The organism is Sanguibacter sp. Z1732, assembly GCF_051020515.1.
Taxonomy (GTDB): Bacteria; Actinomycetota; Actinomycetes; order Actinomycetales; family Beutenbergiaceae; genus CALKWS01.
In genome coordinates, this window is record NZ_CP194857.1 from 1,969,393 (window position 1) to 2,025,848 (window position 56,456).

Sequence of the window (56,456 nt, forward strand, 5' to 3'; positions counted from 1 at the left end):
CGGGCTGATCGCCGAGTGGTGTTGCCGCGTGCCGCCCGACGATGACCCCGACGAGCCGAGACCACCGGGCCCGGTGGAGCCACATTTGTCCTGAGGCGATGATCCGACACAATGGCCACCATGAGCATTGAGTCGACCCCGGCGTTCGACGTCGCCGGCGTGGAGTGGCACCGGGTCTCACCCCGCCTGATCCCGGTGCGCATGATCAGCGCCGCGGTGTTCCTGGGCCTGCCGACCGTGGCTTCGGTCGGGCCCGCCTGGTACGTCGGCGGCTGGATGTGGCTGGTCCCGGCAGTCCTGGCTCTGCTCACCGTGTGGGTGCTCTGGCTCATTCCCCGCCAGGTCAAGGCGATCGGGTACGCCGAGCAGGAGGAGGACCTGTTGATCCGCAAGGGCGTGATGTTCAAGACCCTGACGATGGTGCCCTACGGCCGGATGCAGTACGTGGACGTCAGCGCCGGCCCGATCGCACGGCGGATGAAGATCGCCCAGGTCCAGTTGCACACCGCCTCCGCGGGCACCGACGCCTCGATCCCCGGGCTGCCGCAGGATGAGGCCGGGCGCTTGCGTGACCAGCTCAGCGCTCGCGGTGAGGCGAGGTTGGCCGGCCTGTGAGCACCTCGCCTCCCCCTCCGGGCGGGCACAACCCGTTCGCGCCACCGCCGCGCCGGCGACACAGTTCCGAGGACGATCAGCCGGCCGGCCAGGCTGCGGACGGCCCGTATGGGCCCCAGGTGCCGCAGGGTCAGCCGCCGCCCCGGGGCCCCCAGGGTGCGTCGCCGCAGGCACCCTATGGTCCACCTTCGCCGGTGCCCCCGGGTGCGCCCCCCTCGCAGGCCGGTCCGAAGTCACCGCCCCCCGCGCCACCGGCAGTACCGCCGGCGCCTGGCCGGTACGGCCCTCCACCGGGCCTGGCCGGACCGCAGGCTTCCTTCCCCGGCGAACCTGCTCAGCCCGGACCTGCCGACCCGGGACCGACCGGACCCCAGGCTTCCTACCCCGGCCAACCCGCTCAGCCCGGGCCCGCCGACCCGGGACCGGCGGCAACGGAACAGCGTGCCGGGGAGGGACCCGGCACCGGATCCGCCTACCCGGTCAGCCGGTCGCCCCGCCCCCCGACGCCGGGCGGGCCCAGGCCGACGGCACCGATGCCGAATGGCGCCGGTTGCACCGCATCACCCCACTGTTGAACGCGTGGAAGGTCGGTGTGGTGATCTTCGCGATCGCCGTGTACAACTCCCAGGAGTTCATGTCCGACCTTCGTGAACGCTTCGCGGCGGCGGCGATCCTCGGCGCCCTGGTGGCCCTGCTGGTGGTCGGTTTCGTGCTCGGCTTGGGTCTGGGGTACCTGGCCTGGCGCCGCACCCAGTACGGGGTGAGCAGGGAGAGTCTCTTCCTGCACAAGGGCGTACTCTTCCGTCAGCAGCGGCACGTGCGCCTGGACCGGGTCCAGGCCGTGGAGGTCACCCAGCCGCTGCTGGCCCGCCTCTTCGGGTTCGCCTCGGTCAAGGTCGAATCAGCCGGTGGTGCCGGTTCCAACCTGATGATCGCGTTCCTGAGCGAACCCGATGCGCAGAATCTGCGCAACGAACTCCTGGCACGCTCCGCCGGCGTGAAACTGGGCAGCTCCGGCAGTGCCGATGCCACCGGTTCCGCGGGCGCGCACGGGTCACCGGTCGCCCCTGCGGCACCGGAGCGGGAGATCGCCGAGATCACCCCGGGGCGCCTGATCGGCTCGTTGGCCCTCAGTTTCTCGATCGCTCTGATCGTGCTCGCGATCCTCGGCCTGGTGGCCGCCTCCATCGCCGTGGGCAACGCCAGCATCGTCCTCGGTGCACTGGCCCCGATGCTGGGTGCGGCGACCTACTTCTGGGGCCGCTTCGCCGGGGAGTTCAACTTCCGGGCAGCGGTGTCACCCGACGGGATCCGGCTGCGGCACGGGCTGCTGGAGACCAAGTCCCGCACGGTGCCGCCGGGCCGGGTGCAGGCGGTGCGGATCTCCCAGCCCCCGCTGTGGCGGATCAAGGACTGGTGGCGGATGCAGGTCAACATCGCCGGCTACGGCGCGGAGGAAGTGACCGGCACCGTGCTGTACCCGGCGGCCACCCGTGCCGAGGTCGCCTACATGCTCTCCCTGGTGCTGCCCGACCTGGGCGATGAGCGTCCCCTGCCCGTTCTGCACGCCGGAATGGACGGGATCGGTGACGTCGAGGGGTTCACCACCAGTCCGCGGCGTGCCCGGTGGGTGGATCCACTGACCTGGCGCCGAACCGGCTTCCGCGTCACCGGGACCGCGATCCTGATGCGGACCGGCCGTTGGTGGCGCTACCTCAGCGTGGTGCCACATGAACGCACGCAGTCCATCGGCCTGACCCAGGGGCCGATCGAGCGGAAGATGGGCCTGGCCACCTTCGTGGTGCACTCCACCCCGGGGCCGGTCACCCCCCAGGTCCACCATCTGGACCTGCAGGTGGCCCGGGAACTTCTGGTCAACCAGGCCGAGCGGTCCCGCCGCGCGCGCCGCGAGGCCGGGCCCGAGCGGTGGATGAGTACGCCGGGAACTGCTGCGGCACAGGCACCGGCACCGGCTCCGGCGGAGGTGAACCGGGGGGCGTACGCCGGCGTGCTGCCCAGCAGGCCCCGCCCACCCTCGGTGCCGCACGATGAGCCGGCCGGAGCCCAGCCCCCGCCGCCGGCGCCGGCCCAGCCGTGGACGGCAGCCCAACCGAGGGCGGCAGCCCCGCCACCCTCGGCGCCGCCGGGGCCACCGGGGCCGATCCCCCCGGCAATGGGACAGCCACCCTCGCAGCAGACTCCACCCGGGCTGGCTCCCACCCGACCCGACGCACGTGGGGACCACCCGGCGTGAACGATCGGCCGGGCCGGCTCGGCGTCGGAGTCGTCGGCGCCGGTCGAGTGGGGGCAGTCCTGGGCAGCGCGCTCCGGGCGGCCGGGCACGCCGTGGTGGGGCTGAGCGCCTCCTCCACCGCCAGCCGCGACCGGGCCGAGGCGATGCTGCCGGGCGTGCCCGTGCTGGGCGTGGAGGAGGTGGTCGAGCGCAGCGAACTGGTGCTGCTGACGGTGCCCGATGATGTGCTCGCCGACCTGGTCTCCGGCCTGGCCACCCTGGAGCGGTTCGTGCCCGGTCAACTCCTCGTGCACACCGCCGGGCGCTACGGCACAGACGTGCTGGCCCCGGCGATGCAGCGCGGCGCGATCCCGCTGGCAATCCACCCGGCGATGACCTTCACCGGCACCTCCATGGACCTGAGCCGCCTGGTGGGCGCCCCGTTCGCGGTGACCGCCCCCGGGCCGGTACTGCCGATCGCGCAGGCTCTGGTGGTGGAGATGGGCGGTGAACCGGTGGCGCTGCCCGAGACCTCCCGTGCCTTGTACCACGCGGCGCTGGCGCACGGGGCGAACCATCTGGTCACCCTGACCGCGCAAGCCATCCGGGTGCTCGGAGCAGCCGGGATCGAGGACGGCGGAGCGATGCTGCGTCCCCTGCTCTCCGCGGCCCTGGATGGCGCGCTGCGGGCCGGGGACGGCGCCCTGACCGGCCCGGTGGCGCGTGGTGATGGCGGCACCGTCGCTGAGCACCTGGAGACCCTGGCCCGCCTGGATGCCGAGGGCACCTCGGCCGACGTGCTGCCCACCTACCGCACCCTGGCCCGCGCGACCACCCAACGCGCTCTTGCGGCCGGCCGGATCCGCACCGACCAGGCCCAGGCCCTCATGGACGTCCTGGCCGGCACCAGCCCGAGTGTGGCAGGCCCGGGTGAGCCCGCCCCGGGGCAGACGACGACGGCCCGGGCGGCTGCGTCGTCGTCCGGTCCGCTGCTGGTGCACTCGGTGACGGACCTGCGCACCCACCTGGACGCCCTGGGACCGGATGTGCGCCGGGCGGCGGTGTTCACCATGGGTGCCCTGCACGCCGGACACCTGTCCCTGATCCGCACCGCACGTGATCTGGCCGATCACGTCATCGTCACCATCTTCATCAACCCGCTGCAGTTCGACCGAGCCGAGGATCTGGCGACGTACCCGAGCACCCTGGACGCGGACCTGGAGCGACTGCGCGAGCTGGGCGGGGTGGACCTGGTGTTCGCTCCGGCCGTGGAGGAGATGTATCCCGGCGGCGTGCCGCAGGTGCGGGTGCAGGCCGGAGAGATGGGCGAGCGGCTCGAGGGCGCCTCCCGACCCGGGCACTTCGACGGCATGCTCACCGTGGTGCACAAACTGATGTCGCTGACCCGCGCCGACGTCACGGTGTTCGGGCGCAAGGACGCCCAGCAACTGGCCCTGGTGCGCCAGATGGTCCGCGACCTGGACCTGGACGTGCAGGTGGTGGCCGGCGACACCGTGCGCGAGAACGACGGGCTGGCGTTGTCCAGCCGCAACGTCAACCTCAGCCCGGCCGAGCGGGCCGAGGCGCTCCGCCTGTCCGGCGCCCTGCGGGCCGCGCACCGTGCCGCCGAGCAGGGCGCTCCGGCCGGCGAGGTGCTCAGCGCCGCTGAGCAGGTGCTGGCGGAGGCGGCCCCGGACGTGGTGGACCTGGACTACCTGGAACTGGTGGACCCGGTCACGATGCGTCCGCACCGGAGGGGAGCCGGGGCCGCACTGCTGGTGGTCGCGGCCAGGGTGGGCCGTACCCGGTTGATCGACAACACCGAGATCGTCCTGCGGCCGCGGTCCTGAACCACACGGCTCGGGCCGGAGCGCCCGCGGGCCCATCCGAGGCTGATGGGACCGGGGCGGAGGTCAGCTCGCCGTCTCGAGGACCTCGCCCAGGATCATCGAGTCGGCGAAGGGCAGATGAGTTCCGGCTCTGGTGAACTCCAGGACCACCACCTCATTAGTGCCTTCGCGCCACAACGGTGCCGGGGCGTACAGGGACTGCTGCGGCCCGGCCGCGCTCCAGTACCGACCCAGGTTGAACCCGTTGAGGAACACGTAGCCATGGCCCCAGCCGGACATGTCCAGATGGGCGTCGCAGCCCGGGGTGTCCACCTCGACCGGCACGCGGTGGAACGCCGGCTGCGCTTCTGTCGCGGGGCTTGAGGCGGTGGCGGATGAACCGTCGGCGGACGCATCGGTCCAGTCCAGGTCGGGCAGTTCGGTCAGGTCCAGGGCACTGTGGTCCCAGCCGAACAGGTGCTGGAAGTCCACCAGGACCGGCCCCAGACCCTTGGCGTCGGGTAGGAATCGTCCGAAGTTCACCCGGCCCAGGGAATGCACGAGCACCTCCAGGCTCCGCTGCCGGGGCGCTGTGTGGGCGGCCGGCTCGGATTCCGCCGCGGACCCGGTACCGCTCTGGGAACCGGCTCCGGCCACAGCACCGGTTCCGGTCGCAGAGCCGGCCCCGCTCTCGATCCCGGGCGAGTCGCCCTCCGCCGGGGCGGCAGCCAGGGCGAAGGGTGCGGTCTGGTAGGCCGGGTCGGGGGCGGCCAGGCCCGCCCGGCGCAGCCGGGCCACGTGCTCGCCGTCGATCGACACCGCGGCCAGGTCCGCGAGCTCGGGCACGTGCAGGTACTCGGCCGAGTTCGGCCATGCCGCGGTGGTGCGGTACCGCACCACCCCGTGGTGCAGTCCCAGTTCCTCCATCGATGCCGGCGTGGCGCGGTGCGTCAGGGGTTGGGCATCCAGTACCCCCTCCAGCGGAAGGCGCTGGGAGACGGCCGCCGGTGGGGGCACCATGACCGGAATCGTCGGTGGCGCCGGTGGCGGTGCGATACCGGTGTGCGCGGTGATGACGTCCCGGAAGGCGGCGAACTTCTCGGTGAGGGAGCCGTCCTCAGCGATCGGGGCGTCGTAGTCGTAGCTGGTGATCGTGGGGGAGTAGTCCGGCCCGTTCTCATCGGGGTAGGAGTTCGCTCCGGCCCACACCCCGAAGGAGGTGCCGCCGTGGGCCATGTAGAAGTTCACCGAGGCCCCGGCGGTGAGCATCGCGCGCAACTCGGCCGCAGCGTGAGCGGCGTCGCGCACGTGGTGGGGCGCGCCCCAGTGGTCGAACCAGCCGTTCCAGAACTCCATGCACATGTTCGCGCTACCGGGCCGGAACTGCTGTAGGGCGGCGAAGGCCTGTGCCTGCCGCGACCCGAAGTTGACCGTCGGCCAACAGTCCGCCAGCGTGCCGCCGGCCAGGTGCAGGGCGCTGGGGCCATCGGAGGTGAACAGCAGCACGTCGATGCCGCGACGGGCGAGTCCGTCGCGCAGGTGCTGCAGGTAGGTCCCGTCGTTGCCGTAACTGCCGTACTCGTTCTCCACCTGCACCCCGACCACCCGGCCGCCACGGGAGACCTGCCGGGTGGCCACCACCGGTATCAGCGCGTCGAACCAGGCATCCACCGCGGCCAGGAACCCCGGGTGCGCGGTGCGCAGATTGGCCCGGGTGGCCGCGTCGGTGAGCAGCCAGGACGGCAGCCCGCCCATGTCCCACTCGGCGCAGATGTAGGGCCCGGGGCGTACCAGGATGCCGAGATCGGCGTCCGCGGCGAGATCCAGGAAGCGGCCCAGGTCCCGGTTGCCGGAGAAGTCCGCCTCAGCACCGGCGCGGGGCTGGTGGAAGTTCCACGGCACGTAGTCTCCACCGTGTTGCAGCCCATCGCCGCGATCCGGGCCAATCGATCCGCCCACAGGGCAGCCGGCACTCGTGCGTAGTGCAGGGCGCCGGAGATGATCTGGTGCGGTGCGCCGTCCCGGGTCAGATGACCTCCGCCGTCGGCACGGATCTCGCTGAGCATGGTCCTCCCTGGACGCGACTGAGACGATATCCGGCGAGCCTACCGGCCGGTGCCCGGCGTCCTTCCCGCCAGGGCGGCCATGCCGCTGCCCGGCCCCCGGGAGTGGCCCTGCCTATGCCCGGGGCGTGCGCGCCTCGCGCCGCTGGCCGCGCGCCTGTGTCCGGGAGCGTGCCGACTGTGCCCCCGTACCAGCCCTGCCTCTGCTACCCGGCCGGGGGTGATCCGGCCCCGCAGCGACTAGGATCGACGGTGTGAATGAGAGCGTCAGTCCTGTCCGGGCCCGCGATTCGGCCACCCCCGACCAGACCACCGGTGCGGCTGCCGGTGAGGCCGACCTGCCCGAACAGATGCAGGTGCGTCGGGCCAAGCGGGAGCAACTGCTGGCCGACGGCGTCGAGCCCTACCCGGTGACCTTGCCGGTCACCACCACCATCGCCCGGATCCGCGCCGCCTACGAGCACCTGGAGGCCGGGGAGGAGACCGACGACGAGGTGGGCGTTGCCGGTCGCGTGATGTACCTGCGCAACACCGGCCGGCTCTGCTTCGCCCAACTGCAGGACGGGCAGGGCCGGCGACTGCAGGTGATGCTCTCCGAGGGAGCGGTCGGCAAGGCGGCCCTGGAGGAGTTCAAGGCACGGGTGGATCTGGGGGACCACCTGTTCGCCAGCGGCCGGGTGATCGCCTCCCGGCGAGGCGAGCTCTCCGTTTTCGCCGACTCCTACCAGATCGCCAGCAAGGCGTTGCGCCCGCTGCCCACCCTGCACAAGGACTCCTCCGAGGAGGCCCGGGTACGCCGGCGGTACGTGGATCTGATCACCCGCCCGGCAGCCCGGGACATGGTGCGACAGCGCGCCCGGGTGGTGCGCTCGCTGCGCGATGAGTTCCACCAGCGTGGCTACCTGGAGATCGAGACCCCGATGCTGCAGACCCAGCACGGTGGAGCAACCGCACGACCCTTCATGACGCATATGAATGCGTTCGATATCGATCTGTACCTGCGAATCGCCCCGGAACTGTTCCTCAAGCGCGCCGTGGTGGGTGGAATCGAGAAAGTCTTCGAGATCAATCGCAACTTCCGCAATGAAGGGGCCGATTCTTCCCACTCCCCGGAATTCTCGATGCTGGAGGCCTATGAGTCCTACGGCGACTACAACACGATGGCGGACCTTACCCGGCGGCTGGTGCAACGGGCCGCGAAGGAAACCTTCGATAGCACGCTGGTCACTCTGGCCGACGGTACCGAGTACGAACTCGGTGGGGAATGGGACAGCATTGAGTTGTATCCATCGTTGGCTGCCGCAGCCGGAGTGGAAATCACCCCGCAAACCCCATTGGCGGAGTTATTGAGGATCGCCGGTGCTGCCGGGCTGGAACTGGACGAGAGCCACATCACTCCCGGTAAGGCTGCAGAGGAACTCTGGGAGCATTTCGTCGGCGATGACCTTTACGCGCCCACGTTCGTGCGGGATTTCCCAGTGGACACCTCGCCGCTGACCCGTGCGCACCGGGAGATCCCAGGTGTGGTGGAGAAGTGGGACCTGTACGTGCGCGGGGTGGAACTGGCCACCGCCTACTCGGAACTGGTCGACCCGGTGATCCAGCGGGAGCGGCTGGAAGCGCAGGCAGAACTGGCAGCGCGCGGCGATTTCGAGGCGATGCCCCTGGATGAGGAGTTCCTGGAGGCGATGGAACACGGAATGCCACCCGCAGGTGGAATGGGCATGGGAATCGACCGTCTCCTGATGGCCCTGACCGGCCGCGGTATGCGCGAAACTATTACATTTCCGTTGGTGAAGCCGCGATGACCGACTGGTGGCTTGTCTCGGCGGCGATCGTTCCCTCGATCGTATTGGCGGTGTTGTTCATCGTCGTGTTGCGTGCCATCGTCAGCAGCGACCGAAGAGAGCGTGAAGCAATCGAGCGTGGCGATGAGGCGGGTCATGACCATGTGAGTCGAATCCCCATCGATATCGAGCGTGAGGACAAGTCCTAGAGAACTGGTATCTTGTGACATCAGCACCACAGGAGTGTCACGCTTGAGCCCGGCACATTCAATTCGTATCGGTGCAGTACCAGAATAGATTGGAAAGCCCATGGCCCAGAAGGTCAAAGTCCTCCTGATCGACGATATCGACGGCACCGACGCAGCAGAAACCATCAGTTTCGGACTGGACGGTGTTCAGTACGAGATCGACCTCAATGAAACCAACGCCGCCAGGTTGCGGGATGATCTGGCCGCCTGGGTCGGTCACGCCCGTCGATCGGGTGGGCGCCGGAAGACCGGTCGTTCCGGGTCGTCCCGCAGCAGTGATGCCTCCAAGATCCGGGACTGGGCCCGGGAGAACGGATTCGAGGTCTCCGACCGTGGCCGCGTTCCGGCCGAGGTGAAGGAAGCGTACGAGCGGGCCCACTGAACCCCGCACCGACACCGGGCGGGTAGCGCCCACCAGCCATGGCATTCACGTTAACGTGGGTGCCATGACTGTTTACCGGCAAATCTGGGTAGGCACGGACGCCAACGAGGGTCCCGACCCTGAGGGCATCTGGCGGATCCAGCGACCCGGCCCGGCGGGGGATTGGGATGGCGTCGATGTGGTGCGCACGATCGCTGCGTCCCGTGCCACCTACCTCACCCTGCACCCGTCCGCGGACCGCCTCTACGCCGTCTCGGAGCAGGACCTGAGTTCGGTCACGGCGTCGCGATCTGTGACGGTGTAACTCGCTGACCTGCGCCGATGGGTCCGCGGGACGCCGATCTGTGGCACTAATTGGTGCTCTACCGTGGGGCGTGTGGCGTGGATTCGGCGGGTACGGACGGCTTCGGGAGCGACGGCCGTGCAGATCGCTGAGTACGTCGATGGCCGGCGGCGGATCGTGGCCCATATCGGGTCGGCGCATACCGAGGCCGAGCTCGGGCTGCTCGTTGAGCGGGCGCGGGAGCTGTTGGAGGACCCAGGGCAGGGCGAGTTCGACCTCGGCCTGGAGCCGGCCGCGCCCAGGGCGACGCTGATCGGCCAGCCGCGGGCGGCGGCGCTCTTCGACGAGGCAGGCTCGGCAGCACGTGAACGCGGGCCGGTTCCTGCGCCGCGGGTGGTGGGGACTTCCTCGCGGGTGCTGTATGACGCGCTGAGCGCGGTGTTCACCGAGCTGGGGTTCGACACGATCGGTGACGCGGTGTTTCGAGATCTGGTGATCGCCCGGATCGTGGAGCCGACCTCGATCCTGGACACCGGCCGTGTGCTGAGCGACTTGGGCGTGAGGCCGGCGAGTGAGAAGACAATGCGCCGCACCCTGACTCGGGCGGCAGCCGGCGAGGGCCCGGGGGCCTACCGCGACAACGTCGCCGAACTGTGCTTCACCCACGCCGCGCACAGTGGTGATGTCTCGCTGTGCTTGTACGACGTGACCACGTTGTTATGCCGATGTCGGCATAACAAGGTTTATGCCGACCTTCTGGTTATGCCGATGTTTGGGGTATCGGCCCAGGTCAGGGCCTTGTCGGTGGCCTGAAAGGTCGGCATAACGACACGCTGATCCTCCAAGGTGTTCGTGTGCTCGGAGGTGGTCGTCGTGTTGCCGGTGATGCCCGTTGTGGCTCGTGGTCCGCTGGAGGGGGTGGTGATGGAGCAGTTGGCGGCCTGGTTGGCAGCGGAGCGGTACTCACGAACGATGGTCCCGCAAGTTCTCGGCGTGGCTCGCGGGTTGAGCGCCTGGATGGACGATCACGATGTGTCGCTGGCAGCGCTGAGCCTTGATGTGCTTGAGGCGTTCCAGGCCAAGTATGCCCCCGGTGTCCCGGGACATGTGATCGTCAAGGTGAGGTCCCCGGCCGTGCGCCGGTTCCTCGTCGAGTGTGGGTACCTGCCCGGTGAGGAGTTGGTACGTAAGCGAGTTCGTGGCCCGAGCGCGAGGGAGGCGCCGCCGTTGGGGTCAGCCGCTGTGGGCGAGTTGGATGCGTGGGGCCGTTGGCAGCGCGAGGCTCGCGGGATCAGCCAGGCATGTATCCATCATCGTCGGGGCTGGGTTGGCGCACTGGTCGACTCACTGCCCGTTGCCGATGAAGTGATCAACTGGAGCGCGTGTGACGTCACGGTCGTGAACGCGTTCATCGTCGACCGTGCGGAAGGCCTCGCGTCGGCTTCGCGTGCCGCGATCGTGGATGCGATGCGGTCGCTGCTGCGGTGGGCGCTGGCGACCGGTCGAATCGAGCGCGACCTGACTGGCGGGATCCTGCGTGCCCGGGCCACACGGGCCATGCTGCCCCGGGGATTGTCGCCCGGGCAGGTCGAAGGTCTGCTGAGCGCGTGCGACCTGGACACGATTGTCGGCCTTCGAGACCGGCGGTGATCACCACACTGTGGCGGCTCGGGCTACGCGCCGGAGAGGCCGCGACCCTGGGACTCGACGACGTCGATTGGGCCGTCGGACGGGTCAGCGTGATCGGCAAAGGACCGCGGCGGTTGACGCTGCCAGTACCGGTCGATGTCGGCCAGGCGCTGATCGCCTGGCTGCAAGCGCGCCCTGACGCACTGGATCGGGCACTGTTCGTGCGGGTCCGGCCACCGATCCGCGCGTTGAGCAGCGCCGGGATCTCCGACATCGTCAAGCACCGCGCCGAAGCGGCAGGGCTCGGAGTGGTGCATGCGCACCGGCTGCGGCACACCGCAGCGATGAACGTCATCGCAACCGGTGGAAGCCTGATCGAGGCTCAAGAGCTCCTCGGCCACTCCAACGCCGCCAGCACAAGCGTGTACGCCCGGGTCGACCTGGCCTCGCTACGGACACTGACCGTGCCGTTCGGGCAGGTGCCACGATGAGCAGCGATCCGTCCACTCTGTGCCTTCACGACGAGCTCGACACCTACCTTGCTCAGCGTCGCGGGCTGGGGTTCCAGCTCAAGACCAGCGAGTACCTGCTGCGACAGTTCCTCAACTGGCTCCAAGAGCGCGGCAAGAGCGAGACGTTCACGATCGAGGACGCCGTGCAGTGGGCCCGTGAACCTGCTGATGCTGCGCCCGTGTGGTGGTCACAACGGTTGACTGCGGTGCGCCCGTTCGCGGCCTGGCTGAACGCGCGCGGAGCCGACGTCCCGCGAATCCCGCCAGGGCTACTCCCGGCCAGGACGACCAGGCCGGCACCGTTCATCTACTCCCAGGCCGACCTGGACCACCTGCTGACGGCGTGCCCGCTGTTCTTCCCCGACGTGCGGGTGGCGACGACGATGTCCACGATCATCGGCCTGCTCGCTGCCACCGGGCTGCGCATCGGGGAGGCTCTCCGGTTGAGAGTCAACGACCTCGAGGTGGCCGAGAACCTGTTGCAGGTTCATGGCACCAAGACCCCGCTGGACCGGCTCATCCCGCTGCACCCGTCAACGACAGCAGCGCTGGTCGAGTACTTGAGCATGCCCGAGCGCCTGGCCACCGGTCCGTCACCGACCGGGCCGATCTTCGTCAACAACCGTGGCAGCGGCTTCGTCCTCGAAACGATCGAGCAGCACTTTGGTGCTCTGGTCGACGCCCTCGAGCTGGTCCCGACCGGACAGCGCCGTCCTCGCCTGCACGACCTCCGCCACACCTTCGCCACCGGGCACATGATCGCCGCGTACACCCACAGCACCAACCCCGCCCGAACCCTCGGGCTGCTCTCAACCTGGCTCGGGCACACCGGCCCGGAACACACCTACTGGTACCTCAGCGCCGTCCCGGACCTGCTCGCCGCCGCAGCCGGACGCCTCGAGGCGACCAGCCCGAAAGGAGACCTGTCATGAACGCCCTGGCCATCGAGCTGCAAACGTACTTCACCACCTTCGCCCACGCCCAACGGAACCTGTCCGGGCACACCATCAGCACCTACCGGGACACCTGGCGGATGCTCATCACCTTCCTCGCCGCCAGGACTGGCACCAGAATCGAGCGCATCGACATCGGTGACATCGACGCCGAGAACGTCACCGCGTTCCTTGACTACCTCGAGGATGAGCGCGGCAACAGCACTGCCACCCGCAACACCCGCCTGTCCGGGATCCGGGCCGTGCTCGCCCACGCCCTACCCGCTCACCTCGAGCACGCTGGCACGATCACCCGCGTGCTGGCGATCCCACCCAAACGCCATCCCAAACCGATGCTCGAGTTCCTCACTCCCGCAGAGTCCGACGCCCTGATCGCCGCGCCCGACCGCACCCGGTGGACCGGCCGGCGCGACCATGCCCTGCTGGTCCTGGCGATCCAAACCGGGCTACGCATCAGCGAACTGACCTCGCTGACCTACGCCGACATCAGGCTCGGTGTCGGCGCGAATGTCACCTGCACCGGCAAGGGCCGGCGCACCCGATCGACGCCGCTGACCTCGACCACCGTCGCGGTCATGACCGGCTACCTCGCCGAACGGCGCGCCCGCCCCGGTGAGGCGCTCTTCTGTGGACCCCGCGGCCAGCACCTCTCACCCGATGCCCTCGAACACCGCCTCAAGATCCACGTCGCGACAGCAGCCGCCGAGTGCGTCAGCATCGCGGACAAGCACGTCACGATGCACACCCTGCGGCACACCGCCGCGATGACCCTGCTCACCCACGGCGTCGACATCTCCGTGATCGCTCTCTGGCTCGGACACCAACACACCCAGTCCACCGACGCCTACCTGCACGCCGACATGGCCATCAAGCAAGCCGCGATCGACCGCACCCGCCCGCCGAACACCGACCCCGGCACCTACCAGCCCGAACCCGACATCCTCGCCTGGCTCGCGACCCTATGAATATGCCGACCTTTCAGGCCACCGACAAGGCCCTGACCTGGGCCGATACCCCAAACATCGGCATAACCAGAAGGTCGGCATAAACGTTGTACTTCGAGGCCGAGAAGGAGGACGACCTGCGCAAGGTCGGCTACTCCAAGGAACGCCGCGTCGACCCACAGATCGTTGTGGGTCTGCTCGTCGACCGGCACGGGTTCCCCCTGGAGATCTGCTGCTATGAGGGCAACCAGGCCGAGACATCCACGATCATCCCGATCATCAAGCAGTTCCAGAACCGCCACGGCATCGAGGACATGGTCGTCGTGGCCGATGCCGGCATGCTCTCGGCGGGCAACCTGGCCGCGTTGGAGGAGGCGAACCTGCGGTTCATCGTCGGCTCCAGAGTGACCAAGGCGCCGCTGGACCTGGCCTCGCACTTCCGCTGGCACGGCGATGCGTTCAGCGACGGGCAGGTCATCGACACCATCACGCCCCGCACCGGCCGGCGCAGTGAGAACGACGAAGCGCTGCGTGCCGAGCCGGTCTGGGACCCCGAGCAGCATCCCGGGTCGTGGCGGGCGGTGTGGGCCTACTCGGCCAAGCGGGCGGCGCGCGATAGCAAGACGTTGACGTTGCAGGAGAACCGCGCCCGAGCGGTCATCGCCGGTGAGAAAGCCGCCCGGACCCCCAGATTCGTCAAGACCACCGGTGACACGCGCAGCCTGGACGAGGCCGCCCTGGCCCGCGCGCGGCGCCTGGTCGGGCTGAAGGGCTACGTCACCAATATCCCCGCCAAGCTGATGGCGGCCGGTGAGGTCACCGGGTCCTACCACCAGCTCTGGCACGTCGAGCAGTCGTTCCGGATGTCCAAGACCGACCTGGCCGCCAGGCCGATGTTCGTACGGACCCGCGACGCCATCGAGGCCCACCTGACCATCGTGTTCACCGCCCTGGCCGTCTCGCGCGAGGTCCAGCGGCGCTCCGGCCTCGCGATCCGCAACGTCATCCGCCAGCTCAGGCCCCTGCGCTCAGCGACCATCACCGCCAACGGCGCCACCCAGACCATCCCGCCCCAGATCGACCCCGACCGACGAGCGATCATCGACGCCCTCACGACCAGGAAATCTCAGGCACTAAACGAATGACCGAACTCAGGACCAGCCATGGCATTCACGTTAACGTGGGTGCCATGACTGTTTACCGGCAAATCTGGGTAGGCACGGACGCCAACGAGGGTCCCGACCCTGAGGGCATCTGGCGGATCCAGCGACCCGGCCCGGCGGGGGATTGGGATGGCGTCGATGTGGTGCGCACGATCGCTGCGTCCCGTGCCACCTACCTCACCCTGCACCCGTCCGCGGACCGCCTCTACGCCGTCTCGGAGCAGGACGGCGGCCGGGTCATCTCCTACGCGTTCGGGGCGGACTGCACGTTGGGCCAGGTCCGGTCGGTGGCCACCGGTGGGTCGGGCCCGTGCCACCTGCGCGTCCATCCACAAGGACGCTGGTTGTACGTGGCCAACTACGGTGACGGGGTGCTCTCCGCGGTGGAGTTGACCGAGGCAGGAGACGTCTCCGACCACGTGCTCACCTTCGGCCACGCCGGGACCGGGCCGAACCCGGACCGTCAGGAGGGCCCGCATGCGCACTCGACCCGGATCTCCCCGGGCGGGGGCTACCTCCTGGTAGCGGACCTGGGTACCGATGAGGTCCGCGCCTACCCCCTCGAGAGCGGTCGGCCCGATCCTGATCCGGTGATCACCTCGCTCCCGGCGGGCAGCGGACCGCGACACGTCGCCGGATCGGGGAGATACCTCTACATCAGCGGCGAACTGTCCGGTGAGGTCCTGGTCCTGGAGTGGGACGAGAACACCGGCCGGGGTGAGGTTGTCCAACAAGTCCGGGCCGCGACGCTTCCGGGCCGCTCCGAGGACGCCTATTATCTCTCCCACATCCTGTTCTCCAGCGGCGTGGTGCTGGTGGCTTCGCGCGGTTCCGACTCGGTCTCCACCTTCACCGTGCATGACGACGGGGCCCGGCTGGAACTCGCGGGTGAAGTGCACACCGGGGCGTGGCCCCGGCACATGGCGCTGAGCGGGCCGAACCTGCTGGTGGCCGGCGAACGCGAGGATCGGGTGCTGATCCACCCGTTCACCCCTCGGGGCGACCCCGAGGGCCGGTACCAGGGTGCGGTCGGGCCGGTGCAGCACGAGATCGAGATCCCGCGCCCGATGTTCATCCTGCCCATGTGACGCCGGTCGGCCGCTGTCACCAGGCCGCCGATGTGACCGGTCCGGGTCGCATGCGGCAGACTGATGCCATGACCTACACCCTGGTGCTGCTCCGCCACGGCGAGAGCGAGTGGAACGCGAAGAACCTGTTCACCGGTTGGGTGGACGTGCCGCTGTCGGAGCGGGGCGAGGCCGAAGCCGTCCGGGGCGGGGAACTGCTCGTGGAGGCCGGTGTGCTGCCCGAGGTGCTGCACACCTCGCTGCTGCGCCGGGCCATCACCACCGCGAACCTGACCCTGGACGCTGCGGACCGGCACTGGATCCCGGTGCACCGCCACTGGCGCCTGAACGAGCGTCACTACGGCGCGCTGCAGGGCAAGGACAAGAAGCAGATCCGCGAGGAGTTCGGCGAGGACCAGTTCATGACCTGGCGCCGTTCCTACGACGTGCCGCCGCCGGAGATCGAACTCGGCTCGACCTACTCCCAGGACGGAGACCCGCGCTACGCCGGCGAGCCGATTCCGACCACGGAGTGCCTCAAGGACGTCCTCGAGCGCGCGCTGCCGTACTGGAACGACGCCGTGGTGCCGGACCTGAGGGCCGGCAAGGTGGTCCTGGTGGCCGCGCACGGCAACTCCCTGCGGGCGATCATCAAGCACCTGGACGGGGTGGACGACCAGACCATCGCAGGTCTGAACGTGCCCACAGGAATCCCGCTGGTCTACGAACTGGACGAGTCCCTCACGCCGGTCAAGGCCGGCGGCACCTACCTGGACCCGGATGCGGCGAAGGAAGCCATCGCGGCGGTCGCTGCCCAGGGGCGCTGAACCACTCCGCGCTGCCCGGCGGGGCGAGGACCTGCGGCCTCATGGCGGGGCGCCTCAGAGGTTGTTCGGCTCGCCGTCGCCCAGGTCCCCGGTCACCAGGTAGGTGATCCGGCTCGCCACCGAGACCGCGTGGTCACCGAAACGCTCGTAGAAGCGGCCCAGCAGCGTCACGTCCACGGTCTGGCTGACGTTGCCGTCCCAGTCCGGCCCCAGCGTGGACGTGAACGACTGCCGGTGGAGCTCATCGAGGATGTCGTCGTCCTTCTCCACCTGGGCGGCCTTGTCCAGATCGTGGCTCTGCAGGAGTTCGACCAGGTCCACCGCCACCTTCTCCGCGGCCACGGCGAACTCGTCGAACAACGGCTGGATCGACTCCGGTAGCACCTTCTCGGGGTAACGCAGCCGGGCCACCTGGGCCACGTGCCGGGCCAGGTCACCCATGCGCTCGATCGAGGCACTGATCCGGAGACCGGAGACCACCACGCGCAGGTCGGTGGCCACCGGCTGCTGGCGGGCCAGCAGGATGACGCACCGTTCGTCCAGTTCCCGCGCTCCAGTTCATCCAGCGCGAGGTCGGCCTCGATGACCTGCTCGGCGAGTTGAAGATCTGCGGTGGCCAGCGCCCGGCTCGCATCCCGGATCGCCGTGGCCACGAGGGTCGCCATGTGGAGCAGATCCTCGCCGATCTGGCTCAGTTCCTGATCGAAGATCGCACGCACGGGGACAACTCCTCGGTTCACGGGTGAACACCGCTCGTGTCCACTGCACCTCACTACCCTCTCACGCCGGAGGTGAACGCGACGTGTGCGGGTGATGAACTCCTGACCGTGCGGGCCATCCGGATGCGCCCGGAGCGCCCCACAGGTCATAAGGTGGCCGATGTGGACGGTGTCTGGCTCCTTCTGGCCGCCCTGGTGGGTGTGGCCCTCGGCGTTGGCGCCTTCGGACTGTGGAACTCTCGTAGTAGCTCCGGCGAGGAGCAGGGCGCCGGTGGCGCCCTGCGTAAGGTCGACGACGACGTCGCCAGCGTCCTGTCGGTGCTGCGATCGGTCTCGGTGGTGCTCGGGCCCGACGACGAGGTCTTGCGCGCCACCCCGCCGGCCTACTCCCTGGGCCTGGTGCGCGGTGGCTCGCTGACCCAGGCCTCCCTCGACGATCTGGTGGCCCGGGCGCGCCGGGACGGGCACGTCCACGACGCCCAGTTGACGCTGCCCCGTTCGAAGGTGCCCGGCTCGGACACCCTGGCCGTGGACGTGCGGGTCGCCCCGTTGCCCGGGGACCGGGTCCTCCTGCTCGCCGACGATCGCACCGCGGAGCGGCGGGTGGAGGAGGTCCGCCGCGACTTCGTGGCGAACGTCTCCCATGAACTCAAGACCCCGGTCGGGGCGATCGCGCTGCTGGCCGAGACCGCAGCCGACGCCGCCGACGACCCCGAGGCGGTGCGGCACTTCGCGTCCCGGATGCAGCGGGAAGCGGTGCGGCTGTCCGCGCTGGTGCAGGAGATCATCGAACTCTCCCGGCTGCAGGCACCGGAGGAGGTGGTCGACTTCCTCCCGGTATCGATCGACGACGTGATCGAGGAGGCGATCGACCGGGCCCGGATGGAAGCCGACGCCCGGGAGATGAGCCTGACCGTGGGCGGTGAGGCCGGTGTCCAGGTGCTTGGCGATCACGGGCTGCTGGTGACCGCGGTGCGCAATCTGCTGGACAACGCGGTGCGGTACTCCCCGTACGGCTCACCTGTTCGCGTGGGGGTGCGCACGGTGGACGGGGTGGTGGAGATCGCGGTGGTGGACCAGGGCGCGGGTATCAAGTCCGAGGACGCCCAGCGGGTCTTCGAGCGGTTCTACCGGATCGACCCGGCCCGCTCCCGCGAGACCGGCGGCACCGGTCTGGGACTGAGTATCGTGAAGCATGTCGCGGCCAATCACGGCGGCGAGGTCACCGTGTGGTCCACCAAGGGGCGCGGGTCGACCTTCACGCTTCGCATCCCTGAGGTGGACCCGGCGGTCGCCGGATCCGGTGATGAAGGAGAAGAGGAATCGTGACGCGCATCCTGGTTGTGGAGGACGAGGAGTCGTACCGTGACTCGCTGGTCTACCAACTCACCCGGGAAGGGTTCGCAGTGGAGGCGGTCGCCTCCGGCGATGAGGGGCTGAACGCCTTCGACCGGCAGGCAGCCGACCTGGTGCTGCTGGACCTGATGCTGCCGGGCCTGTCCGGCACCGAGGTGTGCCGGGAACTTCGCACCCGCAGCACCGTGCCGGTGATCATGCTCACCGCCAAGGACTCCGAGATCGACAAGGTCGTGGGCCTGGAACTGGGGGCGGACGACTACGTCACCAAGCCCTACTCCTTCCGGGAGCTGCTGGCCCGCATCCGCGCCGTCCTGCGCCGGGGCGGGGAGGCCCAGGATGCCGAGGCCCCCGACGTCCTGAGCGTGGGCCGGGTGGTGATGGACACCGACCGGCACGTGGTCACCGTGGACGGCGCCGAGATCTCGATGCCGCTGCGGGAGTTCGAGCTACTGGAGCTGTTCCTGCGCAACCCCGACCGGGTGCTGACCCGCGGTCAGCTGATCGACCGGGTCTGGGGCGCGGACTACGTCGGCGACACCAAGACCCTGGATGTGCACGTGAAGCGGATCCGGGCCAAGATCGAGCCCGATCCGGTCCGCCCCACCGTGCTGCTGACGGTGCGTGGCCTGGGGTACAAACTCGTCGACGAGACCTGAGGCCCCCGACGAGACCAGGGGCCCGGTCGACGAGCCCAGGAATTCAGGGCCCGCCCTCGTTACCCCTCGGGTAGGTAGTCCTGGTAGGGATCGAGCGTCCCGTCCAGCACCGGCACCGGGACGGTGATCGAGCCTGAATTGTCCGTGGAGATCTGTATCTCCAGCGTCGCCCCCGGCGCGACCGGGACCGAGGGCAGCACCACGGACTCGTGCTCGGGGTGCAGCAGCAGTGTGGCCGCCGGGTCCACCGTGACCGTGACCGCTTCGCCCATGTCCTGCACGGACAGGCTCACCTCAGCCTCCTGGTCCCACAGGTTCACCACTCCGCCCACCAGGGTGCCGGCTGAGCCCTCTGCTTCCGTGATCACCAGCAGGTTCTCCACCTTGACCTGGCTGCCCAGGTCGGCCCGGGCACCATCGCCGGCGGCGTACTGGTTCATGGTCATCGGTGGCGTGCACGCACCGAGGACGAGCATGACCGCAAGGGCCACGGCGATGAGAGGGCGGCGGAGGCGGGCGTGGTGCTCGCTGCGGGCCACGGGCTCACTCCTTCTGGCTGGGACGGCGTGGTGGGATCGAACGTGTGCAACAGATCGGTCGCGGCCCTGTCGTGCCGCGGGTACCAGCCTACTGTGTGCGGCCCAGGGGCAGTCACCGGCCCCTCCGAGCGGGACACCGGTGCTCAGGCGGCGGTACGGGCGGGTACGGCGGGTGGGGACGGACCGGTGCCTGTGCAGTGTTCGCGGCCCGGTTCGGGGAGCCGAACCAGGGGCCAATGCCCAGGTCACGGCGTGGTAAACTTGACTTCCGCGAAAGGAGTGCCTGCACATGTCCTTCACAGTCGGCGAAACCGTCGTCTACCCGCACCACGGTGCGGCTCTGATCGAAGAAATCTCCAAACGAATCATCCGCGGTGAGGAGAAGCTCTATCTCCGGCTCAAGGTCGCTCAGGGTGATCTGACGATCGAGGTCCCGGCGGACAACGTCGATCTGGTCGGCGTCCGCGACGTGGTGGACGCCGAAGGCTTGGAGGAGGTGTTCGACGTCCTGCGCGCCCCGTACACCGAGGAGCCGACCAACTGGTCGCGGCGGTACAAGGCGAACGTGGAGAAGATCGCCTCCGGAGACGTGATCAAGGTGGCCGAGGTGGTCCGGGACCTGTCCCGACGGGACGCGGACCGCGGACTGTCGGCCGGGGAGAAGCGGATGCTCGCCCGGGCCCGCCAGATCCTGGTCTCCGAGCTCGCGCTTGCGGAGAAGACCGAGGAAGAGCAGGCCGAGGCCCGGCTCGACGAGGTCCTGGCCTCCTGAACCGGCGGCCGACGCCGGAGCCGCCGTTGGCACCGAACGCCGGGGTGGTACTGGTCGCGGCCGGTGCCGGAACCCGGCTCGGCGGTCCGGAACCCAAGGCCCTGGCGATGCTGGGCGGCCGGTCCCTGGTCACCCACGCGGTCAGCCGTCTGCGGGCGACCGGCCTGGTGCGCACCATCGTGGTGACCGCGCCCCGCGGCCACGGGGAGCAGGTCCGCCGGGCCGCGTTGGCGGCCTTTGCCGATCACGAGGCGTCGCCGGAGGGCCAAGCGGGCGCCGACCGGGTCGAGGTTGACGTGGTGGAGGGCACCTACCCCTCTCGGCAGGCCTCGGTCGCCGCGGGACTGGAGCGCCTCGGTGCCGGACACGAGGTGATCCTGGTGCACGACGCCGCCCGCCCGCTCGCGCCGTCGTCGATGATCACCCGGGTGATCCGGGCCGTCCAGGGCGGCCATGACGCGGTGGTGCCCGGACTGGCGGTGACCGACACGATCAGGATGGTCGATGAGCAGGACACCGCCCGCGCCCGCGGTGTGGTGGAGCGGGGCCGGCTCCGGGCCATGCAGACCCCGCAGGGCTTCCGAGCCGAGGTGCTGCGGCGGGCGCACGCTTCCGGGGCCGCACGCGGGCGTCACGAGTACAGCGCAGCCACCGATGACGCCGCCCTGGTTGAGGCGCTCGCGCTCGAGGTGCACGTGGTGGCCGGGGAGCGCGCGGCGATGAAGATCACCGACCCGCACGATCTGGCCGTGGCCCAGATGTACCTGAACGAGGGCTGGTGAGCCGGTGAGCAGCCCGCGAGTGCCCGTGCCGCGCACCGGTATCGGTGTGGACGTGCACGCCTTCGCCACCGATGGCACGTCCGGGCTGTACCTGGCCGGCATCTACTTCCCGGATGAGATCGCCCTGACCGGGCACTCCGACGGCGATGTAGCCGCCCACGCCGCCGCCGACGCCTTGCTGGTGGCCGCCGGGGTGGGGGACCTGGGTTCGGTGTTCGGCACCAGCAGCCCCACGCTGGGGGGCCGCCGGCACCGCGATCCTGGGCGAGGCGGCGCGCCGGGTCCGCGCCGCGGGCTTCGTGGTCGGGAACGTGGCCGTGCAGGTGATCGGGAACCGGCCCAGGCTCGCCCCGCACCGCGGCCGTGCCCAGGAGTTGCTGTCCGCGGCCACCGGTGCACCCGTGACCCTGAGCGCCACCACCACCGACGGGCTGGGCCTGACCGGCCGCGGCGAAGGGCTGGCCGCGATCGCCACCGCGCTGGTGGTGGCCGGCGCCGGTTGAGGGTGCCCGGGAGCGTCCCTGGTTACGCGGCGAGCAGCAGCTGGCAGGTCGGTCAGGGTGCACCGGTCGGCGGGAGTCCGCCGCCCCTGGCAGGGTGCGGCGCCCGGGGGCGGCCGGCACCGATAAACTCGACTGAATGTCGCTGCATCTGTATGACTCCGCCACCCGCGAGGTGCGCCGCTTCGAGCCCGAGGTCCCGGGCAAGGTGGGCATCTACCTGTGCGGTGCCACCGTGCAGGGCTCCCCGCACATCGGGCACATGCGCTCCGCCGTCGCCTTCGACATCCTCACCCGCTGGTTGCGCCGCAGCGGCTACCAGGTGACGCTGGTGCGCAACGTCACCGACATCGACGACAAGATCCTGTCCAAGTCCGCCGAGGCCGGTGTGCCCTGGTGGGCCTGGGCCTACCGGTACGAGCGCGAGTTCGCCCGCGCCTACGACGCGCTCGGGGTCGCTGCGCCCACCTATGAACCCCGGGCCACCGGTCACATCACCGAGATGGTCGAACTCATCGAGTTGCTCATCGAACGTGGCCATGCCTACACCGGGGATCCCGGGAACGTGTACTTCGACGTGCACAGTTTCGGCAGCTACGGGGCGTTGACCCGCCAACTGGTGGAGAACATGACCACCGTGGAGGAGGCCGCCTCGGACAAGCGCAACCCGCACGACTTCGCGCTGTGGAAGGCGCACAAGGAGGGCGAGCCCGCTACTACCGCGGCCTGGCCCACGCCCCACGGCCGCGGACGGCCCGGGTGGCACCTGGAGTGCTCGGCGATGGCGCGCAAGTACCTGGGTACCTCCTTCGACATCCACGGCGGCGGGATCGACCTGCGTTTTCCGCACCACGAGAACGAGCAGGCCCAGTCCTGGGCCGCCGGCTGGGGCTTCGCCAGGCTGTGGATGCACAACGCCTGGGTCACCACCGGCGGGGAGAAGATGAGCAAGTCGCTGGGCAACTCCCTGCTCACCGAGGTCGTGCTCCAGCGCACCTCCCCGATGGTGCTGCGCTACGCCCTCGGAGCGGTGCACTACCGGTCCGCACTGGAATTCTCCGACTCCACCCTCTCCGATGCCGCCGCCGCCTGGCAGCGCATCACCGGACTGCTGGACCGGGCCGGTGCCGCTGGGACCGATCCGGCCGGGCGGATCGCCACCGCCACCGCGCGGGAACTGGACCAGGTGGAGTTGCCCGGGGCCTTCAGCGCCGCGATGGACGAGGATCTGAACGTCTCGGCGGCCCTGGCCGCGGTGCACGAGCACGTGCGCCACGGCAACAGCGCCCTCGCCGCGGGCCGGGAGGCCGGCGAGATCGCCCTGCAGGTGCGCGCCATGCTCGCCGTGCTCGGTCTGGACCCGTATGCCGAGCCCTGGCGCGGGGCGGCCGAAACCGGTGACGACGGGACTTCCGCGGTGCTCGACGCGCTCATCTCCCAGGTGCTCACCGCTCGCGCGCGGGCCCGCGCGGACAAGGACTGGGCGCGAGCCGACGAACTGCGCGACCAGCTCCAAGCCGCCGGTGTGGTGGTGGAGGACTCCTCCGGCGGTGCCCGCTGGAGCCTGCGAGGGGATCACTGATGGCCGGTAACTCCAAGCGCCGCGGCGCCGTCCGCAAGACCGGGACCAAGAAGGGCGCCCAGGTCGGATCCGGCGGGCAGGGTCGCAAGTCGCTGCGCGGCAAAGGTCCCACCCCCAAGGCCGAGGACCGCCCCTACCACCCGGCAGCCAAGCGCAAGGCCAGTGCCGAACGCTCCGCGCCACGCAGGTCCCGAGCCGCGGGAGACCGGCCCTATGAGGTGATCGGGGGGCGCAACTCGGTGCTGGAAGCCCTGCGGGCGGACATCCCGGCCTCCACCGTGTACGTGGCCACCGGCGTCGGTGGGGATGAGCGCACCGCCGAGATCCGCCAGATCATCGCCGATCGGGGCATCCCGCTGCTGGAGGTGACCCGGACCGAACTCGACCGTCTCACCGATGGCGGGGTGCACCAGGGGGTCGGGCTGCAGGTGCCCACCTACACCTATGCCGAGCCGGCGGACCTGCTCAGCACCGACGCCCCGGGCGCCCCGTTGATCGTCGCGCTGGACTCGGTCACTGACCCGCGCAACCTCGGAGCCACCCTGCGCAGCGCCGGCGCCTTCGGTGCGCACGGGGTGCTCATCCCGCAACGGCGCTCGGCCGGACTGACCGCCTCGGCGTGGAAGGTGTCCGCCGGGGCCGCGGCCCGGGTTCCGGTGGCCCGGGCGACCAACCTGGTCCGGGCCCTGGGTGAGTACAAGAAGGCCGGCTGCTTCGTGGTGGGACTGGATGGTGAGGCGCAGACGCCGGTGGCCGAGTTGCCGGTGGTGCACCAGCCGTTGGTGTTGGTGCTGGGCTCGGAGGGCAAGGGCCTGGGCCGGTTGGTCCGGGAGACCTGCGACGCCCTGGTCTCCATCCCGATCTCGGCCTCGATGGAATCCCTCAACGCCGGCACCGCGATCGGTATCGCGCTGTACGAGGTGGCCCGCCAGCGGGCCGAGGGCTGACCCAGGCGGGGCCCCGGATCGACGGCGCACCCGCCTGAGCGCAGGACCGGTACAGGTCGGGTAGGTAGGCTCGTGCCATGAGCAGTTCAACAGGGTGGCGGCGGTGCGCCGGGCTGGTCAGCACCGCGACGCCGCACGCCGCACGGGCCGAGGGATTCCTGGACGGTGCCCAGGTGATCGGGCTGATCGAGTCCGACCCGGACGCCCCGTTCTCGGTCGCGGTGGCGGTGGCCGTGGATGAGGAGCGCCGGGTGGCGGTGCTCTCGGCCGGCCGTACTGAGATCGTGCCCGGACCGCATCTGTCGGACCTGGCCGAGGCGCTGGCCACCGAGTGCCAGGCACTGGTGGTCTTCGAGGAGATCGTGGTCGAGGGCGTCGGCGCCAAGACAGAGGACGATGAGGACTTCGACCCGTTCGGCTCCGAGATCGACCTGGCCTCCACCCGGCTGCCCGAACGTGCGGTGGTGGTCACCCGAGCCTCCACGCGAGACCTGCACGATCTGGCCACCAAGGCCAACACGGTGCTGTGGGTGCTGGAGTCGGGCGAGTACCAGGTGGTCTTCGTTCCGGACGGCCCGGCGCTGACCTCGCTACAGTGGCGCGATGAGCACCTGCCGGTGGTGGTGCTGGAGAAGGGGTCCTCGTTCCCCTCGATCAGCGTGCTGTCCGAACCCGGCGAAGCGCACCTGCACTCCTGGGACGCCACCGTCACGGTGGTGCCCACCGAGGCCGCCGAGGTGGTGCAGCCGTTCGTGCGCGACAAACTCGGCCCCGATGCGCTGGTGCGGAGCCTGCGCGCTGCCGTGCCGGAGGCCGATACCGACGCGCTCACCGAGGCGCTCGTGGCCGACGGTGCGCGGGGCCTGCTGGGCATCGTCCCCAGCCTGGGGCTGCCGGAGGTGGTGACGCGGTTCCTGCACGACCAGATCCCGGCGGCCGAGGTGCCCGGCGCGGTGGAACTGGATCCGATGACGGTGGCAGATGCGGTGCGCCGCGCCATGGACGAGGCAGCGGACGAGGCCAGGGCGCACGTGGAGCACATGCGCGAGGTGGCCGACGACGCCCGCGAGCAGGCCCGGGAACAGGCCCGGGCGAACGTGGAGCAGATGCGTCGCCACGCCACCGAGGCCTCCGAGGCCGCCTACCGGATCGCCGACCCCGACGAGCACCCCACCCTGGCCTGGACCACCCCGGTAGCCGGGTTGGTGCAACTGGCCGGTGCGCTGTTCGCGTTGCGCAAGGCCCTGAGCCGCAACGCCTCCGGTGCTCCGGTCGGTAAGTGGTGGGGCCTGCTGGCCGGTGTGCTCGGCACCGCCGCGGCGGCGAACCTGGGGTTGGCCGCGCTGCCGTGGCTGAAGCGGTGGCGCACCCGCGCCTGAGACCGCTACCGGCGCACGTGGTCGAACAGTTCGGAGGAGATGTAGCGCTCGCCGGTGTCGGGCAGAATCGCCACGATCGTGCGCCCGGCGTACTCCTCGCGCCGGGCCAGTTGCAGCGCGGCGTGCAGGGCGGCGCCGGAGGAGACGCCCACGATCAGGCCCTCGGTGCGAAACGCGGTGCGGGCCACCTCGATCGCCTCATCCTGGGGGACCTGCAGCACGCCGTCGAGCAGGTCCAGGTCGGTGACGGGCGGGACGCCGTTGCCGCCGGTGATGCCCTGGATCTTGTGCGGATGCCACTCCTGGCCGTTCAGCACCGCCGCCTCCTGAGTTCGGTCATTCGTTTAGTGCCTGAGATTTCCTGGTCGTGAGGGCGTCGATGATCGCTCGTCGGTCGGGGTCGATCTGGGGCGGGATGGTCTGGGTGGCGCCGTTGGCGGTGATGGTCGCTGAGCGCAGGGGCCTGAGCTGGCGGATGACGTTGCGGATCGCGAGGCCGGAGCGCCGCTGGACCTCGCGCGAGACGGCCAGGGCGGTGAACACGATGGTCAGGTGGGCCTCGATGGCGTCGCGGGTCCGTACGAACATCGGCCTGGCGGCCAGGTCGGTCTTGGACATCCGGAACGACTGCTCGACGTGCCAGAGCTGGTGGTAGGACCCGGTGACCTCACCGGCCGCCATCAGCTTGGCGGGGATATTGGTGACGTAGCCCTTCAGCCCGACCAGGCGCCGCGCGCGGGCCAGGGCGGCCTCGTCCAGGCTGCGCGTGTCACCGGTGGTCTTGACGAATCTGGGGGTCCGGGCGGCTTTCTCACCGGCGATGACCGCTCGGGCGCGGTTCTCCTGCAACGTCAACGTCTTGCTATCGCGCGCCGCCCGCTTGGCCGAGTAGGCCCACACCGCCCGCCACGACCCGGGATGCTGCTCGGGGTCCCAGACCGGCTCGGCACGCAGCGCTTCGTCGTTCTCACTGCGCCGGCCGGTGCGGGGCGTGATGGTGTCGATGACCTGCCCGTCGCTGAACGCATCGCCGTGCCAGCGGAAGTGCGAGGCCAGGTCCAGCGGCGCCTTGGTCACTCTGGAGCCGACGATGAACCGCAGGTTCGCCTCCTCCAACGCGGCCAGGTTGCCCGCCGAGAGCATGCCGGCATCGGCCACGACGACCATGTCCTCGATGCCGTGGCGGTTCTGGAACTGCTTGATGATCGGGATGATCGTGGATGTCTCGGCCTGGTTGCCCTCATAGCAGCAGATCTCCAGGGGGAACCCGTGCCGGTCGACGAGCAGACCCACAACGATCTGTGGGTCGACGCGGCGTTCCTTGGAGTAGCCGACCTTGCGCAGGTCGTCCTCCTTCTCGGCCTCGAAGTACAACGTTTATGCCGACCTTCTGGTTATGCCGATGTTTGGGGTATCGGCCCAGGTCAGGGCCTTGTCGGTGGCCTGAAAGGTCGGCATAACGACACGCTGATCCTCCAAGGTGTTCGTGTGCTCGGAGGTGGTCGTCGTGTTGCCGGTGATGCCCGTTGTGGCTCGTGGTCCGCTGGAGGGGGTGGTGATGGAGCAGTTGGCGGCCTGGTTGGCAGCGGAGCGGTACTCACGAACGATGGTCCCGCAAGTTCTCGGCGTGGCTCGCGGGTTGAGCGCCTGGATGGACGATCACGATGTGTCGCTGGCAGCGCTGAGCCTTGATGTGCTTGAGGCGTTCCAGGCCAAGTATGCCCCCGGTGTCCCGGGACATGTGATCGTCAAGGTGAGGTCCCCGGCCGTGCGCCGGTTCCTCGTCGAGTGTGGGTACCTGCCCGGTGAGGAGTGGTACGTAAGCGAGTTCGTGGCCCGAGCGCGAGGGAGGCGCCGCCGTTGGGGTCAGCCGCTGTGGGCGAGTTGGATGCGTGGGGCCGTTGGCAGCGCGAGGCTCGCGGGATCAGCCAGGCATGTATCCATCATCGTCGGGGCTGGGTTGGCGCACTGGTCGACTCACTGCCCGTTGCCGATGAAGTGATCAACTGGAGCGCGTGTGACGTCACGGTCGTGAACGCGTTCATCGTCGACCGTGCGGAAGGCCTCGCGTCGGCTTCGCGTGCCGCGATCGTGGATGCGATGCGGTCGCTGCTGCGGTGGGCGCTGGCGACCGGTCGAATCGAGCGCGACCTGACTGGCGGGATCCTGCGTGCCCGGGCCACACGGGCCATGCTGCCCCGGGGATTGTCGCCCGGGCAGGTCGAAGGTCTGCTGAGCGCGTGCGACCTGGACACGATTGTCGGCCTTCGAGACCGGGCGGTGATCACCACACTGTGGCGGCTCGGGCTACGCGCCGGAGAGGCCGCGACCCTGGGACTCGACGACGTCGATTGGGCCGTCGGACGGGTCAGCGTGATCGGCAAAGGACCGCGGCGGTTGACGCTGCCAGTACCGGTCGATGTCGGCCAGGCGCTGATCGCCTGGCTGCAAGCGCGCCCTGACGCACTGGATCGGGCACTGTTCGTGCGGGTCCGGCCACCGATCCGCGCGTTGAGCAGCGCCGGGATCTCCGACATCGTCAAGCACCGCGCCGAAGCGGCAGGGCTCGGAGTGGTGCATGCGCACCGGCTGCGGCACACCGCAGCGATGAACGTCATCGCAACCGGTGGAAGCCTGATCGAGGCTCAAGAGCTCCTCGGCCACTCCAACGCCGCCAGCACAAGCGTGTACGCCCGGGTCGACCTGGCCTCGCTACGGACACTGACCGTGCCGTTCGGGCAGGTGCCACGATGAGCAGCGATCCGTCCACTCTGTGCCTTCACGACGAGCTCGACACCTACCTTGCTCAGCGTCGCGGGCTGGGGTTCCAGCTCAAGACCAGCGAGTACCTGCTGCGACAGTTCCTCAACTGGCTCCAAGAGCGCGGCAAGAGCGAGACGTTCACGATCGAGGACGCCGTGCAGTGGGCCCGTGAACCTGCTGATGCTGCGCCCGTGTGGTGGTCACAACGGTTGACTGCGGTGCGCCCGTTCGCGGCCTGGCTGAACGCGCGCGGAGCCGACGTCCCGCGAATCCCGCCAGGGCTACTCCCGGCCAGGACGACCAGGCCGGCACCGTTCATCTACTCCCAGGCCGACCTGGACCACCTGCTGACGGCGTGCCCGCTGTTCTTCCCCGACGTGCGGGTGGCGACGACGATGTCCACGATCATCGGCCTGCTCGCTGCCACCGGGCTGCGCATCGGGGAGGCTCTCCGGTTGAGAGTCAACGACCTCGAGGTGGCCGAGAACCTGTTGCAGGTTCATGGCACCAAGACCCCGCTGGACCGGCTCATCCCGCTGCACCCGTCAACGACAGCAGCGCTGGTCGAGTACTTGAGCATGCCCGAGCGCCTGGCCACCGGTCCGTCACCGACCGGGCCGATCTTCGTCAACAACCGTGGCAGCGGCTTCGTCCTCGAAACGATCGAGCAGCACTTTGGTGCTCTGGTCGACGCCCTCGAGCTGGTCCCGACCGGACAGCGCCGTCCTCGCCTGCACGACCTCCGCCACACCTTCGCCACCGGGCACATGATCGCCGCGTACACCCACAGCACCAACCCCGCCCGAACCCTCGGGCTGCTCTCAACCTGGCTCGGGCACACCGGCCCGGAACACACCTACTGGTACCTCAGCGCCGTCCCGGACCTGCTCGCCGCCGCAGCCGGACGCCTCGAGGCGACCAGCCCGAAAGGAGACCTGTCATGAACGCCCTGGCCATCGAGCTGCAAACGTACTTCACCACCTTCGCCCACGCCCAACGGAACCTGTCCGGGCACACCATCAGCACCTACCGGGACACCTGGCGGATGCTCATCATCACCTTCCTCGCCGCCAGGACTGGCACCAGAATCGAGCGCATCGACATCGGTGACATCGACGCCGAGAACGTCACCGCGTTCCTTGACTACCTCGAGGATGAGCGCGGCAACAGCACTGCCACCCGCAACACCCGCCTGTCCGGGATCCGGGCCGTGCTCGCCCACGCCCTACCCGCTCACCTCGAGCACGCTGGCACGATCACCCGCGTGCTGGCGATCCCACCCAAACGCCATCCCAAACCGATGCTCGAGTTCCTCACTCCCGCAGAGTCCGACGCCCTGATCGCCGCGCCCGACCGCACCCGGTGGACCGGCCGGCGCGACCATGCCCTGCTGGTCCTGGCGATCCAAACCGGGCTACGCATCAGCGAACTGACCTCGCTGACCTACGCCGACATCAGGCTCGGTGTCGGCGCGAATGTCACCTGCACCGGCAAGGGCCGGCGCACCCGATCGACGCCGCTGACCTCGACCACCGTCGCGGTCATGACCGGCTACCTCGCCGAACGGCGCGCCCGCCCCGGTGAGGCGCTCTTCTGTGGACCCCGCGGCCAGCACCTCTCACCCGATGCCCTCGAACACCGCCTCAAGATCCACGTCGCGACAGCAGCCGCCGAGTGCGTCAGCATCGCGGACAAGCACGTCACGATGCACACCCTGCGGCACACCGCCGCGATGACCCTGCTCACCCACGGCGTCGACATCTCCGTGATCGCTCTCTGGCTCGGACACCAACACACCCAGTCCACCGACGCCTACCTGCACGCCGACATGGCCATCAAGCAAGCCGCGATCGACCGCACCCGCCCGCCGAACACCGACCCCGGCACCTACCAGCCCGAACCCGACATCCTCGCCTGGCTCGCGACCCTATGAATATGCCGACCTTTCAGGCCACCGACAAGGCCCTGACCTGGGCCGATACCCCAAACATCGGCATAACCAGAAGGTCGGCATAAACGTTGTTATGCCGATGTCGGCATAACAAGGTGGTCACGTCGTACAAGCACAGCGAGACATCACCACTGTGCGCGGCGTGGGTGAAGCACAGTTCGGCGACGTTGTCGCGGTAGGCCCCCGGGCCCTCGCCGGCTGCCGCCCGAGTCAGGGTGCGGCGCATTGTCTTCTCACTCGCCGGCCTCACGCCCAAGTCGCTCAGCACACGGCCGGTGTCCAGGATCGAGGTCGGCTCCACGATCCGGGCGATCACCAGATCTCGAAACACCGCGTCACCGATCGTGTCGAACCCCAGCTCGGTGAACACCGCGCTCAGCGCGTCATACAGCACCCGCGAGGAAGTCCCCACCACCCGCGGCGCAGGAACCGGCCCGCGTTCACGTGCTGCCGAGCCTGCCTCGTCGAAGAGCGCCGCCGCCCGCGGCTGGCCGATCAGCGTCGCCCTGGGCGCGGCCGGCTCCAGGCCGAGGTCGAACTCGCCCTGCCCTGGGTCCTCCAACAGCTCCCGCGCCCGCTCAACGAGCAGCCCGAGCTCGGCCTCGGTATGCGCCGACCCGATATGGGCCACGATCCGCCGCCGGCCATCGACGTACTCAGCGATCTGCACGGCCGTCGCTCCCGAAGCCGTCCGTACCCGCCGAATCCACGCCACACGCCCCACGGTAGAGCACCAATTAGTGCCACAGATCGGCGTCCCGCGGACCCATCGGCGCAGGTCAGCGAGTTACACCGTCACAGATCGCGACGCCGTGACCGAACTCAGGCCCTGAGCCGCAACGCCTCCGGTGCTCCGGTCGGTAAGTGGTGGGGCCTGCTGGCCGGTGTGCTCGGCACCGCCGCGGCGGCGAACCTGGGGTTGGCCGCGCTGCCGTGGCTGAAGCGGTGGCGCACCCGCGCCTGAGACCGCTACCGGCGCACGTGGTCGAACAGTTCGGAGGAGATGTAGCGCTCGCCGGTGTCGGGCAGAATCGCCACGATCGTGCGCCCGGCGTACTCCTCGCGCCGGGCCAGTTGCAGCGCGGCGTGCAGGGCGGCGCCGAGGAGACGCCCACGATCAGGCCCTCGGTGCGAAACGCGGTGCGGGCCACCTCGATCGCCTCATCCTGGGGGACCTGCAGCACGCCGTCGAGCAGGTCCAGGTCGGTGACGGGCGGGACGCCGTTGCCGCCGGTGATGCCCTGGATCTTGTGCGGATGCCACTCCTGGCCGTTCAGCACCGCCGCCTCGGCCGGTTCCACCCCGAACAACTGCACCCGCGGGTTCTTCGTGCGCAGGTACCGCCCGGCCCCGCTGATCGTCCCACCGGTCCCGGTGGTGGCCACCAGCACGTCCACCTGCCCGTCGGTGTCGGCCCAGATCTCCGGCCCGGTGGTGGTCTCATGCACGTGCGGGTTCGCCGGGTTCCCGCCCTGCCCGGACAGGAACAGGTCCGGATCGGCCTCCACCATGGCGTTCGCGTGCTGGTTGGCCCCGGCCATCCCCTCGGTGCCGGGGGTGAAGATCACCTCAGCACCCAGCGCCCGAAGCACCGCCGCACGTTCGGAGGACACGTCGTCGGGCATCACGATGACCACCCGGTAGCCGAGCACGGCGCCGATCCAGGCGAAGGCGATCCCGGTGTTGCCGCTGGTGGCCTCCAGGATCGTGCCGCCCGGGCGGAGCCGCCCATCGGCCTCCGCGGCGCGCACGATCGCCAGCGCGGTGCGATCCTTGACGCTGAAGCCGGGGTTCTGGGACTCCAGCTTGACCAGGACCCGGGCGTGCAGGTGCTCGGCGCTCAGGGCGCCCACCCGCACCAGCGGGGTGTGTCCGACCAGTTCGGTCAGGTCGGCGTAGATGCGTGCCATCGATGCTCCAAGAAGAGGTGTCAGGGTGCCTGCGGAGCGTACGGTACCGGCGGGCCCGGAAGGGCCGACGACGGCGCCCCGTCCGGATCCTGGGCGGCGCCGGTGTGCCGGGTCGGTCCGCGGCCGGTCTGCGGTGTCACTCGTCGCTGACGCGGGCGATGGTGTCGGTGGGCGGTCCGCCGAGCACCGCGTCCTCATCGGGACGGTGGCGCAGCACGCTCTCGATGTAGGAGGTGACCACCTCCGGCAGCGGCACGTCCCGCCCGCGCTCCTGGGCCATGAACCAGCGGTGTTCGAGCATCTCGTGGAAGATCTCGGCCGGCTCCAGCTTCCGGCTGAGATCTCGGGGCACCGCCCGCACGGTCGGCTCGAACACCTCGGTGAGCCAGTCGTGGGCCACGTACTCCTCGTCGTCGCCGAGCCGGTCGGTGGCCGCCCGGTAGGTGTCCATGTCGTTGAGCAACCGGCGGGCCTGGTTCTCCTGCACGTCCAGACCGGTCAGGCGCATCAGACGCCGGTGGTGGTGGCCGGCGTCGACCACCTTGGGCTGGATCTGTACCGAGGTGCCGTCGATGTCGGTGGTGATCTGCAGTTCGCCCACGTCGTAACCCAGGGCGTTCAGCCGCCGGATCCGGTCCGCGACCCGCCAGCGATCGGCGGTGCCGAACTCTTCGAGGTCGGTCAGCGTCGACCACAGGTCCTGGTAGCGCTCCACGAGCATCTCGCCGATGGCGACGGTGTCCACCTCCTCCATCAGCAGGTCCCCGGCGTCCAGGTCCATCAGTTCCCCGATGATGTTCACCCGGGCGATCTCCAGGTCGTACTCACGCTGGCCGCGGGTGAGTTCGCCGTGCAGCTCCCCCGTCTCGGCGTCGACGAGGTAGGCGGCGAACTCTCCCGCGTCGCGCCGGAACAGGGTGTTGGACAGGGACACGTCACCCCAGTAGAAGCCGGTCAGGTGCAGCCGCACCAGCAGCACGGCCAGGGCGTCGATGAGCCGGGTGGCCGTCTCGGGGGCCAGGTGCCGGCTGAACAGGGCGCGGTAGGGCAGGGAGAACCGCAGGTGCTCGGTGACCAGGGCGGAGTTCAGTGCCTCGCCATCGGGACTGCGCCGGCCGGTGATCACCCCGACCGGGCGCACCGAGGGCACGTCGAGCCGGTTCAGGTCCCGCAGCAACTGGTACTCGCGGTAGGCGACCGATTCCCCGATCTCCTTGATCGCGATGACGCGGCCGGACAGGCGCACGAACCGCACGATGTGCCGGGAGATACCGCGGGGCAGCGCCGCGATCGTCTCGGCCGGCCAGTCCTCCAGCGGCACGTGCCAGGGCAGGTCCAGCAGGGCTGGGTCCGGTGCGGCCGCGGTGATCTGCAACGAGGTGGGCATGCAGATGATTCTGACAGCCCCACGCGGTGGCCGGGAAACTCAAGGGGTGGAGCCGGCGCTGGCGGCACTGCGGGCACTGGCGGCACATGCGGAACGGGGCGGGATCCCGGTTGGATCCCGCCCCGTTCCTGCGCATGTCTCAGTGCGCGTTCACCGGTCTGATCAGTTCGGCAGACGCTCACCGGTCGCGGAGGAGAACACGTGCGACTCACCCTCGCGGATCCGGACGTAGATCCGGTCGCCCTTCATCGGGACCTTGCGCGGGTCGGTGCGCACGATGACCTGCGCCTCACCGGCACCGGAGGTGACGTGCTCGGCCACCTCCTTGTCGCCCAGTTGGCCGTAGACGAAGGCGTCGGAACCGAGTTCCTCCACCACGTTCACGTCGACCGGGAAGGCGCCCTCGTCGCCCTCGGTGGTCAGGTCCAGCGACTCGGGACGGAAGCCGAGGGTGATCTCGTTCTTGTCGGCCTCGGTGAGGGCATCCTGCGTGGTGCGGGCCAGCGGGATGTGGGTGTTACCCAGGTGGGCCTTGCCCTCGGAGACACCGAAGGAGCCCAGGTTCATCGCCGGGGAGCCGATGAAGCCGGCCACGAACACGTTCGCCGGGGTGTCGTACATCTCCCGGGGGGTGCCCACCTGCTGGAGCACGCCGTGGTCGAGCACCGCGATGCGGTCACCCATGGTCAGCGCCTCGGTCTGGTCGTGGGTCACGTACACGGTGGTGACCCCCAGGCGGCGCTGCAGCGAAGCGATCTGGGTGCGGGTGGACACACGCAGTTTGGCATCCAGGTTGGACAGCGTTCATCCATGAGGAACACCTGCGGGTTACGCACGATCGCGCGGCCCATCGCCACACGCTGACGCTGACCACCGGAGAGGGCCTTCGGCTTACGGTCCAGGTACTCGCTCAGGTCCAGGATCTTGGCGGCGTTCTCCACCCGCTCACGGATCTCGGACTTGGGGTTACCGGCGATCTTCAGGGCGAAGCCCATGTTGTCGGCCACCGACATGTGCGGGTACAGCGCGTAGTTCTGGAACACCATCGCGATGTCCCGGTCCTTGGGCTGCACGTCGGTGACGTCGCGGTCACCGATCAGGATGCGGCCGGAGTTGACGTCCTCCAGGCCGGCGAGCATCCGCAGCGAGGTGGACTTACCGCAACCCGAGGGGCCTACGAGGACCAGGAACTCGCCGTCGGCGATCTCCAGGTTGAGTGCGTCCACAGCGGGACGCTCAGTGCCCGGGTAGGTCCGGGTCGCGTGGTCGAAAGTGACCGTTGCCATGATGATTCCCTCCACCGGCAGGTACGTGCCGGACGATCCGTTGTGAAGAGTGTCAGAGTGTCTCCGCTGACACAGCCGGTGAGGAACACCGGCCGAGAGTCATTGTGCCACACGTCACGTTCTTCGCCGCGTGAGGCATCTCACTGCTCGCGCAGGTCCGCCAGTGCGTGCAGGAGTTCGGCCATGGCCTCCTCATCGGCCACCCGCACGGTGGCCACGGACTCGGCGGTGCCCACTTTCACGCCCAGGTCGCCCTCGCCCAGTACGGCCAGGGCCGTCTCATCGGTGACGTCGTCGCCGGCGAACAGGACGGCGACGCCCGCGCCGTCGCGTTCGGTGCGCAACCGGTGGCGCAGAGTGGCCACCGCCTCTCCCTTGGTGGCCTGCACCACCGGGATCTCCACCACCTGGTTGCCCGGCTGGGTGTAGGTGCCCGGCCAACTGCCCGGCCCGGCCAGTGCGAACGCCAGCGCCCGCTGGGCCGCCTCGGCGTCGGCCACGGGACGGGTGTGCAGCGCGGCGGAGGCGGGTTTGTGCTCCACCCAGGCGCCGTCGAACTCCGGTTCGGCGGCGATGCGCTCCAGGGCGTCGGTGACCCTGGTCAGCAATTCGCGCGCCCCGGGCTCCAGATCGAACGGCATCATCTGCACGGTGCCGTCGGGTTCGACCTGCCCGGTCTGGGCGCCGTGGCTGCCGACCAGCCAGGTGCCCGCCGGTGGCGTGGCCAACTCGGCCAGGTCTGCTGCCGGCCGGCCGGAGACCAGGGCGAGTTGGACGGCGTCGGCCCCGGACAGGCGCACCAGCGCTTCGGCGGCCCGCGGGATCGGCCGGGACCGGTTGGGGTCGGGGACCAGCGGTGCCAGCACGCCGTCGAAGTCCAGGGCCACCAGGAGGTGCTCGGCCCGGACGAAGGTGGCCAGGTGCTCGGCCAGTTCGGCGGGTGGGGTGGGTGCCGCCGCCGGCGCAGGGGAATCGCTGCCCGCGCCCGGGGTGTGTGGGGACGTCATCAGCGCTCCTGGGTGAGGGCCTGGAGTGTGGACAGGAACGCCTGCGCCCACTGGCGCACGTCGTTGTCCATCACCCGCCTGCGCAGGGCGCGCATCCGTCGTCGTCGGTCCCGCTCGGGCATGTCGATGGCGCGCATGATCGCGGCCTTGGTGCCCTCGATGTCGTGCGGGTTGATCAGCAGCGCCTGCGGCAGGTCGGCGGCCGCACCGGCGAACTCGCTGAGCACCAGCACTCCACCCAGGTCGTGGCGGGCGGCGGCGTACTCCTTGGCCACCAGGTTCATCCCGTCCCGCAGGGACGTCACCAGCATCACGTCGGCGGCCAGGTACAGCGCCGCCATCTCCTCCATCGGGTAGGAGTGGTGCATGTAGTAGATCGCGGCGCCCGCGAGGGAGCCGTGCTGGCCGTTGATATGCCCCACGGATTCCTCGATCTGGTGGCGCAGTGCCTGGTACTGCTCCACCCGCTCCCGGCTGGGACTGGCCACCTGCACCAGCGCCGTGCCGGGGGCGGTGATCTTGCCTTCGTCCAACAACTCCCCGAAGGCCTTGAACCGGTGCCGGATCCCCTTGGTGTAGTCCAGGCGGTCCACGCCGAGCAGCACCGTCCTCGGATCGCCCAGTTCCCTGCGGATCTGGGCGGCGCGCTCCAGTACCGGCTCACTGCGCGCCACCTCGTCGAAGTGGGCGGCATCGATGGAGATCGGGAACGCGGCGGCGCGGACCTGTCGGCGCCCGGTGTTATGGGCGTCGTCGGCGTCATCGGCCTGGGTGCCCGGGTCGATGGCGATCTCGTTGCCCCGGGTGCTGTGGGTGGTGAAGCGGCGCACCGCGCGCAGGAAGTTCGCGGCGTCCCCACTGCGCTGGAAGCCCACCAAGTCCGCCCCGAGCAGGCCCTCGATCACCGCCGACCGCCACGGCAGTTGGCCGAACAGTTCCACCGGTGGGAAGGGGATGTGGTTGAAGAAGCCGATGCGCAGGTCCGGTCGCATCCGGCGCAGCATCGCCGGGACCAGTTGGAGCTGGTAATCCTGTACCCACACCTCGGCACCCTGATCGGCGGCGTCGGCAGCCTCGGTGGCGAAGCGTTCGTTGACTTTGCGATAGGTGTTCCACCAGTGCCGGTGGTACTCCGGGGGCACGATCACGTCGTGGTACAGCGGCCACAGGGTGGCGTTGGAGAAGCCTTCGTAGTAGTCGGTGACCTCCTGCTGCGTCAGCGGCACCGGCCGCAGGTGGATGCCCTCGGCCTCGAACGGGTCCAGGTCCTCCTCGGTACGGCCCGGCCAGCCCACCCAGGCGCCGTCACCGGAGCGCATCAGTGGCGCTAAGGCCGTCACCAGCCCGCCGGGGGAGCGGGTCCACTGCACGGTCCCGTCCTGGTCGACGGTGGCATCGACCGGGAGCCGGTTGGCCACCACCACGAAGTCGTGGCCCCGACCGGTTGAACCTGCTGACCTGTTCTTCGCCATGCCACTCCATCGAGTTTCACTTGTTCGAGATGCCCAGTACCGGCCCCCGCTCAGCCTATCCAGGTGCCGATCGGGGTGCACGCGGCCCTCAGTGCCGGTTGCCGGTCATCGCGAACACGGCGTACCGGGCCGGGCGCCCGACGGCCGCGGTATTCGGTGCGGGACGGGGCGCCGGACACCGTCCGATCGGGTTGCTGCGGGTACCTTGAGGCGTATGTCGTCGAGCCCTGATACCACGCAGCCGGTGCCCAAGGAGGTGGGCGGTTACCGGCTGCGCAGCGTCCTCGGCTCGGGCGGGATGGGCACCGTGTATGAGGCGCTGGACGGGGACAACCGGGTGGTGGCGCTGAAACTGCTGCATCCGGGCATCAGCGCGGACCCGGCCGCCAGGGCGCGGCTGCGCCGTGAGATCGCCACCCTGCACCGGGTCCGCGGCCCGCACGTGGCGCGGGTGCTGGACGCCGAGTCCGACTCCGCCGAGGCCTTCATCGTCACCGAGTTGGTCGAGGGGCAGTCCCTGGACGACTCGGTGCGTGAGCACGGTCCGCTCGATGAGGTCGAGGTGGCCGATCTGGCTGACGGATTGGCCGATGCCCTGGCCGCCATCCATGGTGCCGGGGTGGTACACCGGGACCTCAAACCCGGCAACGTGATGCTCACCGACGCCGGACCTGTGGTGATCGACTTCGGCATCTCCCAATTGGCCGATGATTCGCGCCTGACCCAGACCGGGCTGGTCACCGGCACCCCGGGGTATGTGGACCCCGCCGTGATGCGCGGATCCGCCCCGGGCATCACCGGGGACTGGTGGGGCTGGGCCGCGATCCTGCTGTTCGCCTTCACCGGCCGTGCCCCGTTCGGCAAGGGGCCGCTGGCCGCGGTGCTGGGCAGAGTGGAGACCGGGCGTCCGGACCTGGACGGTGTACCCGAGCCGCTGGCGCCGGTGCTACGGGCGGCGCTGCACCCCGATCCGCAGCACCGCCTCGACCCCCGGGAGGTCCGCAAGGCGCTGGGAGAGTTCGCGCTCGGCCACACTCCACCGTGGTGATCGCCGAGCACCCCACGGTGGCCGCGCCGCAACGACCCCCGGCGCCGCCGGCCTTTCCTCCGCATCGCCGGAGTGCCTGGCCGGCCGGCGCTGCGGGTGCCGGCGGCGCGGGTGCGGGCGCCGCGGGTGCGGGCGCCGCTGGGGTGCAGGGCCCAGCGCCGGCCGCGGGGTATCCCCCCCAGAGCCAGGCACAGCCACCGGCTCAGCACGCGCCCGGGGAGCAGCAATGGCAGCAGGCACCGGTCACACCGGCACCCGCCCGCCGGCCGGTGCAACCGGTGCACCCCGCCCCTGCCGGGCCGGAGGGCTGGCAGCACCCGCAGGAGCAGGCACCGGCGCCGATGCCGGCCTGGGCGCGACGCCCGCGGACCCGCCCGGCGGTGCTGGGGGCCTGGTTCCTGGCGGTCGTGGGTCTGGGCGCGCTCCGGCCCGCCTGGACCCTGATCGGCCTGGCGGTGGTGATGGCCCTGACCGGGGCGATCGGGGTCGGCGCCGAAGCGCTGCGGGAACGGCGGCTGCACTACGGGCGGCGTCGCTCCGATTCCGCCCGGGTGATCGCCGGTAGCCCCTGGTACCTGCTCTCCGGGACTCTGCTGACGGTCCCGGGCCTGATGGTCGGTGCCCTGGCGGCGGTGGTGATCTGGGGATTGGGCGCCTCCCGGCTCCCGCACACCGGTGTGGTGGCCCTGGCGATGGCTGCGCTCACCCTGCTGCTGTGGTGGATCCCCTCGAGCACGAGTGCCCGCACCGGTGCCCGGCACGTGCTGGCGGTGCTGGCGCCCTCGGCGCGCGTGGCCCGGATCTGGGCCGGGGTCGGCGTCCTGGTGGGATTGGTGATGTTGCTGGCGGTGGCGGGCTTCGGGGCCGAGGTCGTCTGGGACCCGGCACCGGCGCCCGCGGTGCCCACCTTCTGAGTATCCACGTTCCGAATACCCGCACGCTGACCTGCCCGCCGTCACCAGCACGGTGAGCGCCGCGGCCGGTGCCGAGTGGCCAGTGCCACAGCACCGGTGCCTGTAGCGACGTCGGGCCAGCACGTATCCTGAACGCAAGGGGCTACCCGTTGTAGTGCCTGCTGTCGGAAAGGAACTCCCGCGTTGGCTTCGAAGAGCATGGACAAGACCGCACGCCGCGAGGCGGCGCGCGCCCAGGCGGAGATACTGCGGAACCAGGCCCAGGCGCAGGACCGCAAGCAACGCATCATCATCGGTGTGATCGCTGCGGTGATCGTCGTGCTGATTGCGGTGGCCGGGCTGATCATCTGGCAGTCCTCCCAGCGCACCCTGTTCAGCGACTTCGAGGGCGAGGTCCCCGCCGGTGCGAACGACCGCGGTGGCTTCGTGGTCGGTGCCGAGGGAGTCGGCAGTCCGAACGAGGACGCCGTCGAGGTGCAGATCTACCTGGATTACTCCTGCGTGTGGTGTGAGCGGTTCGAGGAGGTCAACGGCGCCGACATCGCCGAGATGACCGACGCGGGTGAAGTGACCGCGATCTACCACCCGGTGGCCTATCTGAATGAGTACTCCGTGCGTGCCGGTGCGGCGATGGCCGCGGTGGCCGATCGGTCACCGGAGCACCTGGTCGACTTCAACGAGCAGATGTTCGCAAGCCTGGAGCCGGGTGCCTCGGACGAGCAGATCATCGAGGTCGCCGTCAGCGTGGGCGTGCCCGAGGACGTGGCGAACACGATCACCGACGGCACCTTCACCGAGTGGGTGCAGGTGGCCAGCGACCAAGGCCGACGGGACGGTGCGATGGGCACACCCACGATCTTCGTCGACGGCACCGAGGTCGACGCCGAGCAGGAGGGCCAGAACTGGCTGAACCCCGGGGAGCTCCCGGAGTTCATCCGCTCCCAGGCGTAGCACCTGGCAGACTCACTGGTGCGCCTGCGGTCCGGAGCCGCAGGAACCCGCCACCTTAGCTCAGTTGGTAGAGCACCCGCCTTGTAAGCGGACGGTCGTCGGTTCGAGTCCGACAGGTGGCTCTCTCTAGCCCTCTGACCTGCAGTAACGCACTCGCCCTGGATGTGTTGATGAAGTGGGCGGAAACTGGGCGTCTACCCACTTCATCAACGCCGAGTTCTTCAGCCGCATCTGGGAGGTCACGTCCCTCCACGGCGAGCGGCTCGCAACCGGGGGACCCCGGGCCCTTCTGGTTCGCACCTGACCCTGCTCTGGCTTGCAGGCCCGCTGTCCCACGCGCCCCCCGCCCCCCCGCCTCCCCGCACCGGGTGATGAAGAGTCGATGAAGAATCCCGCGCCGCCGCTGCTGGGCTTGCTGCCGCCGGGACGGGCGTGATTATCCTCCCTTAGCCCCACGCGATGAGCCGGCCAGTTGCGCCTGGGACCTTCTTGCCCGCTAGCCAACTCCAGCAGAGGGAGACCGTTCGTGATACCCAGGACGCGACTCGCCGTCGTCGCCGGCGGGGTTGCCATGGCCCTCGCCCTTGCCGCGTGCGGTGACGGAGCACGAACCACACCCGATGAGCCGGCCCCGGGCTCCGCTGTGGAGGAGACGACTGACAGCGCATCGCCGACTGAGGTCGAGGGCGTGCACAACGACGCGGACACGATGTTCGCGCAGATGATGATCGTGCACCACGAGGGCGCCATCGAGATGGCTGACCTGGCCCTGGAGAAGGCTGACAGCGAGGAGGTGCGCTCCCTGGCGGAGCGGATCTCCTCCGCGCAGGGCCCGGAGATCGACGAGATGACGTCCTGGCTGGAGGCATGGGGGGAGGAGACCTCCCCGACGGGCGGCATGGAGGGCATGGACCACGGCGGCATGGAGATGGAGGGCATGAGCCAGGAGGAGGCCATGGCCGAGCTGGAATCGCTGTCCGGCGCCGAGTTCGACCGGCGGTTCCTGGAACTGATGATCGCTCACCACCGCGGCGCGGTGGACATGGCACAGGAGGAGCTCCACGGCGGGGAGAACCCACAGGCGCTGGACCTGGGCCAGAAGATCGTCGATGACCAGGAGCGTGAGATCGCGGAGATGGAGCAGTTGTTGGAGACGCTCTGAGGAGTGCGCAGGAGGGCCGGGAGTCGAGCCCGGCACCATAGGCCCTCCGGTGGCAGAACCGGCTACAAGGAGATGGTATGGGTTGGCATGACATGGGTTCGTGGGGCATGGGCATGGGCTGGGGCTGGCTGTTCCTCGTCCTGCTTGTGCTCGGTGTCGCGGTGCTGGCGGTGGTGCTGGTCCGGCTCCTGTCCGGGGGTGGGCAGGGTGAGCAGCGCAACCCGCCGCCGATGCGGGGCGGCCGCGCGCTGGAGGTCCTCGATGAGCGGTACGCCAGGGGAGAGATCGACTCCACGGAGTACGACGAGCGGCGCCGGCGCCTCGAGGGCCCCGAGGACTGAGCGGTGGAACCGATCACCCGCCGGGTGGCGCTCCGGCTGGGGGCGCTAGGGGCCCTGGGGGTGGTCGTAGGCGGGGTGGGGCTGTCCCGCACCGGCCTCCCCTGGGCCGCCCTGCCGGCCCCGCTGCGCACAGCGACGCGCGGATCCGAGACGTTGACCGAGCCCGAGGTGGTGCGCAGCCGGGACGGGCTCCTGCGCGTGGAGCTTGTCGCGACCCCACGGGAGACAACCATTGCCGGCAGGCCTGCCCGGGTGCTGACCTACAACGGCACTGTTCCGGGGCAGACCTGGCGGGTGCGTCCCGGGGACCGCATCGAGGTGCTCCTGCGCAACGAACTCGAGACGCCGACCAACCTGCACACCCACGGCCTCGTGGTGTCCCCACGGGACAACGGGGATAACCCCTTCGTCAGTGTCGATCCGGGGCAGAGCTTCGAGTACCGTTTCGACCTGCGCGAGGACCACCCGACCGGGGTGTTCTGGTACCACCCTCACCGCCACGGCACGGTGGCCGACCAGGTCTTCGGCGGTCTGTACGGTGCCCTGATCGTCGAGGGCGATGAGGTGCCGGTCAGCCGGGAGCGGGTCCTCGTCGTCTCGGACATTACGCTGGATCGCGACGGCGCACTCGCGTCGGCGTCGACAGCGCAGGTGATGATGGGCCGGGAGGGGGACCTTGTCCTGATCAACGGCCAGGTCCGGCCAGAACTCACCGCCCGTCCGGGAGAACGGGAACGCTGGCGAGTGATCAACGCGTGCACATCCCGCTACCTGCACCTGGCCCTGCCCGGGCAGGTTCTTGCGTTGCTGGGCATCGACAGCGGCCACGAACCCGCAGCCCGGGAGGTCGAGCAGGTGCTGCTGGCTCCGGGCAACCGCGCGGATCTGCTGGTGACCACCCGCGGGGGTACCAGCGAGCTGCGCTCGCTCGGGTACGACCGCGGCGCGATGGGCATGATGATGGGCGGTGGGGACCTGTCAGGCCCCGCCGTCCTAGCCACCCTGGCGGTCTCCGGGGACGAGGCCGCCGCGGTGGGGCCGGTGCCCGAACGACCTGCGGACCCTGACCTGCGCAACCGCCCGCTCGATGAGCGACGGGAGATCGCCTTCACCATGAACATGAGCGGGGGGATGATGGGTCCCGGCCGCAGGGGGATGATGGACCTGGGCTTCGACGGACGCCCCTTCGACGCCGACCGGGTCGACCAGCAGGTCGCCGCCGGGTCGGTGGAGGAGTGGACCATCACCAATCCCACGCCGATGGATCATCCCTTCCATCTGCATGTGTGGCCCATGCAGCTCCTCGAGACCGACGGCGAACCGGTGTCAGAACCGACCTGGCGGGATGTCGTCAACGTCCCCGCCAACGGCCGGGTCCGGACGCTGGTGGACTTCACCCACCACCCGGGCCGCAGCGTGTACCACTGCCACATCCTCGACCACGAGGATGCCGGGATGATGGCAGTGGTCGACACCCGCTGAACCCGACGGCCACACGAGCGCATGGCCCCATTCCGAGGAGCCGACGAGCATCACCCAGAAATCGTGACCGCCCACATCCGCATGACGGCGAAGGTGAACGCCAGGAGCGCCCGCGGCGGACCCGGAGAGCACCGGCAGCCAGCGGCACCATGGCGGGCGGTGCCGCAGAACCAGCCCGCGTCCCTCGGCCGAGCAGCGCTCGAGGGTCCACGCCACCATGAAGAACCAATGAAGATCCCTGCCCGCTGCGGTCAGATCGGGAATGGAAAACTTCTCGCCTGCCTTACTGCTGACGAGATACCCTCTAGGGGTATATGGAGCAATGGAATGAGGGGTTGCCATGGGTACGCCATCAAGTCACGACCACGCAGGCCCCCGGCCACGCGACGGCCAGGAGCACACCGCGCACGCCGACCACGACTCGGCTTACGGTGTCGCGGCCGGGTATGAGGCCACGCACGGGCAGGCGTTGCCCACTGAGGGCGGGGGTGTCACCGACCCGCTGACCGCTGCGGGGCACGACTCGGCCGCGGACCACGGGCACGACAGCGGGCACGACGCGCACGCCGGCCACGGAGGGCACGGCGGTCATGGCGACCACGTGGCCATGTTCCGTCGCCTGTTCTGGGTCATGCTGGCCCTGGCGGTGCCCACGGTGCTGCTCAACGGGATGTTCGCCGACCTGCTCGGCTACGCGCTGCCCGACCTGCCGGGTGTGGAGGCGGTCTCCCCGGTGCTGGGTACCGTGATCTACCTGTGGGGCGGGCGCCCCTTCCTCACTGGCGCGATCGGTGAGCTGCGCACCCGCAGACCGGGGATGATGCTGCTCATCGGGATGGCGATCACCGTCGCCTTCGTCGCGTCCCTGGGGGCCAGCCTGGGGCTGTTCACCCACGAACTGGACTTCTGGTGGGAGTTGGCGCTGCTCGTCGTCATCATGCTGCTCGGACACTGGCTGGAGATGCGCTCCCTGGCGCAGACGTCCTCCGCCCTCGACTCCCTGGCCGCGCTGCTGCCCGACGAGGCCGAACGGGTGGAAGGGGACTAGGTCATCACGGTCTCCCCCGCCGAGTTGCGACTCGGTGACGTGGTAGTCGTCCGCCCGGGCGGACGAGTGCCGGCCGATGGTGAGGTCGTGGACGGCGGCGCGGACGTCGATGAGTCGATGATCACCGGTGAGTCGCGGCCGCTGCTGCGCACCGTGGGAGACCACGTCGTGGCTGGCACCGTCGCGACCGACAACGCCTTACGGGTTCGAGTGTCGGCCGTGGGGGAGGACACCGCCCTTGCCGGCATCCAGCGGCTCGTGGCCGAGGCGCAAGCCTCCACCAGCCGCGCCCAGCTCCTCGCGGACAAGGCCGCCGGGTGGCTGTTCTGGTACGCGCTCATCGCCGCCGCAATCACCGCCGTGGTGTGGATGTCCCTCGGGGTTCCGGACAGCGCACTGGTCCGGGCGATCACCGTCCTGGTCATCGCCTGCCCCCACGCTCTGGGCCTGGCGATCCCACTCGTCGTGTCCATCTCCACCGAACGCGCTGCCCGCGGCGGCGTCCTGGTCAAGGACCGCGGCGCCCTGGAGCGGATGCGCGTGGTCGACACCGTGCTCTTCGACAAGACCGGCACCCTGACCAAGGGCGAGCCGGCCCTCACCGACGTCACGAGCACCGGAGCGTATGAGGTGGAGGAACTGCTGCGCCTGGCGGCGGCCGCCGAGGCCGAGAGTGAGCACCCGCTTGCCCGCGCAGTTCTCGCCGCGGTCCGAGACCGCGGGCTGCAGGTTCCGTCGGCCGCCAACTTCAGGGCGGCGACGGCCGTGGGGGTACGCGCCACCGTCGAGGGCCGCGAGGTCCAGGTCGGCGGGCCTGCGCTGCTCTCCCAGTACGGCGCCGAGCCGCTGGCCGCGACAGCGTCCTGGGCACAGTCCGGTGCCACCGTCCTGCACGTTCTCGTCGACGGCCAGGTGGCCGGTGCCCTCGCCCTGGCCGATGAGGTCCGCGAGGAGTCACGGCAGGCGATCGATGCCCTGCACCAGTTGGGCATCCGGGTCGTCATGATCACCGGTGACGCCGAGCCGGTGGCCCGGGCTGTGGGCGCCGAACTGGGCGTCGACCAGGTCTTCGCCCAGGTGCGCCCGGAGGACAAAGAGCGAGAAGGTCGCCCAGCTGCAGCAGGAGGGCCGTATCGTCGCCATGGTCGGGGACGGCGTCAACGACGCCCCGGCGCTGGCTCAGGCAGACGTCGGGATCGCGATCGGAGCGGGCACCGACGTGGCGATCGCCTCCGCCGGCGTCATCCTGGCGTCTGACGACCCCCGGTCGGTGCTGTCGGTCATCCAGCTCTCCCGTGCCGGGTACCGGAAGATGAAGCAGAACCTGTGGTGGGCTGCCGGCTACAACATCGCGGCCGTGCCCCTGGCCGCAGGTGTGCTGGCCCCGGTCGGGTTCGTCCTACCCATGTCGGTCGGCGCGCTCCTCATGTCCCTGTCGACCATTGTCGTGGCGCTCAACGCCCAACTGTTGCGCCGCCTGGACCTCAGCCCCGAGACCAGCACCGCCGCGGCGCACGGCGCACCTCGGGTTCCTTCCGCCGACGGCTCACGGGCTACTGGGGATCGCGAGGACGTGGTTGGGGCGCATCGTCACTGACGCGGCCAGGGTGTGCCATGCACCGGGCGATCCTGCTGCCCTACGGCCTGCCGACGGGGGTGGAAACCTGCGCTGTAGTCCTACTGGCTGGTGATCCACGTATCCGCGTCAGCGCCGGCCACTGGTTGGTGAGGTGATCTCGCTTGGCCTGGGCGCCGAAGAGCCGCAGGCGACGTCCCGGCCCACCTGCTGGTCCGTGCTGCTGGACGACTTCCCCGCCGGGGCGACCCTGCAGCGGTTGTCCTATCGGCTCAACGCCGTCGGCCTGGTGGCGAGTTCATCGCCGCCGGCGCAGCCGCACCCGCAACAATGCCTCCAGCGGCCCGCGGGAGAAGAAGTGCCGCCAGCCCACCGCTGCGCCTATCAGCACCAGGGCCATCACCGCCGTGGTGACCAGACCCGCCGGCGCGGTCCCCGGGCCGGGACGCACTACCTCCGCGATGCCGAACAGGTGCACCACATACACGGTCAGCGCCAACTGACCCGTGGCCACCAGCGGCCAACCGAAGCGGCCCAGGTACGGCAAAACCAGAAGTGTCAGGCCCAGCACCGCCACGGCCGAGGCACTGCCCCGGATCAGCCACAACGGCATCTGCGAATGTGCGGCCGCCGAAAGGAACCAGTCCACACCGGGCTCCCCATCCGGCCGCCCCAGGAACGCTTCCAACGCCCGGGAGCCGAGTTCGGCAAGCAGGGTCAGCACCACTCCGGCCACAGTCAGCCGTATCTGGACGCACCGGTCTTGCAGGCGCAACCTGCCCAGCCACATCCCGAACAGGAACGGCCCGAGCCAGGTGATCACCGGGTACGGCCCGGTCAGGAATGTCGAGGCCACGATCTGCCCGGGCGCATCCAGTAGCGTGGCGGGCTCCCGGTCGAAGACCTCACCGGTTCTGAGTTGGACACCCAGCCACACCAGTGGTCCAGCGGCAGTTGCCGCGATCGAGGCGGTCAGCAGCAGCCATGAGGGGGCCCGCACCACCACCAGTCCCACGAGAAACAGCACCGCATAGGTGGTCAAGATCACCTTGGCGCCATGACCCGCCAACTGAGTGCTCAGCCCGATCAGGCTCAGCAGAACCGTCCGCCACAACACCTGCCCCCAGGGTGGCGCGGCACCGTCGCGGGCCCGGCGGGTCAGGAACGAGTACCCGATCCCGGCCAGCAGCACGAACAACAATGAAGCCCGCCCGTGCGGCAGCCGCATGACCAGCCCGGCGATGCCATCGTCATAGAGCGGACCGACGTTGACCGCGAGCATGCCCAGGATGGCCAGCGCCCGCGCCGCGTCCAGTCCGATGACGCGGCTATGGGGTGCGGCGGCTTGCCCGGCGTCGCTAGCCGCGTGCGCCGCGCTCACCGGTGCGCCGTCCTGCTGCTCCGAGATTGGCACAGGTTGTGACCGCGACCTATATCAGTTGGAGGGTGGTGAGGCAGGTGGCGACCTCGTCGGTGGTGGAGAACTCGGCTGTACCCGTCAGGCCGTCATGGTTGACCTTGATGGTGCCCTGCAGATCGCGTGGCAACCAGAAGCCGGCGAAACCGTTCGCATAGGTCGCCAATTCTTCATCGATGAGCACTTCGGCCAGTTCCTGCTGCCCGTCGGAGAGCACCAGTTCATCGGGCCGGATGGAGGCGATGTAGTCGGTGGGGCGTTCCTTTCCACCGAGCCGGTCCAGGTGGTCGATCATCTCTGCGACCTCCATGCCGGCCAAGTCATGGGTGGCGAGGAACGCGGCTTCACCACCTCCGGCGGTGGGCTCGGAGGCCGGATCCAACGAGGAGCAGCCGGCGCGGATCAGCACCAGCGCCGCCATTCTTTTCATGTTCTTCCACCGTCCTAGTGGGGGTCATCCAGGCAACCACTGCGCCCGAGATTCTCGGCTTTTCGTCTCGAATCAGGTGCCTTCTGCAGCGCAGGCGGCAAGGTCTCGGCCGCCCCGACGCTACGACAGGAGCGGCGGGCGTGCAGTCGCCGAGGCGGGGGATGACGATGAAGGTTTGATGAAGCATTCGGTAATGCCGTGATCTAACCGTGATCTGAGGGTTCGCGGTATGTACTGTCACTCTTGCTCCCGCCGTGCGGGAAGCCCACAAGCGGACGCCGAACCCTGCCACCGCACCGTGGTCACCGATCAACGCCGTGGCAGGGGCGGGGGACCCAGCCGTCGGTGCGCGAGCACCTAGGGGTGAAGTCCCGCCTGGGGAGCCAGGCAGACCGGGTAAGTCTCCAATCCGAACCCGACAACTGACCTCGTAGGCGAACTGGAGAACCGAATTGACTGAACCAACAACCGGCGCCCGACACCGCGCGGCGTGCCGCCCCTCCACCCCACTGACCGTTTTCGCTGACTCAGTCACTGGGACCACCGGCAGACGGGCGCTGGCCGTCTTCGCCTCCTCCGGACTGGTGCTCACAATGGGCGCCTCCAGCGCTGCGGCCGTCCCCCAGGTGTCGAGTTCGAGTTTCGGGGCCGGCGCCCTGGCCAACGTGGTGCTCGACGCCGACGTCGACATCGATAAGGTGGTCACCTCACCAACCGTCACTGTCGATGAGGGCATCGACTGGCACGTCGCCGTCGCTGAGGTCTCCTCCGAAGCTCCACCCCCACCCCCACCCCCACCGCCAGCGCCTGTCATCACTGCGCCGGAGCGCCCCACCCCGCGTGCCGCTCCGGCCTCCCGCACCGGGCAGCGCACCGAGCAGCCGGCTCAACAGCAGGAGCAGCAGACCGAGGATTCCTCCTCCGGCGAATCAAGCGAGCAGACCGCGAGCACTGCCTCTGCCTCCGGTTCCGCGGTCGTGGACGTCGCCCGCCGCTACGTGGGCACCCCGTATGTGTGGGGCGGCTCTACCCCGGCGGGCTTTGATTGCTCGGGCTTCACCGCCTACGTCTTCGCCCAATTCGGGGTAAGCCTGCCTCGGACGTCCGGTGCCCAGGCGGGCGCCGGACGCATAGTCTCGGCAGCCGAGGCCCAGCCCGGCGATCTGGTGCGTGGCCCGGTCATGTGGGTATCTACACCGGCAACGGCGACAACATCGCCGCCCGAAACCCCGGTACCGCCCTGTACGAGGGCCCGATCTTCCATAGCAACCCCACGTTCATCCGCGTGCTCTGACCGCATATCTCAGTTGCGGCATCGGCCCGTCCGGCCCAGGGCGGGCCGATGCTCGTGCTGTGGCTGCGGATGAGGGCGCACCCTTTCCAGCGCGGCCACTGCCGAAGACGTGTGCGGTGGAGTCGGTCTCAGGCCTGCGAAGGCTGCCGACCCAAGGGCAGTTCGATGGTGAAGACGGCGCCGTGGCCAAGCCCGGTGCTGGCCGCTTCCATGCTGCCACCGTGGGCCTGGACGATGGAGCGGCTGATGGCAAGCCCGATTCCTGACCCTCCGTGCGCGCGGTCACGAGCCGCATCGGCACGGTAGAAGCGCTCGAACAGGTGGGGCAGGTGCTCGGCGGCTATCCCACCGCCGTTGTCCTGGACCCACAACCGCAGTCGCGATCCACTCCGGTTGGCACCCAATTGGACGTGACCTCCCGTTGGGGTGTGCCGCACGGCGTTGTCCAGCAGGTTGGTCAGGACCTGCCCGAGCCGGTCAGGGTCCGCGGTGATGACCGTCTGGCGTTCCGACTCCGTGGCCTCGATCGTCAGGTCAATGCCCTTGTCCGCGGACTTGACGCCTGCCTGTGTTGCGGCGTCCTGAAGCAGGTCACGGACCTGCAGCGGCTGCCACCGCATCTCCAAGCGGCCCTCGCTGGCGGTTGTCACGAGCGTTATGTCCTGGGCCAGCCGGGCAAGGCGTGCGACCGGCTCACGCAGCATGCCCATCGTCCGTTCACCGGCGGGCACGACACCGTCGACGATCCCTTCGAGGTAGCCATCCAGGGTCGCCACCGGGGTGCGCAGTTCATGGGCCAGGTCGCCCAGCATGCGGGTTCGGGTCTTTTCGATATGGCCTAGGTCAGTGGCCATGGTGTTGAACGCGGCGGCGAGGTCATCGAACTGCGCGCCCATGTGGACCGCTGGCACATGGACGTTGTAGTCACCGCTTGCGACCTGCACTGCTGCTTGTCGGACCCTTTCCAACGCCCTGGTGATGCGTCGAGTGACGAAGATGCTCACGAGCACCGACGACAGGAGAGCGACGAGGAGCGCCACGGAGAGGGACAGGGTCCATGCCGCGGTGAAGGCTTGCCGTGCGTGAGCCACGACCTCGGAGTCAGCGGGCTCGGCCATGAGCATGTGATCGTGGAAGATCATCGGCCCGATCATCGAAGCGACACCCCACGCTGTCCCGGCGGCCACCAAGAGGACCACGACGATCGCTGCCAGGAGCCGAGCGCCCAGTCCCCACTGTCTTGGCTGCCGCTTGTTCATGACCCGGTCCCCATTCGGTAGCCAACTCCACGTACGGTCCGGATGAACCTCGGCGCGGATGCCTTGTCGCCGAGTTTGCGTCGCAGATGTCCGATATGGACATCGACGAGGTTGTCATCGCCCACCCAATTGGGTCCCCATACCGTCTCGATGAGTTGGCGCCGGGTGAAGACCATGTGCGGGCGCGCCGCCAGTGCTGCGAGTACGTCGAACTCGGTGCGCGTGAGTTGGACAGTTTCGCCGTCGAGGGACACTTCCCGGCCCAGAGCGTCAACGGTCAGTGGCCCGAACGACGCTACTGCGCCATGGTGGCCCGGTGGGTTCTGCCGCGGACGACGCAGCATCGCCCGCACGCGTGCAACGAGTTCACGTGGGCTGAACGGCTTGGTCACGTAGTCATCGGCGCCCACCGAGAGGCCGTTGAGTTTGTCGACCTCCTCCACGCGGGCGGTGAGCATGATGATGTAGCAGTCAGAGAACGTGCGCACGCTCCGGCAGACCTCGATGCCATCGAGACCAGGCAGGCCGAGGTCCAGCACCACCACCCCGGGTCGCCACTGTCGCGCACGCTGCACCGCGTCGTCGCCGTCAGCGCAGGTCTGGACCTCGAAGCCTCGCGCTCAAGATAGTTCGCGACCAATCGCGCCAAGGGGGTTTCGTCATCGACGACCAGAACACGGGGCAGGTTCACGTCCGAATGAGCAAGGGAGGTCATGGCTCCATAGTGAACCAAGAGGACCGTTACGTGCGCTGCCTCCGAACGTGCGCAACCCCAGGACTGTTCGGCGCCCTGACGTGCGAAGCCGGATGTGCGCGCCCATGCCGGGACGGTCAAGACGGTTCCAAGGATGCCAATGGCGCCGACGACGAGGGCGATCGCGGGCACTCCGATACTCACGCTGGTTCCCCCCGACCGCTCGCGCAGGAGAACCGTAGGCCGATCCCCTCAGGCGATCCCGGCGCGGTGGGCGAGGATCACTGCCTGGACCCTGTCCCGCACCCCCAGTTTGGCGAGAATGTGGGCGACGTGGGTGCGCACGGTGTTCTCCGTGAGGTGCAGTTCGGCACCGATCTCGGCGTTGCTCAGCCCGCGCGCCATGACTGCGAGCACCTCGCGCTCGCGTTCGGTGAGCAACTCCAGCCCGGGAACCGGCTCGCGCGCTGCGCCTACATAGGAGGCAACGAGGCGCCGCACCACAGTGGGTCCGAGCGCCGATCCCCCTGCGGCGCAGTCCTTGACCCCCTGGATGAGATCCCGAGGCGGTGTGGTCTTCAGGAGGAAGCCGGCGGCTCCCGCCCGCAGCGCACCGAGCACGTACTCATCGACGTCAAACGTCGTCAGCACGAGGCAGCGTGCTGCGGGAGCCGCCGTGGCCAGGCGCCCGATGGCGGTCACCCCGTCGATCCCCGGCATCTCGATGTCCATGAGCACCACGTCCGGACGTAACCGCCGGGCCTGGGAGACGGCCGCGGCGCCGTCCTGCGCCTCCCCGACGATCTCGATCTCGGGATCGGAGCCGAGCACGCCGGCCAAACCCGCCCGCATCATGGCGTGGTCGTCGGCGAGCAGGACACGGATCGTCACGGCCGGGCCCTCCCGCGCAGTTGTGTCGGCTCATGGGGCAGAACGGCCCGCAATGCGAAACCGCCGCCATCCCCCGGTCCGACGAGCAGCCGACCTCCCACGGCGGTGACGCGGTCCTCGAGTCCGGCCAGCCCGAACCCTGCTACTGCCACCGTGCGGCCCGGCCCGTCGTCGGTCACCTCCAGATGCGTGCACTGCTCGTCGCTGCCGATGGTGACGTATGCGGTGGCCCCGTCCGCGTGCTTGAGCACGTTGGTCAGGGCTTCCTGGACGAGGCGGTGCACAACCGGCAGCAGTACGTCTGGTGGGCGTCCGGAGGCAGTGAGCCGGATGTCGAGGCCGGCACCCTGGAGGCGGGCCACAATCCGCTCGATGTCATCCCATGCGGGTGCCGAACCCGTCCCCCATGACTGGACGTCGAGTTCGCCCAGGGCGGTCGACACGGTGTCGCCCACTGCCTGCACCCCCGCACGCGTCGCGGCTGGGTCCTGCGGCCAGGCGAGTTCGGCCGCGCCGGCTTGGACCGCGACGAGGCTCACGGCATGCGAAGCGACGTCATGGAGTTCACGTGCCATGGCCTGGCGCGTCCTCTCGGTGGCGCGCTCTCGGGCTGAGGTGAGTTCGGCCTCGTGCGCCCCGGCGCCCTCGTCGGCACGTTCCCGGACGCGGCGGCTGTGGCCGACGATGAGGGCACAGACGGCGACGATGCCGAGCACGAGGACGTTGATGGGTCCGTTCTCGGGTTCGTGGGCGAAACGGCTGCCGATCGCAGCGGTGTAGAGGCCCGCAGCCGATGCCATGGAGGCCATGCCGGGTCGGACCTCGAGAACGCTCCAGAGCAGCAGTCCGACGATGATCGGGAAGGAGAACCCGTCAGTGACCGCCGCGTCCAGCATGGCCCCGAGGAGAAGCACTGCCGCCCCCGCCAGCACAGTGGCGACCGGCATGAGCCGGCGAGGCAGCACGGTGAGCGCCATGATGCCGGTGGTCCACCACGCACTGCCGGGCTCTGCGTAGGCGAGCGCCTCGGTGACGCTCAGCACGAGAACGGTGAGGGTGAGGATGACGTCACCGCGGTTGATGGTCCTTAACCGGTCGCTCTTGCCCTGGACCGCCTCGGCGACCGGGGGAGTGGGCAGAACACCCGCCGCGCGGCTCCCGGAGCCGATGAGTCCGAGTTGTCGGCGCAGTTCCGCCATGGCGGCACGGGACTCGGCCTGGATCGCGAGGAGTTCCGGACGGGGATCGGCACCCGTGGCGAGAGCGGCCTCCGCGCGGGGGACGAGTCGGCCCACGGCGAGTAGCGAGCGGCGCACCGAGCGGTCGATCTCGGCCGAGAGCCTGGCACGTTCCTGTTCGACCGCGTCCCGCACCGCTTCATCCCTATCGATCGCGGCGACGTCTTGCTCGTGACGCCGGGCCTGCCGCGAGCGCAGCACGCCCGACCCGACATGGCGGGCAAGGAGTAGCAGTGACGACAGGAGTACGCCCGCGAAGAACAGGTCGATCCACGGATCGCCCCAGGTGAGGATCACCGACGCGGTGAACCCAGCGGTCACAAGACCGACCTCGGCCAGCCGCGGCGGACGCATACATCACAGTGTGCCACCGGCGCAACCGAATGCGCCTCGTCCGGATGGACGAGAACAGATCGTCCTAGCGGGCGGCAACCTCATCGCCTCGGGTGAGGCTTCCTCGGGGACCGGTCGGAAGAGTGGAGCCAACGGGCTCCACAGTAGCCCGTAGATCAAGGAGAAACTCCCATGAACACATCCGCCACCGCGAGGACGGCCACCGTCCTAGCCCTGCTCGGCGCTGCCGGAATCTCAGCCATCGCGCTGAACGATGCGGCCACCTTCGCGCTCACGGGACAGTACAGCGCCGCCAGTGACGAGTTCGGCCTCAATCCCCTCTTTGTGCTGTCCGGCATCGTGCACGGCCTCGCCTATCTCGCATTCACCGCTGTGCTCCACCTGCACCGTCACCGGGTCGACGCCGGGAGCAGGTTCCGCCGAGTGGTGCGGGTCGTGCTCAGCCTCGCGCTGGTCGCGCTCGCCGCGGGCATGCTGGGCAGCACCGCTGTGTCGATGGTCCAGGGCGAGGTCGTGGACTCCGGTGCGCTCGGGGCGCTAGCCGGTATCAACTTCCTGCTCATGTTCGTCGGTGGGGTGATGCTCGGATTCGCTCTGCTTCGGCGCCGGGAACTGCGGCCGGCAGCGATTACCCTGGTCGCCATCGTGCCCGCGATCCTGCTGGTGATCCTCCTCGCTGCTGTCGGGAGCCCCTGGGCGCACCCGGCGTATGCGGAGGTCATGGTCGGTTTCGGCCTCGCGTTCATCGGGCTCACGCCGCGTCCCCGGCCGGCCTTGGCCGATGGTGGGGTTGTCGCCGGAACTGTGCGCGCTCCCGCGTAGGGGCCGCTGGGGCGGGTCGAGCACGTCAGCGAGCAGTACCACCGGACGGGAACGGCGGGCACCGTGTTCGCCGACTCCGGCTATGGCAGTGGTATCGCGCCGAGTCAGTGCCTGCCCGGTTCTCAGTGCCTGTCCGGTTCGCCGGTGAAGGGCAGCACGCTGGACGAATCACCCAGTTGGTCGGCGGAGATCACTCCCAGATCGCCGTCCTGCTGGAGGATCACTGCGCCGACACTCTCGAGGGACCCGAAGCCGGACTTGCGCGCCGCGATGTGCACGTCGTCGTCCACCAGTTGGTGCTTTCGCATGGCCGTGCGCTGGAACTGGCCGTGGTAATAGAGGAGCGCGGGAGGAGGGTCGAGCACCCGGCGCACGTGGGATGAGCGGCCGCGGAACCAGGCCAACAGCCACTGCAGGAAGATCAGCAGCGCCAGGGCCACCACGATCTGTGCCAACGGAACGTCGGGGGCGGTGACTGCGCGCCCGAACGTCGAACCGAGGGTGACCGCCACGATGAAGTCCAAGGGTGTCATCGAGGACATGGTCCGTGGCCCCGAGATCCGGAGCATGAGCAGTAGAGCCAGGTAGCCGGCGCCGATGGTGATCAGGGTGTGCAGGATCGGGTCCCACCCGTCCCAGAACTGTGTGATGTCCATTGCCGAAGCGTGTCATGCAGTGGGCAAGGCGGCCTCCCGAGCATGACCGGCACCTCAGGGGCTCTGGCTGCTTGTGCTAATCGTTGGCTATGCAGCCAGATAACGAGCACGACGGCCAGTCTGCACGATCGTTCATCGAGCAAGCGCGACGCGCCCAGATCGTGGCCAGCGCGGTCGAGGTGATCGCCGACGTCGGGTACCGGAAGGCGTCGATGGCTCGCATCGCGGCCCACGCCGGGATCAGTCGCGGCCTGATCTCTTACCACTTCGCGAACAAGGCCGAACTGATCACCGAGGTCGTCACCCGGGTCTACGTCGACGGCGCGGAGTTCATGGGTCCGCGGATCGGTACCGAGGCCACCGCCCCGGGCCAGCTGCGGGCCTACATCTCCTCGAACCTGGAGTACATGCGAGCCCATCCGGAGCGGATGCGCGCCCTGTTGGAGATCTTCACCCAGGCGGACCGTGACGAACTGCCGGCCGCCGACGACTCCGACACCGTCGACCAGATGCTCGGCCCGTTGGAGGAACTCTTCCGCAACGGGCAGGCGACAGGAGATTTCCGTGACTTCGACCCCCGCACCATGGCCGTGGCGGTGCGCAACGTGATCGATGGCGTGCCGCCGCGACTCTCCGAACCCGACCTGGACCTGGATGCGGTCATCAACGATCTCACCGCACTCTTCGAACGAGCCACCCGCCACCCCGACGCACCGGAGTCCTCATGACGCCGGTCGAACACCCCGTGGCACTGATCACCGGTGGCGCCGGTGGAATCGGAGCCGCGATCGCGCGCCGGCTTGCCCGGCGAGGATGGCGAATCGTGATCGCCGACGTCGACGACGCGGCAGGGATCGCCCTCGCCAACGAGATCGATGCCCGGTTCCTGCACACCGACGTGGGCTCACTGTCCGACAATACTGCTGCGGTCGCCGCGGCCGTGAGCCACTACGGTCGGCTGGACCTCGCGATGCTCAATGCGGGACTTGGCGAACCCGAGGGATCGCTGCTGGACTTCGACCCGGACGCCTACCGCACACTCGTCGCCGTCAACCAGGACGGCGTCGTCTACGGAGTTCACGCCGCCCTCGGGCAGATGAGCAAGCAGGGCTCCGGCACGATCATCGCCACCTCGAGCATGGCCGGTGTGGACGCGAGCCCGATCAACCCGCTGTATGCCGGCACCAAGCACGCGGTCATCGGACTGGTCCGCTCGCTCGGGCCGGTTCTGGAGCAGTCCGGCGTGCGGATCAACGCGCTTTGCCCCACGTTCGTCGACACCCCGATACTCCGAGACGCTGTCCCCTACATCCGAGGGCTCGGCATCGCGGTG

General features: G+C 69.4%; 49 protein-coding genes, 1 tRNA gene, 11 pseudogenes and 1 riboswitch (2 of these 62 only partly in view). Of the genes and pseudogenes, 42 read left to right on the plus strand and 19 right to left on the minus strand.

Annotation, left to right across the window (positions count from 1 at the left end):
• The 5 genes and pseudogenes from ACRRRO_RS10500 to panC all read left to right on the plus strand — a co-directional run.
• Window positions 1-94, plus strand: partial view of a DUF3180 domain-containing protein gene (locus ACRRRO_RS10500; RefSeq protein ID WP_424786704.1) — the end only. It extends 392 nt beyond the left edge of the window; 94 of the gene's 486 nt are visible here — the last part of the coding sequence; the start codon falls outside the window, past its left edge; the stop codon is at window positions 92-94.
• Window positions 95-120: 26 nt separating this feature from the next.
• Window positions 121-615, plus strand: coding sequence for a PH domain-containing protein (locus tag ACRRRO_RS10505; RefSeq protein WP_424786703.1), 495 nt, complete (start codon window positions 121-123; stop codon window positions 613-615).
• A gap of 571 nt (window positions 616-1,186) precedes the next feature.
• Complete coding sequence (locus ACRRRO_RS10510) at window positions 1,187-2,869, plus strand: PH domain-containing protein (protein ID WP_424786702.1); 1,683 nt, start codon at window positions 1,187-1,189, stop codon at window positions 2,867-2,869.
• Window positions 2,866-3,783 (plus strand): annotated as a pseudogene (locus ACRRRO_RS10515) (Rossmann-like and DUF2520 domain-containing protein); the annotation flags it as partial. The gene ACRRRO_RS10510 and the pseudogene ACRRRO_RS10515, both read left to right, overlap by 4 nt.
• A 120-nt stretch (window positions 3,784-3,903) precedes the next feature.
• Window positions 3,904-4,698, plus strand: a pseudogene (gene panC / locus ACRRRO_RS10520) (pantoate--beta-alanine ligase); the annotation flags it as partial.
• 63 nt (window positions 4,699-4,761) lie between these two features.
• Here the strand turns inward: panC and ACRRRO_RS10525 are convergent.
• Both ACRRRO_RS10525 and ACRRRO_RS10530 read right to left on the minus strand, forming a co-directional pair.
• On the minus strand, window positions 4,762-5,697 hold the full coding sequence (locus tag ACRRRO_RS10525) for a hypothetical protein (protein WP_434081580.1): 936 nt from the start codon (window positions 5,695-5,697) through the stop codon (window positions 4,762-4,764).
• A 105-nt stretch (window positions 5,698-5,802) separates the two neighbouring features.
• Window positions 5,803-6,743: pseudogene (locus tag ACRRRO_RS10530) on the minus strand (beta-galactosidase); the annotation flags it as partial.
• 347 nt (window positions 6,744-7,090) lie between these two features.
• On the opposite strand from ACRRRO_RS10530, the gene lysS reads away from it, so the two are divergent.
• The 12 genes and pseudogenes from lysS to ACRRRO_RS10590 all read left to right on the plus strand — a co-directional run bounded on the left by lysS (window position 7,091) and on the right by ACRRRO_RS10590 (window position 16,535).
• Window positions 7,091-8,548, plus strand: a complete 1,458-nt coding sequence (gene lysS / locus ACRRRO_RS10535; RefSeq protein WP_424795772.1) for a lysine--tRNA ligase — start codon at window positions 7,091-7,093, stop codon at window positions 8,546-8,548.
• Window positions 8,545-8,736, plus strand: a complete 192-nt coding sequence (locus tag ACRRRO_RS10540; RefSeq protein WP_424786700.1) for a hypothetical protein — start codon at window positions 8,545-8,547, stop codon at window positions 8,734-8,736. Before lysS ends, ACRRRO_RS10540 begins: the two co-directional genes overlap by 4 nt.
• Before the next feature lie 100 nt (window positions 8,737-8,836).
• On the plus strand, window positions 8,837-9,157 hold the full coding sequence (locus tag ACRRRO_RS10545; protein ID WP_424786699.1) for a histone-like nucleoid-structuring protein Lsr2: 321 nt from the start codon (window positions 8,837-8,839) through the stop codon (window positions 9,155-9,157).
• Between the two features lie 64 nt (window positions 9,158-9,221).
• Window positions 9,222-9,461 carry a hypothetical protein gene (locus tag ACRRRO_RS10550; RefSeq protein WP_424795187.1) on the plus strand — a complete coding sequence of 80 codons (240 nt, stop codon included), beginning with the start codon at window positions 9,222-9,224 and terminating at the stop codon, window positions 9,459-9,461.
• 72 nt (window positions 9,462-9,533) lie between these two features.
• Window positions 9,534-10,157, plus strand: a pseudogene (locus tag ACRRRO_RS10555) (IS1634 family transposase); the annotation flags it as partial.
• Between the two features lie 129 nt (window positions 10,158-10,286).
• Window positions 10,287-11,090, plus strand: coding sequence for a hypothetical protein (locus ACRRRO_RS10560; RefSeq protein WP_434081504.1), 804 nt, complete (start codon window positions 10,287-10,289; stop codon window positions 11,088-11,090).
• Window positions 11,087-11,560: a tyrosine-type recombinase/integrase gene (locus tag ACRRRO_RS10565; protein ID WP_434081505.1), complete on the plus strand. Its 474-nt coding sequence runs from the start codon at window positions 11,087-11,089 to the stop codon at window positions 11,558-11,560. Before ACRRRO_RS10560 ends, ACRRRO_RS10565 begins: the two co-directional genes overlap by 4 nt.
• Window positions 11,557-12,513 (plus strand): tyrosine-type recombinase/integrase, encoded by a 957-nt coding sequence (locus tag ACRRRO_RS10570; RefSeq protein WP_424798259.1) that lies wholly within the window; start codon window positions 11,557-11,559, stop codon window positions 12,511-12,513. Before ACRRRO_RS10565 ends, ACRRRO_RS10570 begins: the two co-directional genes overlap by 4 nt.
• Window positions 12,510-13,499, plus strand: a complete 990-nt coding sequence (locus tag ACRRRO_RS10575) for a tyrosine-type recombinase/integrase (protein ID WP_424798258.1) — start codon at window positions 12,510-12,512, stop codon at window positions 13,497-13,499. The genes ACRRRO_RS10570 and ACRRRO_RS10575 overlap by 4 nt, the downstream gene beginning before the upstream one ends.
• An 83-nt stretch (window positions 13,500-13,582) precedes the next feature.
• Window positions 13,583-14,623 (plus strand): annotated as a pseudogene (locus ACRRRO_RS10580) (IS1634 family transposase); the annotation flags it as partial.
• A gap of 44 nt (window positions 14,624-14,667) precedes the next feature.
• A complete protein-coding gene (locus tag ACRRRO_RS10585; RefSeq protein WP_424798297.1) occupies window positions 14,668-15,729 on the plus strand; it encodes a lactonase family protein in 1,062 nt (353 codons plus the stop codon).
• 68 nt (window positions 15,730-15,797) lie between these two features.
• Window positions 15,798-16,535 (plus strand): phosphoglyceromutase, encoded by a 738-nt coding sequence (locus tag ACRRRO_RS10590; RefSeq protein WP_424786697.1) that lies wholly within the window; start codon window positions 15,798-15,800, stop codon window positions 16,533-16,535.
• Between the two features lie 54 nt (window positions 16,536-16,589).
• Here the strand turns inward: ACRRRO_RS10590 and ACRRRO_RS10595 are convergent, their stop codons facing one another.
• On the minus strand, window positions 16,590-17,036 hold the full coding sequence (locus tag ACRRRO_RS10595; protein WP_434081506.1) for a phosphate signaling complex PhoU family protein: 447 nt from the start codon (window positions 17,034-17,036) through the stop codon (window positions 16,590-16,592).
• 98 nt (window positions 17,037-17,134) lie between these two features.
• On the opposite strand from ACRRRO_RS10595, the gene ACRRRO_RS10600 reads away from it, so the two are divergent.
• Genes ACRRRO_RS10600 through ACRRRO_RS10610 form a run of 3 tightly spaced genes read left to right on the plus strand, consistent with a single transcriptional unit; the run spans window position 17,135 to window position 19,269 of the window.
• Window positions 17,135-17,281, plus strand: a complete 147-nt coding sequence (locus tag ACRRRO_RS10600) for a hypothetical protein (RefSeq protein ID WP_434081507.1) — start codon at window positions 17,135-17,137, stop codon at window positions 17,279-17,281.
• A 45-nt stretch (window positions 17,282-17,326) separates the two neighbouring features.
• Window positions 17,327-18,583, plus strand: a complete 1,257-nt coding sequence (locus ACRRRO_RS10605; protein WP_424786695.1) for a sensor histidine kinase — start codon at window positions 17,327-17,329, stop codon at window positions 18,581-18,583.
• Window positions 18,580-19,269 (plus strand): response regulator, encoded by a 690-nt coding sequence (locus ACRRRO_RS10610; protein WP_424786694.1) that lies wholly within the window; start codon window positions 18,580-18,582, stop codon window positions 19,267-19,269. The genes ACRRRO_RS10605 and ACRRRO_RS10610 overlap by 4 nt, the downstream gene beginning before the upstream one ends.
• Window positions 19,270-19,328: 59 nt before the next feature.
• Here ACRRRO_RS10610 and ACRRRO_RS10615 read toward each other — a convergent pair whose 3' ends face one another.
• Window positions 19,329-19,808, minus strand: coding sequence for a hypothetical protein (locus tag ACRRRO_RS10615; protein ID WP_424798296.1), 480 nt, complete (start codon window positions 19,806-19,808; stop codon window positions 19,329-19,331).
• A 289-nt stretch (window positions 19,809-20,097) separates the two neighbouring features.
• On the opposite strand from ACRRRO_RS10615, the gene ACRRRO_RS10620 reads away from it, so the two are divergent.
• The 6 genes and pseudogenes from ACRRRO_RS10620 to ACRRRO_RS10645 all read left to right on the plus strand — a co-directional run bounded on the left by ACRRRO_RS10620 (window position 20,098) and on the right by ACRRRO_RS10645 (window position 25,770).
• Window positions 20,098-20,580: a CarD family transcriptional regulator gene (locus ACRRRO_RS10620; protein ID WP_424786692.1), complete on the plus strand. Its 483-nt coding sequence runs from the start codon at window positions 20,098-20,100 to the stop codon at window positions 20,578-20,580.
• 26 nt (window positions 20,581-20,606) lie between these two features.
• On the plus strand, window positions 20,607-21,362 hold the full coding sequence (locus ACRRRO_RS10625) for an IspD/TarI family cytidylyltransferase (RefSeq protein WP_424798295.1): 756 nt from the start codon (window positions 20,607-20,609) through the stop codon (window positions 21,360-21,362).
• Window positions 21,363-21,381: 19 nt separating this feature from the next.
• Window positions 21,382-21,865: pseudogene (gene ispF, locus ACRRRO_RS10630) on the plus strand (2-C-methyl-D-erythritol 2,4-cyclodiphosphate synthase).
• A gap of 136 nt (window positions 21,866-22,001) precedes the next feature.
• Window positions 22,002-23,444 (plus strand): cysteine--tRNA ligase, encoded by a 1,443-nt coding sequence (gene cysS / locus ACRRRO_RS10635; RefSeq protein ID WP_434081508.1) that lies wholly within the window; start codon window positions 22,002-22,004, stop codon window positions 23,442-23,444.
• Window positions 23,444-24,391: a 23S rRNA (guanosine(2251)-2'-O)-methyltransferase RlmB gene (gene rlmB, locus ACRRRO_RS10640; protein ID WP_424798292.1), complete on the plus strand. Its 948-nt coding sequence runs from the start codon at window positions 23,444-23,446 to the stop codon at window positions 24,389-24,391. Before cysS ends, rlmB begins: the two co-directional genes overlap by 1 nt.
• Window positions 24,392-24,468: 77 nt before the next feature.
• Window positions 24,469-25,770 (plus strand): hypothetical protein, encoded by a 1,302-nt coding sequence (locus tag ACRRRO_RS10645; protein ID WP_434081509.1) that lies wholly within the window; start codon window positions 24,469-24,471, stop codon window positions 25,768-25,770.
• 5 nt (window positions 25,771-25,775) lie between these two features.
• Here the strand turns inward: ACRRRO_RS10645 and ACRRRO_RS10650 are convergent, their stop codons facing one another.
• Entirely contained in the window at window positions 25,776-26,087 is a 312-nt protein-coding gene (locus ACRRRO_RS10650; protein WP_434081510.1) for a pyridoxal-phosphate dependent enzyme, read from the minus strand.
• Between the two features lie 19 nt (window positions 26,088-26,106).
• Window positions 26,107-27,147: pseudogene (locus ACRRRO_RS10655) on the minus strand (IS1634 family transposase); the annotation flags it as partial.
• Window positions 27,148-27,250: 103 nt separating this feature from the next.
• Between ACRRRO_RS10655 and ACRRRO_RS10660 the strand changes: the two are divergent.
• The 4 genes from ACRRRO_RS10660 to ACRRRO_RS10675 are packed head-to-tail and all read left to right on the plus strand — an operon-like array spanning window position 27,251 to window position 30,466.
• Window positions 27,251-27,772: a hypothetical protein gene (locus ACRRRO_RS10660; RefSeq protein ID WP_434081511.1), complete on the plus strand. Its 522-nt coding sequence runs from the start codon at window positions 27,251-27,253 to the stop codon at window positions 27,770-27,772.
• 29 nt (window positions 27,773-27,801) lie between these two features.
• Window positions 27,802-28,524: a tyrosine-type recombinase/integrase gene (locus tag ACRRRO_RS10665; RefSeq protein WP_434081512.1), complete on the plus strand. Its 723-nt coding sequence runs from the start codon at window positions 27,802-27,804 to the stop codon at window positions 28,522-28,524.
• Complete coding sequence (locus ACRRRO_RS10670; RefSeq protein WP_424798259.1) at window positions 28,521-29,477, plus strand: tyrosine-type recombinase/integrase; 957 nt, start codon at window positions 28,521-28,523, stop codon at window positions 29,475-29,477. Before ACRRRO_RS10665 ends, ACRRRO_RS10670 begins: the two co-directional genes overlap by 4 nt.
• Complete coding sequence (locus ACRRRO_RS10675) at window positions 29,474-30,466, plus strand: tyrosine-type recombinase/integrase (RefSeq protein WP_434081513.1); 993 nt, start codon at window positions 29,474-29,476, stop codon at window positions 30,464-30,466. The genes ACRRRO_RS10670 and ACRRRO_RS10675 overlap by 4 nt, the downstream gene beginning before the upstream one ends.
• A gap of 109 nt (window positions 30,467-30,575) precedes the next feature.
• On the opposite strand, the pseudogene ACRRRO_RS10680 reads toward ACRRRO_RS10675, so the two are convergent.
• The 6 genes and pseudogenes from ACRRRO_RS10680 to ACRRRO_RS10705 all read right to left on the minus strand — a co-directional run.
• Window positions 30,576-31,199, minus strand: a pseudogene (locus tag ACRRRO_RS10680) (IS1634 family transposase); the annotation flags it as partial.
• 64 nt (window positions 31,200-31,263) lie between these two features.
• Window positions 31,264-32,394, minus strand: a complete 1,131-nt coding sequence (locus ACRRRO_RS10685; protein WP_434081514.1) for a PLP-dependent cysteine synthase family protein — start codon at window positions 32,392-32,394, stop codon at window positions 31,264-31,266.
• A 136-nt stretch (window positions 32,395-32,530) separates the two neighbouring features.
• Window positions 32,531-33,781 carry a DUF4032 domain-containing protein gene (locus ACRRRO_RS10690; protein ID WP_424786685.1) on the minus strand — a complete coding sequence of 417 codons (1,251 nt, stop codon included), beginning with the start codon at window positions 33,779-33,781 and terminating at the stop codon, window positions 32,531-32,533.
• Between the two features lie 162 nt (window positions 33,782-33,943).
• A pseudogene (locus ACRRRO_RS10695) lies at window positions 33,944-35,067 on the minus strand (ABC transporter ATP-binding protein).
• A gap of 140 nt (window positions 35,068-35,207) precedes the next feature.
• Window positions 35,208-36,074 carry a trehalose-phosphatase gene (otsB, locus tag ACRRRO_RS10700; RefSeq protein ID WP_424786683.1) on the minus strand — a complete coding sequence of 289 codons (867 nt, stop codon included), beginning with the start codon at window positions 36,072-36,074 and terminating at the stop codon, window positions 35,208-35,210.
• Window positions 36,074-37,546 (minus strand): alpha,alpha-trehalose-phosphate synthase (UDP-forming), encoded by a 1,473-nt coding sequence (locus tag ACRRRO_RS10705; protein ID WP_424798090.1) that lies wholly within the window; start codon window positions 37,544-37,546, stop codon window positions 36,074-36,076. The genes otsB and ACRRRO_RS10705 overlap by 1 nt, the downstream gene beginning before the upstream one ends.
• 244 nt (window positions 37,547-37,790) lie before the next feature.
• On the opposite strand from ACRRRO_RS10705, the gene ACRRRO_RS10710 reads away from it, so the two are divergent.
• From ACRRRO_RS10710 to ACRRRO_RS10745, 8 genes and pseudogenes are all read left to right on the plus strand, one after another.
• Entirely contained in the window at window positions 37,791-38,594 is an 804-nt protein-coding gene (locus ACRRRO_RS10710) for a serine/threonine-protein kinase (protein WP_434081515.1), read from the plus strand.
• Window positions 38,595-38,872: 278 nt separating this feature from the next.
• Window positions 38,873-39,508, plus strand: a complete 636-nt coding sequence (locus ACRRRO_RS10715) for a hypothetical protein (RefSeq protein ID WP_434081516.1) — start codon at window positions 38,873-38,875, stop codon at window positions 39,506-39,508.
• A gap of 183 nt (window positions 39,509-39,691) precedes the next feature.
• Window positions 39,692-40,459, plus strand: coding sequence for a DsbA family protein (locus tag ACRRRO_RS10720; protein ID WP_424786680.1), 768 nt, complete (start codon window positions 39,692-39,694; stop codon window positions 40,457-40,459).
• Window positions 40,460-40,508: 49 nt separating this feature from the next.
• A tRNA-Thr gene (locus ACRRRO_RS10725) sits at window positions 40,509-40,581 on the plus strand.
• Between the two features lie 449 nt (window positions 40,582-41,030).
• Window positions 41,031-41,621 carry a DUF305 domain-containing protein gene (locus ACRRRO_RS10730; protein ID WP_434081517.1) on the plus strand — a complete coding sequence of 197 codons (591 nt, stop codon included), beginning with the start codon at window positions 41,031-41,033 and terminating at the stop codon, window positions 41,619-41,621.
• A gap of 77 nt (window positions 41,622-41,698) precedes the next feature.
• The gene (locus tag ACRRRO_RS10735) at window positions 41,699-41,962 is read left to right on the plus strand and encodes an SHOCT domain-containing protein (protein WP_424798092.1); all 264 of its coding nucleotides are present in this window, start codon (window positions 41,699-41,701) and stop codon (window positions 41,960-41,962) included.
• 3 nt (window positions 41,963-41,965) lie between these two features.
• Window positions 41,966-43,444: a multicopper oxidase family protein gene (locus ACRRRO_RS10740; RefSeq protein ID WP_424786665.1), complete on the plus strand. Its 1,479-nt coding sequence runs from the start codon at window positions 41,966-41,968 to the stop codon at window positions 43,442-43,444.
• Window positions 43,445-43,784: 340 nt separating this feature from the next.
• Window positions 43,785-46,089: pseudogene (locus ACRRRO_RS10745) on the plus strand (heavy metal translocating P-type ATPase).
• Window positions 46,090-46,366: 277 nt separating this feature from the next.
• Here the strand turns inward: ACRRRO_RS10745 and ACRRRO_RS10750 are convergent.
• On the minus strand, window positions 46,367-47,449 hold the full coding sequence (locus tag ACRRRO_RS10750; protein ID WP_434081518.1) for a heparan-alpha-glucosaminide N-acetyltransferase domain-containing protein: 1,083 nt from the start codon (window positions 47,447-47,449) through the stop codon (window positions 46,367-46,369).
• A gap of 49 nt (window positions 47,450-47,498) precedes the next feature.
• Window positions 47,499-47,915 (minus strand): CueP family metal-binding protein, encoded by a 417-nt coding sequence (locus ACRRRO_RS10755; protein WP_424786663.1) that lies wholly within the window; start codon window positions 47,913-47,915, stop codon window positions 47,499-47,501.
• Window positions 47,916-48,218: 303 nt separating this feature from the next.
• A riboswitch (cyclic di-AMP (ydaO/yuaA leader) is annotated at window positions 48,219-48,367 on the plus strand.
• Window positions 48,368-48,508: 141 nt separating this feature from the next.
• Here ACRRRO_RS10755 and ACRRRO_RS10760 point away from each other — a divergent pair.
• Window positions 48,509-49,024: pseudogene (locus tag ACRRRO_RS10760) on the plus strand (C40 family peptidase); the annotation flags it as partial.
• Between the two features lie 313 nt (window positions 49,025-49,337).
• Here ACRRRO_RS10760 and ACRRRO_RS10765 read toward each other — a convergent pair.
• The 4 genes from ACRRRO_RS10765 to ACRRRO_RS10780 form a co-directional block, all read right to left on the minus strand.
• The gene (locus ACRRRO_RS10765) at window positions 49,338-50,468 is read right to left on the minus strand and encodes a sensor histidine kinase (RefSeq protein WP_424798094.1); all 1,131 of its coding nucleotides are present in this window, start codon (window positions 50,466-50,468) and stop codon (window positions 49,338-49,340) included.
• Window positions 50,465-51,043, minus strand: a complete 579-nt coding sequence (locus tag ACRRRO_RS10770; protein ID WP_434081519.1) for a winged helix-turn-helix domain-containing protein — start codon at window positions 51,041-51,043, stop codon at window positions 50,465-50,467. The genes ACRRRO_RS10765 and ACRRRO_RS10770 overlap by 4 nt, the downstream gene beginning before the upstream one ends.
• Window positions 51,044-51,414: 371 nt before the next feature.
• Window positions 51,415-52,053, minus strand: a complete 639-nt coding sequence (locus ACRRRO_RS10775; protein ID WP_424798096.1) for a response regulator — start codon at window positions 52,051-52,053, stop codon at window positions 51,415-51,417.
• A complete protein-coding gene (locus ACRRRO_RS10780) occupies window positions 52,050-53,645 on the minus strand; it encodes a histidine kinase (protein ID WP_424798097.1) in 1,596 nt (531 codons plus the stop codon). Before ACRRRO_RS10780 ends, ACRRRO_RS10775 begins: the two co-directional genes overlap by 4 nt.
• A 171-nt stretch (window positions 53,646-53,816) precedes the next feature.
• Here ACRRRO_RS10780 and ACRRRO_RS10785 point away from each other — a divergent pair, with 171 nt between their 5' ends.
• Window positions 53,817-54,467 (plus strand): hypothetical protein, encoded by a 651-nt coding sequence (locus tag ACRRRO_RS10785; protein ID WP_424798098.1) that lies wholly within the window; start codon window positions 53,817-53,819, stop codon window positions 54,465-54,467.
• A 122-nt stretch (window positions 54,468-54,589) separates the two neighbouring features.
• Here the strand turns inward: ACRRRO_RS10785 and ACRRRO_RS10790 are convergent, their stop codons facing one another.
• Window positions 54,590-55,123, minus strand: a complete 534-nt coding sequence (locus ACRRRO_RS10790; RefSeq protein WP_424798099.1) for a DUF421 domain-containing protein — start codon at window positions 55,121-55,123, stop codon at window positions 54,590-54,592.
• An 89-nt stretch (window positions 55,124-55,212) separates the two neighbouring features.
• On the opposite strand from ACRRRO_RS10790, the gene ACRRRO_RS10795 reads away from it, so the two are divergent.
• Window positions 55,213-55,851 carry a TetR/AcrR family transcriptional regulator gene (locus ACRRRO_RS10795; RefSeq protein WP_424789691.1) on the plus strand — a complete coding sequence of 213 codons (639 nt, stop codon included), beginning with the start codon at window positions 55,213-55,215 and terminating at the stop codon, window positions 55,849-55,851.
• On the plus strand, window positions 55,848-56,456 hold the 5' portion of the coding sequence (locus ACRRRO_RS10800; protein ID WP_424798100.1) for an SDR family NAD(P)-dependent oxidoreductase. The gene runs 168 nt beyond the window's last position; 609 of the gene's 777 nt are visible here — the first part of the coding sequence; the start codon lies at window positions 55,848-55,850; its stop codon lies beyond the right edge, outside the window. The genes ACRRRO_RS10795 and ACRRRO_RS10800 overlap by 4 nt, the downstream gene beginning before the upstream one ends.

Coding starts and splice junctions, on each gene's coding strand:
- ACRRRO_RS10545 (WP_424786699.1), top strand. CDS start 8,837: ATGGCCCAGAAGGTCAAAGTCCTCCTGATCGACGATATCGACGGCACC.
- ACRRRO_RS10730 (WP_434081517.1), top strand. CDS start 41,031: ATGGCCCTCGCCCTTGCCGCGTGCGGTGACGGAGCACGAACCACACCC.
- ACRRRO_RS10575 (WP_424798258.1), top strand. CDS start 12,510: ATGAACGCCCTGGCCATCGAGCTGCAAACGTACTTCACCACCTTCGCC.
- otsB (WP_424786683.1), bottom strand. CDS start 36,074: ATGACGTCCCCACACACCCCGGGCGCGGGCAGCGATTCCCCTGCGCCG.
- ACRRRO_RS10690 (WP_424786685.1), bottom strand. CDS start 33,781: ATGCCCACCTCGTTGCAGATCACCGCGGCCGCACCGGACCCAGCCCTG.
- ACRRRO_RS10585 (WP_424798297.1), top strand. CDS start 14,668: ATGACTGTTTACCGGCAAATCTGGGTAGGCACGGACGCCAACGAGGGT.
- ACRRRO_RS10590 (WP_424786697.1), top strand. CDS start 15,798: ATGACCTACACCCTGGTGCTGCTCCGCCACGGCGAGAGCGAGTGGAAC.
- ACRRRO_RS10675 (WP_434081513.1), top strand. CDS start 29,474: ATGAACGCCCTGGCCATCGAGCTGCAAACGTACTTCACCACCTTCGCC.
- ACRRRO_RS10780 (WP_424798097.1), bottom strand. CDS start 53,645: ATGCGTCCGCCGCGGCTGGCCGAGGTCGGTCTTGTGACCGCTGGGTTC.
- ACRRRO_RS10795 (WP_424789691.1), top strand. CDS start 55,213: ATGCAGCCAGATAACGAGCACGACGGCCAGTCTGCACGATCGTTCATC.
- ACRRRO_RS10705 (WP_424798090.1), bottom strand. CDS start 37,546: ATGGCGAAGAACAGGTCAGCAGGTTCAACCGGTCGGGGCCACGACTTC.
- ACRRRO_RS10755 (WP_424786663.1), bottom strand. CDS start 47,915: ATGAAAAGAATGGCGGCGCTGGTGCTGATCCGCGCCGGCTGCTCCTCG.
- ACRRRO_RS10505 (WP_424786703.1), top strand. CDS start 121: ATGAGCATTGAGTCGACCCCGGCGTTCGACGTCGCCGGCGTGGAGTGG.
- ACRRRO_RS10550 (WP_424795187.1), top strand. CDS start 9,222: ATGACTGTTTACCGGCAAATCTGGGTAGGCACGGACGCCAACGAGGGT.
- ACRRRO_RS10685 (WP_434081514.1), bottom strand. CDS start 32,394: ATGGCACGCATCTACGCCGACCTGACCGAACTGGTCGGACACACCCCG.
- cysS (WP_434081508.1), top strand. CDS start 22,002: ATGTCGCTGCATCTGTATGACTCCGCCACCCGCGAGGTGCGCCGCTTC.
- ACRRRO_RS10790 (WP_424798099.1), bottom strand. CDS start 55,123: ATGGACATCACACAGTTCTGGGACGGGTGGGACCCGATCCTGCACACC.
- ACRRRO_RS10570 (WP_424798259.1), top strand. CDS start 11,557: ATGAGCAGCGATCCGTCCACTCTGTGCCTTCACGACGAGCTCGACACC.
- ACRRRO_RS10540 (WP_424786700.1), top strand. CDS start 8,545: ATGACCGACTGGTGGCTTGTCTCGGCGGCGATCGTTCCCTCGATCGTA.
- ACRRRO_RS10785 (WP_424798098.1), top strand. CDS start 53,817: ATGAACACATCCGCCACCGCGAGGACGGCCACCGTCCTAGCCCTGCTC.
- ACRRRO_RS10525 (WP_434081580.1), bottom strand. CDS start 5,697: ATGGTGCCCCCACCGGCGGCCGTCTCCCAGCGCCTTCCGCTGGAGGGG.
- ACRRRO_RS10670 (WP_424798259.1), top strand. CDS start 28,521: ATGAGCAGCGATCCGTCCACTCTGTGCCTTCACGACGAGCTCGACACC.
- ACRRRO_RS10620 (WP_424786692.1), top strand. CDS start 20,098: ATGTCCTTCACAGTCGGCGAAACCGTCGTCTACCCGCACCACGGTGCG.
- ACRRRO_RS10765 (WP_424798094.1), bottom strand. CDS start 50,468: ATGAACAAGCGGCAGCCAAGACAGTGGGGACTGGGCGCTCGGCTCCTG.
- ACRRRO_RS10645 (WP_434081509.1), top strand. CDS start 24,469: ATGAGCAGTTCAACAGGGTGGCGGCGGTGCGCCGGGCTGGTCAGCACC.
- rlmB (WP_424798292.1), top strand. CDS start 23,444: ATGGCCGGTAACTCCAAGCGCCGCGGCGCCGTCCGCAAGACCGGGACC.
- ACRRRO_RS10735 (WP_424798092.1), top strand. CDS start 41,699: ATGGGTTGGCATGACATGGGTTCGTGGGGCATGGGCATGGGCTGGGGC.
- lysS (WP_424795772.1), top strand. CDS start 7,091: ATGCAGGTGCGTCGGGCCAAGCGGGAGCAACTGCTGGCCGACGGCGTC.